51 protein-coding genes and 2 tRNA genes (2 of these 53 running past the window's edge) are annotated in these 57,671 nt (G+C 60.6%); 24 read left to right on the plus strand and 29 right to left on the minus strand.

Features of this window, described 5'->3' with window-relative positions:
- Positions 1-282 carry the 5' portion of a malate dehydrogenase (quinone) gene (mqo, locus tag MCB86_RS10970; protein WP_045160886.1) on the minus strand. It extends 1,206 nt beyond the left edge of the window, so 282 of the gene's 1,488 nt are visible here — the first part of the coding sequence; the start codon lies at positions 280-282; the stop codon falls past the left edge of the window.
- Positions 283-608: 326 nt separating this feature from the next.
- Positions 609-896 carry a PA4642 family protein gene (locus MCB86_RS10975; protein WP_045160885.1) on the minus strand — a complete coding sequence of 96 codons (288 nt, stop codon included), beginning with the start codon at positions 894-896 and terminating at the stop codon, positions 609-611.
- Positions 897-1,089: 193 nt separating this feature from the next.
- Here MCB86_RS10975 and dauA point away from each other — a divergent pair, with 193 nt between their 5' ends.
- The gene (gene dauA / locus MCB86_RS10980; protein ID WP_239610880.1) at positions 1,090-2,823 is read left to right on the plus strand and encodes a C4-dicarboxylic acid transporter DauA; all 1,734 of its coding nucleotides are present in this window, start codon (positions 1,090-1,092) and stop codon (positions 2,821-2,823) included.
- Positions 2,824-2,888: 65 nt separating this feature from the next.
- Here dauA and MCB86_RS10985 read toward each other — a convergent pair whose 3' ends face one another.
- Entirely contained in the window at positions 2,889-3,800 is a 912-nt protein-coding gene (locus MCB86_RS10985) for an SDR family oxidoreductase (protein WP_045160883.1), read from the minus strand.
- Positions 3,801-4,598: 798 nt separating this feature from the next.
- Here MCB86_RS10985 and MCB86_RS10990 point away from each other — a divergent pair.
- The 5 genes from MCB86_RS10990 (at position 4,599) to MCB86_RS11010 (ending at position 9,408) form a co-directional block, all read left to right on the plus strand.
- Entirely contained in the window at positions 4,599-5,186 is a 588-nt protein-coding gene (locus tag MCB86_RS10990) for a TIGR00730 family Rossman fold protein (protein ID WP_239610883.1), read from the plus strand.
- A gap of 488 nt (positions 5,187-5,674) precedes the next feature.
- Positions 5,675-6,160, plus strand: a complete 486-nt coding sequence (locus MCB86_RS10995) for a DUF2726 domain-containing protein (protein ID WP_239610884.1) — start codon at positions 5,675-5,677, stop codon at positions 6,158-6,160.
- Between the two features lie 268 nt (positions 6,161-6,428).
- Entirely contained in the window at positions 6,429-7,451 is a 1,023-nt protein-coding gene (locus tag MCB86_RS11000) for a DUF5924 family protein (protein ID WP_239610886.1), read from the plus strand.
- A gap of 65 nt (positions 7,452-7,516) precedes the next feature.
- On the plus strand, positions 7,517-8,044 hold the full coding sequence (locus MCB86_RS11005) for an MgtC/SapB family protein (RefSeq protein WP_045160879.1): 528 nt from the start codon (positions 7,517-7,519) through the stop codon (positions 8,042-8,044).
- A gap of 44 nt (positions 8,045-8,088) precedes the next feature.
- Positions 8,089-9,408, plus strand: a complete 1,320-nt coding sequence (locus MCB86_RS11010; protein WP_239610888.1) for a sorbosone dehydrogenase family protein — start codon at positions 8,089-8,091, stop codon at positions 9,406-9,408.
- Between the two features lie 54 nt (positions 9,409-9,462).
- On the opposite strand, the gene sfsA is transcribed toward MCB86_RS11010, so the two are convergent.
- Together sfsA and MCB86_RS11020 are read right to left on the minus strand one after the other, a co-directional pair.
- Positions 9,463-10,170, minus strand: coding sequence for a DNA/RNA nuclease SfsA (sfsA, locus tag MCB86_RS11015; protein ID WP_045160877.1), 708 nt, complete (start codon positions 10,168-10,170; stop codon positions 9,463-9,465).
- Entirely contained in the window at positions 10,170-11,342 is a 1,173-nt protein-coding gene (locus tag MCB86_RS11020; RefSeq protein WP_045160876.1) for a pyridoxal phosphate-dependent aminotransferase, read from the minus strand. Before MCB86_RS11020 ends, sfsA begins: the two co-directional genes overlap by 1 nt.
- A gap of 193 nt (positions 11,343-11,535) precedes the next feature.
- On the opposite strand from MCB86_RS11020, the gene dksA reads away from it, so the two are divergent.
- From dksA to MCB86_RS11100, 16 genes are all read left to right on the plus strand, one after another.
- Positions 11,536-11,979, plus strand: coding sequence for an RNA polymerase-binding protein DksA (gene dksA, locus MCB86_RS11025; protein ID WP_021205864.1), 444 nt, complete (start codon positions 11,536-11,538; stop codon positions 11,977-11,979).
- Positions 11,980-12,072: 93 nt separating this feature from the next.
- A complete protein-coding gene (gluQRS, locus tag MCB86_RS11030; RefSeq protein WP_239610890.1) occupies positions 12,073-12,975 on the plus strand; it encodes a tRNA glutamyl-Q(34) synthetase GluQRS in 903 nt (300 codons plus the stop codon).
- Between the two features lie 137 nt (positions 12,976-13,112).
- A complete protein-coding gene (locus tag MCB86_RS11035; protein WP_003095129.1) occupies positions 13,113-13,289 on the plus strand; it encodes a hypothetical protein in 177 nt (58 codons plus the stop codon).
- A complete protein-coding gene (locus MCB86_RS11040; protein ID WP_045160874.1) occupies positions 13,273-16,227 on the plus strand; it encodes a sensor histidine kinase in 2,955 nt (984 codons plus the stop codon). Before MCB86_RS11035 ends, MCB86_RS11040 begins: the two co-directional genes overlap by 17 nt.
- A 210-nt stretch (positions 16,228-16,437) precedes the next feature.
- Positions 16,438-17,865 carry a sigma-54 dependent transcriptional regulator gene (locus MCB86_RS11045; protein WP_045160873.1) on the plus strand — a complete coding sequence of 476 codons (1,428 nt, stop codon included), beginning with the start codon at positions 16,438-16,440 and terminating at the stop codon, positions 17,863-17,865.
- Positions 17,866-18,520: 655 nt separating this feature from the next.
- Positions 18,521-19,918 carry a polynucleotide adenylyltransferase PcnB gene (locus MCB86_RS11050; protein ID WP_045160872.1) on the plus strand — a complete coding sequence of 466 codons (1,398 nt, stop codon included), beginning with the start codon at positions 18,521-18,523 and terminating at the stop codon, positions 19,916-19,918.
- On the plus strand, positions 19,919-20,413 hold the full coding sequence (gene folK, locus MCB86_RS11055; RefSeq protein ID WP_045160871.1) for a 2-amino-4-hydroxy-6-hydroxymethyldihydropteridine diphosphokinase: 495 nt from the start codon (positions 19,919-19,921) through the stop codon (positions 20,411-20,413). It abuts the gene before it with no gap.
- Positions 20,414-20,576: 163 nt separating this feature from the next.
- The gene (gene panB / locus MCB86_RS11060) at positions 20,577-21,377 is read left to right on the plus strand and encodes a 3-methyl-2-oxobutanoate hydroxymethyltransferase (RefSeq protein ID WP_045160870.1); all 801 of its coding nucleotides are present in this window, start codon (positions 20,577-20,579) and stop codon (positions 21,375-21,377) included.
- Complete coding sequence (panC, locus tag MCB86_RS11065; protein WP_045160869.1) at positions 21,374-22,225, plus strand: pantoate--beta-alanine ligase; 852 nt, start codon at positions 21,374-21,376, stop codon at positions 22,223-22,225. The genes panB and panC overlap by 4 nt, the downstream gene beginning before the upstream one ends.
- Positions 22,226-22,336: 111 nt before the next feature.
- A complete protein-coding gene (gene panD / locus MCB86_RS11070) occupies positions 22,337-22,717 on the plus strand; it encodes an aspartate 1-decarboxylase (protein WP_003298244.1) in 381 nt (126 codons plus the stop codon).
- 332 nt (positions 22,718-23,049) lie between these two features.
- On the plus strand, positions 23,050-24,714 hold the full coding sequence (pgi, locus tag MCB86_RS11075) for a glucose-6-phosphate isomerase (RefSeq protein ID WP_045160868.1): 1,665 nt from the start codon (positions 23,050-23,052) through the stop codon (positions 24,712-24,714).
- 159 nt (positions 24,715-24,873) lie between these two features.
- The gene (locus tag MCB86_RS11080; RefSeq protein WP_045160867.1) at positions 24,874-25,749 is read left to right on the plus strand and encodes an oxygenase MpaB family protein; all 876 of its coding nucleotides are present in this window, start codon (positions 24,874-24,876) and stop codon (positions 25,747-25,749) included.
- Between the two features lie 44 nt (positions 25,750-25,793).
- Entirely contained in the window at positions 25,794-26,810 is a 1,017-nt protein-coding gene (locus tag MCB86_RS11085; protein WP_045160866.1) for a class I SAM-dependent methyltransferase, read from the plus strand.
- A gap of 85 nt (positions 26,811-26,895) precedes the next feature.
- On the plus strand, positions 26,896-29,826 hold the full coding sequence (locus MCB86_RS11090) for a DUF748 domain-containing protein (RefSeq protein ID WP_239610893.1): 2,931 nt from the start codon (positions 26,896-26,898) through the stop codon (positions 29,824-29,826).
- Position 29,827: 1 nt separating this feature from the next.
- Positions 29,828-30,127 (plus strand): DUF2845 domain-containing protein, encoded by a 300-nt coding sequence (locus tag MCB86_RS11095; RefSeq protein ID WP_239610895.1) that lies wholly within the window; start codon positions 29,828-29,830, stop codon positions 30,125-30,127.
- A 17-nt stretch (positions 30,128-30,144) separates the two neighbouring features.
- Positions 30,145-30,453 carry a DUF2845 domain-containing protein gene (locus tag MCB86_RS11100; protein ID WP_239610897.1) on the plus strand — a complete coding sequence of 103 codons (309 nt, stop codon included), beginning with the start codon at positions 30,145-30,147 and terminating at the stop codon, positions 30,451-30,453.
- A 61-nt stretch (positions 30,454-30,514) separates the two neighbouring features.
- Here the strand turns inward: MCB86_RS11100 and MCB86_RS11105 are convergent, their stop codons facing one another.
- The 16 genes from MCB86_RS11105 to rlmE all read right to left on the minus strand — a co-directional run bounded on the left by MCB86_RS11105 (position 30,515) and on the right by rlmE (position 46,388).
- A complete protein-coding gene (locus MCB86_RS11105; protein WP_239610900.1) occupies positions 30,515-30,889 on the minus strand; it encodes a BON domain-containing protein in 375 nt (124 codons plus the stop codon).
- Between the two features lie 292 nt (positions 30,890-31,181).
- Entirely contained in the window at positions 31,182-33,287 is a 2,106-nt protein-coding gene (gene pnp, locus MCB86_RS11110; protein WP_239610902.1) for a polyribonucleotide nucleotidyltransferase, read from the minus strand.
- 207 nt (positions 33,288-33,494) lie between these two features.
- A complete protein-coding gene (rpsO, locus tag MCB86_RS11115; protein WP_025240600.1) occupies positions 33,495-33,764 on the minus strand; it encodes a 30S ribosomal protein S15 in 270 nt (89 codons plus the stop codon).
- A gap of 119 nt (positions 33,765-33,883) precedes the next feature.
- Positions 33,884-34,801 (minus strand): tRNA pseudouridine(55) synthase TruB, encoded by a 918-nt coding sequence (gene truB, locus MCB86_RS11120; RefSeq protein ID WP_239610903.1) that lies wholly within the window; start codon positions 34,799-34,801, stop codon positions 33,884-33,886.
- A gap of 3 nt (positions 34,802-34,804) precedes the next feature.
- Complete coding sequence (gene rbfA / locus MCB86_RS11125; protein WP_045161096.1) at positions 34,805-35,194, minus strand: 30S ribosome-binding factor RbfA; 390 nt, start codon at positions 35,192-35,194, stop codon at positions 34,805-34,807.
- A gap of 115 nt (positions 35,195-35,309) precedes the next feature.
- Positions 35,310-37,814, minus strand: coding sequence for a translation initiation factor IF-2 (gene infB / locus MCB86_RS11130; protein WP_045160859.1), 2,505 nt, complete (start codon positions 37,812-37,814; stop codon positions 35,310-35,312).
- Between the two features lie 28 nt (positions 37,815-37,842).
- Positions 37,843-39,324, minus strand: a complete 1,482-nt coding sequence (gene nusA / locus MCB86_RS11135; protein ID WP_239610905.1) for a transcription termination factor NusA — start codon at positions 39,322-39,324, stop codon at positions 37,843-37,845.
- A gap of 48 nt (positions 39,325-39,372) precedes the next feature.
- Positions 39,373-39,831 (minus strand): ribosome maturation factor RimP, encoded by a 459-nt coding sequence (gene rimP, locus MCB86_RS11140; protein ID WP_025240595.1) that lies wholly within the window; start codon positions 39,829-39,831, stop codon positions 39,373-39,375.
- 128 nt (positions 39,832-39,959) lie between these two features.
- Positions 39,960-40,036: transfer RNA gene (locus tag MCB86_RS11145), tRNA-Met, on the minus strand.
- Between the two features lie 91 nt (positions 40,037-40,127).
- Positions 40,128-40,213, minus strand: a tRNA-Leu gene (locus tag MCB86_RS11150).
- A 10-nt stretch (positions 40,214-40,223) separates the two neighbouring features.
- A complete protein-coding gene (gene secG, locus MCB86_RS11155; RefSeq protein ID WP_239610908.1) occupies positions 40,224-40,607 on the minus strand; it encodes a preprotein translocase subunit SecG in 384 nt (127 codons plus the stop codon).
- 4 nt (positions 40,608-40,611) lie between these two features.
- Positions 40,612-41,367 (minus strand): triose-phosphate isomerase, encoded by a 756-nt coding sequence (gene tpiA / locus MCB86_RS11160; RefSeq protein ID WP_239610911.1) that lies wholly within the window; start codon positions 41,365-41,367, stop codon positions 40,612-40,614.
- 66 nt (positions 41,368-41,433) lie between these two features.
- Complete coding sequence (gene glmM / locus MCB86_RS11165) at positions 41,434-42,771, minus strand: phosphoglucosamine mutase (protein WP_045160855.1); 1,338 nt, start codon at positions 42,769-42,771, stop codon at positions 41,434-41,436.
- A 10-nt stretch (positions 42,772-42,781) separates the two neighbouring features.
- Positions 42,782-43,633: a dihydropteroate synthase gene (folP, locus tag MCB86_RS11170; RefSeq protein ID WP_239610914.1), complete on the minus strand. Its 852-nt coding sequence runs from the start codon at positions 43,631-43,633 to the stop codon at positions 42,782-42,784.
- 15 nt (positions 43,634-43,648) lie between these two features.
- The gene (gene ftsH, locus MCB86_RS11175; protein WP_239610916.1) at positions 43,649-45,559 is read right to left on the minus strand and encodes an ATP-dependent zinc metalloprotease FtsH; all 1,911 of its coding nucleotides are present in this window, start codon (positions 45,557-45,559) and stop codon (positions 43,649-43,651) included.
- A 178-nt stretch (positions 45,560-45,737) separates the two neighbouring features.
- Positions 45,738-46,388, minus strand: coding sequence for a 23S rRNA (uridine(2552)-2'-O)-methyltransferase RlmE (gene rlmE / locus MCB86_RS11180; protein ID WP_045160852.1), 651 nt, complete (start codon positions 46,386-46,388; stop codon positions 45,738-45,740).
- 82 nt (positions 46,389-46,470) lie between these two features.
- Here rlmE and MCB86_RS11185 point away from each other — a divergent pair, with 82 nt between their 5' ends.
- Positions 46,471-46,782 carry a YhbY family RNA-binding protein gene (locus MCB86_RS11185; protein WP_045160851.1) on the plus strand — a complete coding sequence of 104 codons (312 nt, stop codon included), beginning with the start codon at positions 46,471-46,473 and terminating at the stop codon, positions 46,780-46,782.
- Between the two features lie 19 nt (positions 46,783-46,801).
- Here MCB86_RS11185 and MCB86_RS11190 read toward each other — a convergent pair whose 3' ends face one another.
- The 8 genes from MCB86_RS11190 to grpE all read right to left on the minus strand — a co-directional run bounded on the left by MCB86_RS11190 (position 46,802) and on the right by grpE (position 57,040).
- On the minus strand, positions 46,802-47,200 hold the full coding sequence (locus tag MCB86_RS11190) for a DUF4149 domain-containing protein (RefSeq protein WP_239610919.1): 399 nt from the start codon (positions 47,198-47,200) through the stop codon (positions 46,802-46,804).
- A gap of 10 nt (positions 47,201-47,210) precedes the next feature.
- Positions 47,211-47,687 carry a transcription elongation factor GreA gene (gene greA, locus MCB86_RS11195; RefSeq protein WP_045160849.1) on the minus strand — a complete coding sequence of 159 codons (477 nt, stop codon included), beginning with the start codon at positions 47,685-47,687 and terminating at the stop codon, positions 47,211-47,213.
- Complete coding sequence (gene carB, locus MCB86_RS11200; protein WP_045160848.1) at positions 47,684-50,905, minus strand: carbamoyl-phosphate synthase large subunit; 3,222 nt, start codon at positions 50,903-50,905, stop codon at positions 47,684-47,686. The genes greA and carB overlap by 4 nt, the downstream gene beginning before the upstream one ends.
- Positions 50,906-50,935: 30 nt before the next feature.
- A complete protein-coding gene (gene carA, locus MCB86_RS11205; protein ID WP_045160847.1) occupies positions 50,936-52,084 on the minus strand; it encodes a glutamine-hydrolyzing carbamoyl-phosphate synthase small subunit in 1,149 nt (382 codons plus the stop codon).
- Positions 52,085-52,275: 191 nt separating this feature from the next.
- Positions 52,276-53,082 carry a 4-hydroxy-tetrahydrodipicolinate reductase gene (dapB, locus tag MCB86_RS11210; protein ID WP_239610922.1) on the minus strand — a complete coding sequence of 269 codons (807 nt, stop codon included), beginning with the start codon at positions 53,080-53,082 and terminating at the stop codon, positions 52,276-52,278.
- A 78-nt stretch (positions 53,083-53,160) separates the two neighbouring features.
- A complete protein-coding gene (gene dnaJ / locus MCB86_RS11215) occupies positions 53,161-54,291 on the minus strand; it encodes a molecular chaperone DnaJ (RefSeq protein WP_045160845.1) in 1,131 nt (376 codons plus the stop codon).
- Between the two features lie 170 nt (positions 54,292-54,461).
- On the minus strand, positions 54,462-56,375 hold the full coding sequence (gene dnaK / locus MCB86_RS11220) for a molecular chaperone DnaK (protein ID WP_045160844.1): 1,914 nt from the start codon (positions 56,373-56,375) through the stop codon (positions 54,462-54,464).
- Between the two features lie 95 nt (positions 56,376-56,470).
- Positions 56,471-57,040 carry a nucleotide exchange factor GrpE gene (grpE, locus tag MCB86_RS11225; RefSeq protein WP_045160843.1) on the minus strand — a complete coding sequence of 190 codons (570 nt, stop codon included), beginning with the start codon at positions 57,038-57,040 and terminating at the stop codon, positions 56,471-56,473.
- A 223-nt stretch (positions 57,041-57,263) separates the two neighbouring features.
- On the opposite strand from grpE, the gene recN reads away from it, so the two are divergent.
- Positions 57,264-57,671, plus strand: partial view of a DNA repair protein RecN gene (recN, locus tag MCB86_RS11230; RefSeq protein ID WP_239610924.1) — the 5' portion only. It continues 1,269 nt past the right edge of the window; the window shows 408 of its 1,677 coding nt (coding positions 1-408); it begins with the start codon at positions 57,264-57,266; the stop codon falls past the right edge of the window.

Consider the following 57,671-nt stretch of genomic DNA (forward strand, 5'->3'; position numbering starts at 1 on the left):
GAACTGCTTGGAAACCTCGAACTGGGTATTGATGGTGACAGCTTTCTTGATATCGATCGGGCCGCCAGTGTCCGGCGTGTAGTTCAACTCACACAGCCCGGCGTGGCCAGTGCCAGCGTTGTTCCAGGGATTCGAACTTTCGACGGCCCCGGACTCCTGCAGTTCGACGATTTCCAGCTTGATGTCGGGATCGAGTTCCTTGAGCAGTACTGCCAGAGTCGCACTCATGATACCGGCTCCCACCAGTACCAAATCCACGGCTTCGCTATCGTGTTGCGTCATTAACGCGTTCTCCAGAATCACAGCATTAAACTGTCACGACCGCAGTACGCGATCGTGTAGAACCACCAGCCAGGCGGCTAGAAACGGAGTAGGTTTCCATACCGCTGCTCGGGCTTGTGCCCGAAGACAGTCACCGCTGGGTGCCTGTCCGCTGTCGGGAGAACGGCTTTTGGCCTCCTCCCTCTCGCTCCGAGGCTTCCCGGAGCGGGGCGATAGGCCTGGGCTCTACGGGACGCATGCAGCGAGAAAATCGATTGCGGCTGTCGGTTGCGCAGCCAGTCCGACGGGTATTGCGCCTCGACAGGCGCTCCGCCAGTGAAATGAAATCAGCCGCGAGCGGCCTCGATCAGCTCGATATAGGGCTCGGCCTGGCGCTGGTCAGCAATCAGCGCAACGAAATCACGCCCTTTGGCATCTTTCGCATTCAGGTCGTATCCGGCTTCGACAAAGAATCCGAGAAAACGCTCGAAATCATCGACGCGCAGTCCTCGATAGGCCTTGATCAGCTTGTGCAGCGAGGGCGGTGTTTCGTCAGCCGGCTCCGGCTCCAGAAACAAACGGATCGATTCGTCGCTGATCTCTTCGCCGATCACCTGTTTCTTGTCTTTACGCATGGTTTCTCCGGTTCGACGAGCCTTACGGGGGCGGCAGTTTACTCCGCGCAACGGTCGCACTCAACGCGCCAGCGTGCGTTGCGACCAAGGTCGTACTCGAATATCGTCGATTTATCGAGCTTGTTGCGTCGCTGCAGACGCACCTTCGAGCGCTGTGCTTATACTCGCGCTTTGCCCACAAGGAGTGTCTGGCATGAACCTTCCGCCCCTCTTCGCTGCCTGGCGTCAGGCCCTGCGCGCGGGCTACGGCACCAACGCATTGCGCGGTGACATCATTGCCGGGCTGACCGTGGGCATCATCGCCATCCCGCTGGCGATGGCACTGGCGATCGCGGTGGGTGTTGCCCCGCAGCATGGTCTGTATACCGTGCTGATCGCCGCGCCGTTGATTGCGCTGACGGGAGGCTCCCGGTTCAACGTGTCCGGCCCAACGGCCGCGTTCGTGGTCATTCTGCTGCCGATCACCCAGCAGTTCGGCCTTGGCGGACTGCTGCTCTGCACCATGCTCGCCGGGCTGATCCTGATTGCGCTCGGATTGCTGCGCGCTGGCAAGTTGATTGCCTTCGTACCCTATCCGGTGACCCTGGGTTTCACCGCGGGCATCGGCATCGTCATCGCGACGTTGCAACTCAAGGATGTGTTCGGGCTGACCATTACCGAACCACCTCAGCACTACGTGGAGCAACTGACCCAACTGGCTCGCGCGCTGCCCAGCGCACAGCCGGGTGATGCACTGGTGGCGGTGCTCTGCCTGGCGGTATTGATCATATGGCCGCGTCTGGTGCCGAAGGTACCCGGCCACCTGGTGGCACTGGTCGTCGGCGCGCTGGCCGGCATGGCACTGGAATCGTCCGGTCTGGCCGTGGCCACGCTGGGCGAACGCTTCAGCTACATGGGCGATGGCGTCTCCCATCCCGGCATACCGCCGTTTCTTCCCGATTTCGCTTGGCCCTGGCTGTTGCCGGGCCCGGACGGGCAACCGCTGATGCTGAGTTTCGAGTTGTTCCGTCAGTTGCTGGCACCTGCGTTCGCCATTGCCATGCTGGGCGCTATCGAGTCGTTGCTCTGCGCCGTAGTGGCCGACGGTATGACTGGCAGCAGCCATGACCCGAACGCCGAGTTACTGGGTCAGGGCATCGGTAATTTGATCGCGCCGCTGTTCGGCGGCATCACTGCCACCGCAGCCATCGCCCGCAGTGCCACCAATGTGCGCGCAGGTGCCTTCTCACCGCTGGCGGCGATCGTTCATGCGGGCGTGGTGCTGGTCGCCATCCTCTGGCTGGCGCCCTTGTTCAGCTATCTGCCGATGGCGGCCCTGGCGGCGTTGCTGCTCATGGTGGCCTGGAACATGAGCGAGGCACCGCATGTGCTCAAGACCCTGCGCATCGCACCTCGTAGCGACGTACTGGTGCTGCTGACGTGCCTGATCCTGACGGTGCTGTTCGACATGGTGCTGGCGGTTGGCGTCGGCCTGCTGCTGGCCGCGGGTCTGTTTATCAAGCGCATGAGCGAGCTGACCGATACCACTAGCCTGCGATCCGCCCAGAACCAGCTGCTGCAGGATCTGCCCGAGCACGTCGCCGCCTATGCGATTCGCGGTCCGTTGTTCTTCGGTGCTGCGGAGAAGGCGTTGAGCGTGCTGCGACGCTTCAACCCGGAAGTGAAGATCGTCATCGTCGATATCAGTGGCGTGCCAACGCTGGACATGACCGCTCTGGCAGCGCTGGAAAACGTTCTGCTGGACTACCGAAAACAGGATATCGCGCTGATACTCTGTGGCAGCAATGCCCGGATAAGACTCAAGCTGCGCCGCGCCGGCATCCACCTGCTCGAAGGACAGCTGTACTACGTGCGCGATCTCACCCAGGCCCGGGCGAAGGCCTTGCGCCTGCTATTAGCAAGCGCACCGACCGCCGCCGCGAGCTGATTCGCCCCGGGCCGGACCAGAGCGGGCGCGCTATCGCCCACGAAGCGCAGTCCGACCCGGAGGCCTTAACCGGCGTGCTTCTGCAGGTTGGCCATCATTTCCTTCAGCGCTTCCATGTTGTCAGCCGGGTGCGCGGCATTCTCGAAATCGCAGATCTGCTGCCAGCTGGCTGCGACGTCTTCGGCATCGAAGCCGACCTTCGGGTCGAAACCAGCCCCCAGGCTGCGCTCCCAGCGCACCTTGCCCATCCAGCCGCCGCCCACTTCGAACAGCCCGGAGGTTTCCTGGCACTGTTCGCTGGCGAGGAAGACCACCAACGGGCTGACCAGCTCGGGCTTGAGCTGCTCGAAGACCTGCGGCGGGATCAGCCCTTCAGTCATGCGCGTGCCGCCAGTGGGGGCGATGGCATTGACCAGAATGTTGTTCTTGCGTCCTTCCAGCGCCAGAGTGCGGGTCAGCCCGTAGAGGCCGAGCTTGGCCATGCCGTAGTTGGACTGGCCGAAGTTGCCGTAGATACCTGACGTCGATGCGGTGAAGATCACCCGGCCATAACCCTGCTCACGCATGTGCGGCCAGGCGGCGCGGGTTACCTTGTAGGCGCCCTCGACGTGCACGCGGTAGACCAGATCCCAGTCGGCGTCTTCCATCTTGTGGAAGGTCTTGTCGCGCAGGATGCCAGCGTTGTTCACCACCACATCGATGCGGCCGAAGCTGTCCAGCGCCTGTTGGACGATCTTGCCGCCGTCGGTCACCGAGTCATGGTTGGCCACCGCGGTGCCGCCGGCCTGACGGATTTCCTCGACGACGCGATCGGCAGCCGAGGCGTTGGCACCCTCGCCTTGGGCGCTGCCACCCAGATCATTGACCACCACCTTGGCCCCGTGACGGGCGAACAGCAGCGCATGGGCGCGGCCGAGACCACCACCGGCGCCGGTCACCACGACCACCTTGTCTTCGAAGCGAATGGCTTCACTCATCGGATATCCTCCAGCGGTTTTTGATTGGATGTGTTGTATGGGATCAGGCGAGTGTCAGTCAGGCCAAACCTGCCCACAATCAAAACCGCCACGAATGAATGCCGCGGCATAAGGCGTCGGGATGATGTCGAGTCCGGCGTCAGCGCCGCTGTCAGCCCAGCGCCGCGCGGGGGCACTTAGGACTGACACGCTGCTCGACCTGCCTGCTCGAGGCATGCAGCGAAGCCGATCGATGGGTAATTGAGGAGGTCGCTTCGCAAGATGCTAATTGATCAATTTTCGACCACCCCACTACAAACCAGACACGCAGCAGGCTAGCGCCTGGTTTCCCCACGTTATCCACAGAGCGCCCCACAGTAACGCTGGATAACAAAACGGCGCAATCCGACTGCGAGCTTCTAGCCGCAGTAACGCAAAAGAACCTTCTTAACAAGCACTTAGGACATCGCATAGCCGTTGGTCATTTCTTGATCAGCGCCAGCAATGCCAGCACCCACGCCTACTTGAGCAAAACACGAAGAGCTTATCCACAGAAGTTTGCACAGCCTTCGGGGATAAGTTTGCCCGTTACGCTATCGGAGCGATGCGAAAAAGCTACAAGGCTGGGCGCCAAGGAGCGACTAGGCTCGTTTTCAACAACCAAGGAGCGTCCCCATGCCCAGCCTCGAGATGATCCAGACCCTATTTGCCAACTATGCCTTGGGAATCAGCGGCGCCTGCATCGGCGAGCCCTACTGACGCTTGGCCCTGGAGGAAGCCGGCGTTACGCTGCCAGCCGTCCTACTGACGGAGTGAATCATGTCCCTGCAATCGATTTGCGTATTCTGCGGCGCCAGCACCGGCGCCAACCCCATCTATCGTGAAGCGGCCATCGCAATGGGCCAGACGCTGGCGGCGAACGGCATCCGGCTGATCTACGGAGGCGGCGCGGTTGGTCTGATGGGCGTGGTAGCCGATGCCACGATGGCTGCTGGCGGCGAAGTGATCGGCATCATCCCGCAAAGTCTGAAAGATTCTGAAATCGGCCACACCGGGCTGACGCGACTGGAAGTCGTTAACGGCATGCACGCGCGCAAGGCCCGCATGGCTGAACTGTCCGATGCCTTCATTGCGCTGCCGGGCGGCCTAGGCACCCTGGAGGAACTGTTCGAAGTATGGACCTGGGGGCAACTGGGCTATCACAGCAAGCCCCTCGGTCTGCTGGATATCAACCAGTTCTATAGCAAGCTCAGCCACTTCCTGGACCACCTCGTCGAAGAAGGTTTCGTGAAGCCGCGGTACCGCGACATGCTGCAGCGCAGCGAATCACCTCTAACCCTGTTGCAGCTGTTGGGCGATTGGCAGCCCAGAGCCGACAGCCGTTGGCACAACGTTTCGGCGGTTTGATTCCAAGAGTCTCCGCCGCCGGGACCGCCCTCGGCGGCTGTATGAAAAACGAACAGTTTTTTCCAGCCCAACGGGCGTGGCGCCTCCGGGACCTTTACCTGCACTTATCCACAACACTCTCCACAGTAAACGGGGATAACTGTAAGCGTGGTGCTCTGGTCTGAATAAAAATTCTTGAATATCAATGTTTAAGAGCTTGTGCATGAGACGACACTGTGCCTTGAAGCAAGCTCCTCGACAACTGATCAAAGCATGACCAGACACGCAAAGCGCTAGTGCCACATGGCCTCCGACGGTAAGCTCATAGGTTATCCACAGAACGCTGCACAGATACTCGGGATAAGTACAGCCTATGCCTGAACGAACTCCCCTCGCTCTGCCCGCTCCAACGTGCAGGCTCGATACTCTTTTTTAAACGTTGAGGAACAACCCATGTGCGTCCGACCCGTTCAGGCAGTCCAGCCCGCCCCCCTGTCGATAGCCGCGAGATGACCGCTTTTCTTGGACTGGTGCTGGTGGCTTTCGTCTGCTTCGCGCTGGTCTTCTATATCAAGCAGCGGCAATTCAACCATCCCGCGCTACGGATGCCCTACCAACTGAAGCGCCCCTTCCTGCAACCGAGCGAACAGGAATTGCTGGCATTGCTGCAGCAAGCGGCAGGCGCGGATTACCTCATCCTGGCCAAGGTACGGCTCGCCGAGGTAGCCGAGGTGACAGCGATTCCCCGACGCGCGCCCTGGTACCAGGCTGTCAACCGGATCTCGGCGGCGTGCTTCGACTTTCTTCTGTGCGACCGGGATACGCTGGAGCCTCGCTGCGCCATCGAGATGGAACAAGCATCCGAAACCAACGCCTTCCTCGATGAGCTTTGTCAGACGATCGGCCTGCCATTGGTGCGCCTGACGCCGGAAACGGCACGCTCCTATGGCGAAGTGCGCACCGCGATAGATCGGGCAACCGTCCCCCCTGCATGACGGCATCGGAGCCCTCATCGGTATCGAGCGGCTTTCACTCGACAGAATGGAATCCGGCGGCGGATCATTTGTCACACGCCCGCATCACTACCCCAAGCCGCCTCACCGTTCGATCGGCCCGTTCGAGGTACGAACAACCAGAACGCCCGCCAGACCTTGGATTTCTGGCACTTTCCCGGCTACACGGACGGCGCGACCCAGCCAGGCACCCAGGCCTGGGGCCGCCCGTGAACGACGAACCGGAGACACTCCTAAACGTGAAATCGACATGCTGCTGAAATCCCGGCTTTACTTCCTTTTCGACCTGGCCTCGCGCCTGATCCGCCGCTACCCCGGCACCATCGCACTGTTCGGCTTCTGCTCGGGCGTCGCCAGTTTCGTGCTGGTCGATCGCCAAGCCGGCTTGGCCAAGGTCATCGCCGCGGTGATGCTGGTCAGTTGGCTCTGGCTGATGCTGGAGAACAGCTTGCGTCAAGGCCTGGAACGCCGATTCGGCTGGAAGGTGCCGCGCCCGCTGTTGCGTTACGTCACGCAGATGGTGCATCAGGAAAGCCTGTTCTTCATCATTCCGTTCTTCTTCATCACGACTACTTGGAACAGCGGCCAGTCCGTTTTCACGGTGATCCTGGGGCTCGCGGCGCTGATTTCGCTGGTCGACCCGCTGTACTACAAGTGGCTGGCGCCGCGCCGCTGGATCTACCTGGGATTCCATGCCCTGACGCTGTTCGCGGTCCTGCTGACGGCGCTGCCCATCATCTTTCACCTGTCCACTCGGCAGAGTTATCTCTGTTCGCTGATCATTGCCGTGCTGTTGGCTCTGCCCAGCCTGAGGGATTTGTTTCCCGACTGGAACTGGAAGAGCCTGGTCGCGGTACCGCTACTGGCGCTCGCCGTCGGGTTTGGCGGGTGGATGGGGCGCACCTGGGTGCCGCCAGCGACGCTGTGGCTCACCGACGTCGCGGTAACCATGAGCATGGACGATGCCTCGCGCAAACCGGGTAACCGTCTTCGCCAGCTGTCCAGCCGTGAGCTGCACGAAAATGGCCTGTACGCATTTACCGCGATCAATGCGCCGCGTGGGCTGAAGGAGCGCATCTTCCACGAATGGGAACATGACGGTCGACAGGTCGAGCGCATTCCCCTGGAGATAAGCGGAGGCCGTGACGCGGGCTACCGGGCCTGGACTCACAAGCGCAACTTCCCTGCGAAGGCAGCAGGCCGCTGGCGCGTGCGAGTCCTGACCGAAGCCGGACAGACGATCGGCATGCTGCGCTTCGAGGTCACAGAGTGAACCGCCGTGCGCGCCGCAACTCGAAATTCAGACAGCCGTTATCGTGTAGCTAGCCGGGGGCGTTCATGGAATGGTGGGAAATACTCAGCCGCACCGTTGCATCGGAATTCTCTGACATTCCCGACCTCGAGCACGGGGTTCGGGTATCGATAAGACTGTTGTTGGCCGCGATACTGGGTGGCGTGCTCGGCTACGAACGGGAGTCCAAGGGTAAGGCCGCCGGCCTGCGGACCCATATGCTGGTCGCCCTGGGCGCGGCCCTGTTCGTGCTGGTGCCGCTAGAGGGCGGTATGCCGCTCGAAGATCTGTCGCGCGTGATGCAGGGCATCATTACCGGGATTGGCTTTCTCGGTGCGGGCACTATTCTCAAGGGCAGCTCCCAGCGGGACGTCAAAGGCCTGACCACTGCGGCCGGAATCTGGCTGACCGCCGCCATTGGGGTTGCCGCCGGACTGGGCCATGAAGCCACGGCCGTGCTTACAACGTGCCTCGCCATGATGATCTTTCTGCTAATGCCACGACTGGAACAGCGCACCGCCAGAAAAGCCCGGCACGATGAAAAGAAAGGCCGCGATCGCGATCAGGCCCCCTGATTGGGCGCGACGCATCATTGTTCAGCCATCAGCAGGAGTCGCACATGCAGCGCCGCTATGCCTATCTGTTCAGCACCACCCTGATGCTAAGCCTCGTTGGGTGCGGTGATACCGCGAAAGTGCCCGTGGAGTTGGGTTACGGGCCAGACCCATCACTCCCTGAACCCAACAAGTCACTGCTGCCAACCGTCAACATCGCCAAGGCGACCGGCTGGCCTGACGAAGCAAAGCCGCAAGCCGCCGCTGGCCTGCGCGTCGAAGCATTCGCGCAGGACCTCGACCATCCACGCTGGCTTTATGTGCTGCCCAATGGCGACGTACTGGTGGCCGAAAGTGACGCCCCGCCCAAGCCGGAGGACGGCAAGGGCATTCGTGGCTGGATCACGGAGAAGGTCATGGCCCGCGCCGGATCAGGCGGCCAGAGCGCCAACCGCATCACCCTGCTGCGTGATAAGGATGGCGACGGCACACCGGAACAGCGCACGGTCTTCCTCGAAGAACTGAACTCCCCGTTCGGCATGGCGCTGGTCGGAGACCAGCTGTATGTCGCCAATACCGATGCCCTGGTGCGCTTCCCTTATGAGCAGGACACCACCCGCATCGACGGTGCCGGCGAAAAGGTCGTCGACCTGCCAGCCGGGCCGATCAATCATCACTGGACCAAGAACGTGATCGCTAGCCAGGATGGCTCACGCCTGTACGTAACCAGCGGCTCGAACAGCAACGTCGCCGAAAACGGCATGGAAGCCGAGGAAAATCGTGCAGCGATCCTAGAGGTCGATCCACAGAACAAGACCCTGCGGCTGTTCGCTTCGGGGCTGCGCAACCCCAACGGCCTGGCCTGGCAACCGGACAGCGGTGAGCTCTGGACAACGGTCAACGAACGCGACGAGATCGGCAGCGATCTGGTCCCCGATTACATGACTTCAGTAAAAGATGGCGGGTTCTACGGCTGGCCCTACAGCTACTACGGCCAGCACGTCGACGAGCGTGTCAAACCGCAGCGGCCGGATCTGGTGGCCAAAGCCCTGGTGCCGGACTACGCCCTCGGCGCCCATACCGCCTCGCTGGGTTTGGCCTTCTATGAAGGCTCGCTGCTGCCGGAGCGTTACCGCAACGGTGCCTTCATCGGCCAGCACGGCTCCTGGAATCGCAAACCCCGCAGTGGCTACAAGGTGGTCTTCGTGCCGTTCAAGAATGGCCAGCCGAACGGTGAAGCCGAAGACATTCTGACCGGCTTCGTCAATGACGAAGAAGAGGCCATGGGCCGTCCGGTGGGCGTGGCCATCGACAAGACCGGCGCGGTGCTGGTAGCGGATGACGTCGGCGACAGTATCTGGCGAGTGACGCCCAGCGGCGATTGAGCAGGGGTGCGGTCGGCTGGTCTGGCTGACCGCATCGATTCACGCTAACGGGGCTCACAGCATCACAGGTAACCCGTGCGCCAGGCGAATCTCCTCTGGCGACAGCTCGACCCCATACGCCAGCAACTCGACACCAGCCTCCTTGGCATCACGCAGCGCCTCCGCATACAGCGGATCGATTTCACTGGCCGGTCGCACCGCCTCGACCCCGGACAAATTCACGCAGTACAGCTGCACCGCCCGGACCCCGTTGCGGGCCAGTGCCGCCAGTTCGCGCAGATGGCGTGCGCCTCGCGTCGTCACCGCATCGGGAAAGGCCGCCACGGCCGTGTCGCCAAAGCCGAGGGTCACGCTTTTCACTTCGACAAATGCCGGGCCACCGGCGAAATCCAGACGAAAGTCCACTCGACTGTTTTCCACGCCATAGGCCACCTCGCGCTTCAGCGCCGTGAAGCCGGCCAGTTCGCCGATCACACCGCCTAGCAGCGCCTCCTCGACCAGGCGATTGGCACGTGCGGTATTGACACAGGCCAGCCGGCCCTGTGGCGTTTCCACCAACTCCCAGGTTCCCGGCAGCTTGCGTTTTGGATCGCTGTTGCGCTGAAACCAGACCCGTGCACCTTCACCCATGCAATTGAGCATCGAGCCGGTATTGGGGCAATGAATGCACAGGTGTTCGCCGGCATCAGTGACGATATCGGCCAAGAAGCGCTTGTAACGTCGCACCAGCCGGCCCTGTTCCAAGGGCGTTGCGAAGCGCATCAGCCAGCCCAGCTCTGCAGGCCACGGGCGATGCGCTCGACCGCTTGCTCCAACTGCGGCAGATCCTGGGTATAGGCGAACCGCACATGATGCCCGGCCTGATGGCGGCCGAAATCGAGCCCCGGCGTGATGGCCACGAACTGGGTCTCCAGCATGTGCTGGCAGAAGGCGTAGGCGTCGCCGCCGAACGCACGGATATCGGCGTAAAGATAGAACGCGCCTTCAGGCTCCACGGCGATGCCGAATCCCAGTTCGCGCAGGGCCGGCAAGAGGAAATCGCGGCGACGACCGAACTCGGCCCGGCGCGCCTCGAGTATGTCCAGCGTGGCCGGATCGAAGCAGGCCAACGCCGCGTGCTGGGCCATGGTCGGCGCGCTGATGTAGAGGTTCTGCGCCAGCTTCTCCAGCTCCGGCACGGCCTCCGGCGGCGCCACCAGCCAACCGAGACGCCAGCCGGTCATGCCGAAATATTTGGAGAAGCTGTTGAGCACGAAGGCCTCGTCATCCACCTCCAGCACGCTGGCCGCATCGGTTCCGTAGGTAAGCCCGTGGTAGATCTCGTCCACCACCAGATGCCCACCGCGCGCTCTCAGGGCGGCGGACAGCCCTGCCAGCTCGTCGCGATCGAGCAGCGTGCCGGTAGGGTTGGCCGGAGAGGCGACCAGCGCACCCACGCTGTCCCTGTCCCAATGGCGCTCGACCAGATCGGGCGTCAGCTGGTAGCGCACGTCGGCGCCCACCGGCACCAGCTGTGCCGCGCCTTCGATCAGGCGCAGGAAATGCCGATTGCAGGGATAGCCAGGGTCGGCCAGCAGCCAGTGCTTACCGGGATCGACCAGCAGGCTGCTGGCGAGCAACAAAGCGCCCGAACCGCCGGGAGTAATCAGCACGCGTTCGGGGTCAATAGACAGTTGATAGCGCTGAGCATAGAAGCCGGCAATCGCCTCGCGCAGCTGCGGCAGCCCCCGGGCGGCTGTATAGCGCGTATGGCCGGCCGCCAGGGCAGCCTGACCGGCCGCGACGATGGGGGCAGCGGTGGTGAAGTCCGGCTCGCCGATTTCCAGGTGGATGACGTCACGGCCCAGCGCCTGCAGCTCGTTGGCTCGCGCCAGCAGCGCCATGACATGAAAGGGTTCGATTGCACGGCTACGCGCGCTATATGACGAGGTCATCTGACCTTCCTGATGAGTACAAAACGTGAATTCTACCGAAGGTCCCTCTGACACCGCAGCCACCGTGATATTCGGGAGTAGCGCACCCCGATACGATCTGGTAAGTTCGCCCGCTTGCAGCCGCAGGGCCGGCACGGGCCGGCAGAGGGATTTCACTATCCTGCGCAATGGACATAGCGAGAGGCGTTCATCCATGCCCATTACCAAAACGACACCCAGCAACCAACTGATTCGCGCCTTCGTGCCCTACAAGGAATCCAAGGGTGAGGAGTACATGAGCGACAATATGCGCGCTCACTTCACCGGCATTCTCAACAAGTGGAAGCAGGAGCTGATGGAGGAAGTCGATCGCACCGTGCATCACATGCAGGACGAAGCGGCGAACTTCCCGGATCCAGCCGACCGCGCCAGCCAGGAAGAAGAGTTCAGCCTGGAACTGCGCGCCCGCGATCGTGAGCGCAAGCTGATCAAGAAAATCGACGAGACGCTGCAGCTGATCGAAGACAACGAATATGGCTGGTGCGACTCCTGCGGCGTCGAGATCGGCATCCGTCGTCTTGAAGCCCGCCCCACCGCCACGCTGTGCATCGACTGCAAGACGCTGGCGGAGATCAAGGAAAAGCAGATCGGTTCCTGATCCCGAACGGGGCGCTACGGCGCCCCGCTTCATTTCAGGGCTCGCGTACTGCGCACCCCGCCTCGCTGATGCTTCACCCGAGCCGGCCCCGCCATGCCATCGACCGCCTCCTGCCCATCCGCCTACGTGGGCCGTTTCGCCCCAACGCCTAGCGGCTATCTGCACTTCGGCTCGCTGATCGCCGCATTGGCCTCCTATCTCGACGCCCGCGCGGCCGGTGGCCGCTGGCTGTTACGCATGGAAGACCTCGACCCACCACGTGAAATGCCTGGGGCACAGTCGGCGATACTACAGGCGCTGGAAACCTACGGTTTCGAGTGGGACGGGCGGATGGTTCGCCAGAGCGAGCGGCTGCATACCTACAACGCGGTGATCGATCGCCTGTGGCGGGACGGCGACGCCTACGCCTGTATTTGCTCGCGCAAACAGCTGCAGCCCTTCGCCGGGCTTTATCCCGGATTCTGCCGAGACGCCGGTCGAGACCTGAAGGATTCCGCCATACGTCTGCGCGTTCCTGATCGCGAATACGCCTTCACCGATCGCTTGCAGGGCGAGTTCCGCCAGCACATCGGTCGCGAGGTCGGCGACTTCGTCATTCGCCGTCGAGACGGCTTGATCGCCTATCAGTTGGCCGTGGTGCTCGACGACGCCTGGCAGGGCGTGACCGATATCGTCCGCGGTGCCGACCTACTCGATTCCACCCCGCGCCAGCTGTATCTGCAAGAATTGCTCGGCCTGCCGCAGCCGCGTTACCTGCACGTACCGCTGATCATCCAGCCGGACGGCCATAAGCTCGGCAAGCGTTACCGCTCGCCACCGCTGCAACCGGAAGAAGCGACGCCCCTGCTGCTGAGAGCGCTGAGAGCCCTCGGCCAACCCACCGCCAGCGAGCTCGACGACGCACATCCCAGCGAGATACTGGCCTGGGCAATTCCGCGCTGGGGTGCCGAGCGCATCCCTCACAGCCGCACCCTGGCCGAAGCGCAGCTGCGCTAGGGCTGGAAGCTGGAAGCTGGAAGCTGGAAGCAAGCTTCATGTGGTTGGAACGACCGATGCAGCCGCTTTAACTGCCATTTGTGGCTTGCCGCTTGGCGCTGCTTTACCATTCCGCTACTTCCGACACGAGTTCCAGCATGTACATCTACCGACTGGTGCTGCTCCTGGTGGTGGGGATCTATCTGTTTTCCCCCGCGATCATGGACTGGTGGATCGACCCCAACGGCGCCTGGTATCGGCCCTATCTGTTGTGGCTGATCCTCATCGTGGTGACTTTCATCCTTCAGAGTCAGCGCGATGCAGACGAGCTTTAGCCTCAGCCACCTGATCCTAATCAGCGTCGCCTATCTGCTGGTGCTGTTCGGCGTGGCCTGGGTCAGCGAGCGCGGGCTAATCCCGCGCTGGGTGATCCGTCATCCCTTGACCTACACCCTGTCGCTGGGTGTGTATGCCAGCGCCTGGGCGTTCTATGGCACCGTTGGCCTGGCCTATCAGTACGGTTACGGATTCCTCGCCACCTATCTGGGCGTCTGCGGGGCCTTCCTACTGGCGCCGGTTTTGCTTTACCCCATCCTGCGCATCACCCGCACCTATCAGCTGGCCTCGCTGGCCGATCTGTTCGCGTTCCGCTTCCGCAGCACCTGGAGCGGCGCGCTGACCACCATCGTCATGCTGATCGGGATGCTGCCGCTGCTGGCATTGCAGATTCAGGCGGTGGCCGACGCCATCGGCATTCTCACCCTCGAGCCCCTGCAGGAGCGGGTCGCGTTGGGCTATTGCGTAATGATCATGCTGTTCACCATTCTTTTCGGTGCCCGGCATATCGCCACGCGGGAGAAGCACGAGGGATTGGTCTTCGCCATCGCCTTCGAATCGGTAGTCAAGCTGCTGACTTTCGGCGCCATCGGCCTGTATGCGCTGTATGTCGTATTCGGTGGCCCCCATCAGCTGGAGATCTGGCTGCTGCAGAACCAGTCGGCGTTGCAGGCCTTGCATACGCCATTGCAGGAAGGTCCCTGGCGCACCCTGCTGCTAGTGTTCTTCGCGTCGGCCATCGTCATGCCGCACATGTATCACATGACCTTCACCGAGAACCTCAACCCGCGCGCCCTGGTAAGTGCCAGCTGGGGGCTGCCGCTGTATCTGCTACTGATGAGTCTGGCCGTGCCGCTGATTCTCTGGGCCGGTCTCAAGCTCGGCGTCAGCACCAACCCGGAGTACTTCACTCTGGGCCTGGGCCTGACCGCACAGAGCGAGGCACTCACCTTGGTCGCCTTCATCGGCGGGCTGTCCGCCTCCAGCGGACTGATCATCGTCAGCACCCTGGCGCTGTCGGGCATGGCCCTCAACCACCTGGTGCTGCCGCTCTATCAGCCACCCACCGAAGGCAACATCTATCGCTGGCTGAAATGGACCCGCCGCAGCCTGATCCTGGCCATCATCATGGCCGGATACGGTTTCTATCTGCTGCTGGGCGCCGAGCAGGACCTGTCCAACCTGGGCATCGTCGCCTTCGTCGCCACACTGCAATTCCTGCCCGGCGTGCTTTCGGTGCTTTACTGGCCGACCGCCAACCGCCGCGGTTACATCGTCGGCCTGCTGGCAGGCATCAGCGTCTGGGTGGTCACCATGCTGTTGCCACTGGTGGGCAATCTAGACGGCTTCTACATTCCGCTGCTCAACGTCGTCTATGTACTCGACGACACCAGCTGGCACCTGGCGGCGATCGCTTCGCTGGCCGTGAATGTGCTGGCTTTCTCGCTGTTCTCGCTGTTCACCGAGACCAGCGCCGAGGAGCAGGCGGCCGCCGAGGCCTGCGCGGTGGAAAACGTGCGCCGACCACAACGACGCGAACTCGCAGCCGCCTCGCCACAGGAATTCGCCACCCAGCTGGCCAAGCCACTGGGTGCCAAGACCGCGCAGCGCGAGGTGGAACAGGCGCTGCGAGATCTCCAGCTGCCCTTCGATGAACATCGGCCTTATGCGCTGCGCCGACTGCGCGATCGCATCGAGGCCAACCTGTCCGGCCTGATGGGCCCGAGCGTCGCCCAGGATATCGTCGAGAACTTCCTGTCCTACAAGAACGGCGCGGAAGGTTACGTCACCGAAGATATCCATTTCATCGAAAGTCGCCTGGAGGACTATCACTCGCGCCTGACCGGCCTGGCCGCTGAGCTCGATGCGCTACGTCGCTATCACCGCCAGACGTTGCAGGAACTGCCGATGGGCGTCTGCTCGCTGGCCAAGGATCAGGAAATTCTGATGTGGAACCGAGCGCTGGAGGAGCTCACCGAGATTCCGGCGCTGCAAGTGGTGGGCTCACGCCTGTCGACCATCGCCGAGCCTTGGCAGAGTCTTCTGAGCGACTTCATTCAGCAGAGCGAGGAGCATTTGCACAAGCAGCGGTTGCAACTGGACGGCCACAGCCGCTGCCTGAACCTGCACAAGGCGGCGATTGCCGAACCCCTGGCACCCGGCAACAGCGGCCTGGTGCTGCTGATCGAAGACCTCACCGAGACCCAGCAACTGGAAGACCGCCTGGTACATTCCGAACGCCTGGCCAGCATCGGCCGGCTGGCGGCCGGTGTCGCGCACGAAATCGGCAACCCGATCACCGGCATCGCCTGCCTGGCGCAGAACCTGCGCGAGGAGCGAGAGGCCGATAACGAGATCAACGAGATCAGCAATCAGATCGTCGAACAGACCAAGCGCGTCTCGCGCATCGTCCAATCGCTGATGAGCTTCGCTCACGCCGGTGGCAGGCAGCAGGATCTTTATCCGGTGAGCCTGGCCGAGGTGGCGCAGGACGCAATCGCCCTGCTGTCGCTCAACCGAAGAGGGACGGAGGTACGCTTCTTCAACCTCTGCGACCCAAGCCACCTGGCCGAAGGCGATCCGCAACGTCTGGCACAAGTGCTGATCAATCTGCTCTCCAACGCCCGCGATGCGTCGGAGCCTGGCGGCGCGATTCGGGTGCGTAGCGAGGAATCCGAGCAGACCGTCTACCTTATTGTCGAAGACGAAGGCAGCGGTATTCCCCAGTCCATTCAGGACCGCCTGTTCGAGCCGTTCTTTACCACCAAGGACCCCGGCGAAGGCACAGGCCTGGGCCTCGCTCTGGTCTATTCGATCGTGGAAGAGCATTATGGCCAGATCAATATTGACAGCCCGGCAGACCCGGAGACCCAACGCGGTACCCGTTTCCGCATTACCCTGCCGCGGTATGTCGAGGCGACAGATGCCATTGATTGACGAAGCGATGGGCGTTGTTCGTCCGGTATCGGCCCATGAGCGACTCAGCGAACGCCCGGCCATAAAAAGGCCCGCGCGAGATGGCGCCGCAATCCTGCACGGACAGACCCACACCGCATCGCGACAGCTTGCCCAGGTCATGGGACGCGCGCTCCTGGGCGCTGCTTCCCGCCTGCCTGTAGCCGCCTTCAGACCGTCGAGAGAGTACTGATGTCACATATTCTGATCGTCGAAGACGAAACCATTATCCGCTCCGCCTTGCGCCGACTCCTCGAACGCAATCAGTACGAGGTCAGCGAAGCCGGTTCGGTGCAGGAAGCGCAAGAGCGCTTCAGCATTCCGGGTTTCGATCTCATCGTCAGCGACCTGCGCCTGCCCGGAACACCCGGCACCGAGCTGATCAAGCTCGCCGAAGGCACTCCTGTGTTGATCATGACCAGCTATGCGAGCCTGCGCTCGGCCGTGGACTCGATGAAAATGGGCGCGGTGGATTACATCGCCAAACCCTTCGACCACGACGAGATGCTGCAGACCGTAGCCCGCATCCTTCATGATCGGCAGCAGGCAGCCGTCGCTGCCCCCGCAACTTCACGCAGCGCATCGACGCCGTCGGATGCGGCGGTCGAGACCGACTCGGACAACAGCGGGATCGGCATCATTGGACGCTGTGGTCCCATGCAGGATCTGTTCGGCAAGATCCGCAAGGTCGCACCCACCGACTCCAATGTGCTGATTCAAGGAGAGTCGGGTACCGGCAAAGAGCTTGTCGCCCGCGCCTTGCACAATCTTTCCCGCCGCGCCAAGGCGCCGATGATCTCGGTCAACTGCGCTGCGATCCCTGAAACACTGATTGAATCCGAGCTCTTTGGCCACGAGAAAGGCGCGTTCACCGGCGCCAGCGCCGGACGCGCCGGGCTGGTTGAGGCTGCCGATGGCGGCACCTTGTTCCTGGACGAAATCGGCGAACTGCCCTTGGAAGCGCAGGCGCGGTTGTTACGGGTGTTACAGGAAGGGGAAATTCGCCGTGTCGGCTCCACCCAATCGCAGAAGGTCGACGTACGCCTGATTGCCGCTACCCACCGCGACCTCAAGACACTGGCCAAGAACGGGCAGTTTCGCGAAGACCTCTATTACCGCCTGCATGTCATCGCACTGAAGCTGCCGCCTCTACGTGAGCGTGGTGCCGACGTGCTGGAAATCGCCAAGGCCTTCCTGGCACGGCAGAGCGAACGAATGGGTAACGAGGCGTTGCACTTCTCCCGGGAGGCTGAGCAGGCCGTACGGCATTACGCCTGGCCCGGGAACGTCCGGGAACTGGAGAATGCCATCGAGCGGGCAGCGATCCTCAGCGAGAGCGAGGAAATCAGTGCGGAGTTACTGGGCATCGACATCGAACTCGACAACCTCGATGACGATTACGATGAGCCTTGTGCCCCGCTTGGTTCTTCCATTGCGACCAGCAACGAGCCGACCGAGGATCTTTCGCTGGAGGACTACTTCCAGCATTTCGTGCTCGAGCACCAGGACCACATGACCGAGACCGAGCTGGCCCGCAAGCTGGGAATCAGTCGTAAGTGTCTGTGGGAACGGCGCCAGCGACTGGGGATTCCCCGGCGCAAATCCAGTGCCACCGGCTAACAGATTGTTACCCACCCCACCGACACGTAACAAAAACCGGGTTCATCGGTAACGGGAACCCGGTTTTTTGTAAGCGGGCATACCTACCGAAACAAACAAGTCGTTGATTACAAAGACTTTTCAAAAACTGGCACGGCAAATGCTTTCTATCTGGCACAACAACAATAACAAGCAGACCCACAATAAGAACAAGACGTACCGGCTCTAGCAAAATAAATACAAGAAGGCAGAGGCGTAGCTAACTGATTCTTTTGGAGAGGAAATGCCAAATGGGGTTTTGCCCCACGACCAGGCCGAGAACAACAAAAACTGCCTAAGCAGTGCCTGAACTGGTTGGATCAATGATCGATGGCAAGTCAGCGACCAAAGAAATCCGTTTGCTCTTTGCTCCCAACGTAGGAGCGATTCCCGGACGCGATAGCCGAAGGGAACGGGTGACCAAACAAAAACAACAGGCCCGAAATACTAATAACAACAAAGCACGCGACATCATTTAAAGGGGGAGCTTCGGCTCCCCCTAGTGCTTTCTGGCTTTGGCCGTTGTTTTGACACCTCCCCGCGCTTCGTTCACCATCCCCTTTCCCGGTGCTAGAATCCACGCTCGTTCGTGGCTATTTCCTTCGCCACTTTGTCATTTCGCCACACAGTGCCTCTCATGCTGAAAAAGCTGTTCCAGTCTTTTCGTTCTCCCCTGCGCCGCTTCCCGCATCCCCGTCGCACACCCGAAATACTGTCCAGCCGGCAGCACTCGCTGCACCGAAACGATCTCAGCCGGCACGCCGTCAGCGTCGTCGAACGGCTTCAGCATGCCGGGTACGAGGCCTATGTCGTAGGTGGTTGCGTCCGCGACCTGCTGCTGGAGCTGGCTCCGAAGGACTACGACGTCGCCACCAGCGCCACGCCCGAACAGGTACGCGCCGAGTTTCGCAACGCCCGGGTCATTGGCCGTCGCTTCAAGCTGGTTCATGTGCATTTCGGCCGCGAAATCATTGAAGTTGCCACCTTCCGGGCCAACCATCCCGAGGCGGACGATGATGAGGACAATCATCTTGCGTCACGCAACGAGAGCGGACGAATCCTGCGCGACAACGTCTATGGCACCCTGGAAGACGACGCCCAGCGTCGCGACTTCACCATCAACGCGCTGTACTACGACCCGTCGAGCGAGCGCATTCTCGATCACACTCATGGCGTTCGCGACATTCGCAATCGGCTGATCCGCCTGATAGGCGATCCCGAGCAGCGCTATCTGGAAGATCCGGTGCGCATGCTTCGAGCGGTCCGCTTCGCGGCCAAACTGGACTTCGAAATCGAACAGCACAGCGCCGAGCCCATCGCCGAACTGGCTGACCTGCTGAACGATGTGCCTTCGGCTCGCTTGTTCGACGAGATCATCAAGCTCTTCCTCAGTGGCAAGGCCGAACGCACCTTCGAGTTGCTACTGGAATACGATCTCTTCGCCCCGCTGTTCCCAGCCAGCGCCGATGCTTTGGAAGACAATCCCGACTACGCCGGCACCCTGATCCGTAACGCTTTAGCCAATACCGACCAGCGCATTGCCCAGGGCAAGCCGGTGACCCCGGCATTCCTGTTTGCCGCCTTGCTATGGCCAGCCTTACCGGCGCGCGTCGCCGAAGCACAGGCCAGAGGCTTGCCGCCGATACCAGCGATGCAGGAAGCGGCCCATGAGCTGATCTGGGAACAGTGCCAACGCACCGCCATCCCGAAGCGCTTCACCATGCCGATGCGGGAAATATGGGACATGCAGGAGCGTCTGCCGCGCCGTCAGGGCCGCCGCGCCGATCAGCTACTGGACAATCCGCGCTTCCGCGCCGGCTACGACTTCCTTCTACTGCGCGAAAGCGCCGGGGAGCAGACCGATAACCTGGGCGAATGGTGGACCGACTACCAAGAAGCCAGCGAGAGCGAACGCCGCAATATGATTCGCGGCCTCAGCAGCAAGGACGAGGGTAGCGGAGCACCTCGCAAGCGGCGCCGCAGCGGACGGCGCAAGCGCGGCCCGAACGAAAACGCACCGGCGTCCATCGATTAAATGGAACGGGTTTACATTGGCCTTGGCAGCAACCTGGCCGAGCCTCGCGAGCAGCTGCGTGGCGCACTCAAGGCACTTGCAGCCATCCCCTCATCCCGATTCGCCGGCGTGTCTTCGCTGTACGTCAGCGACCCGCTGGGCCCACCGGACCAACCGCGCTACTACAACGCCGTCGCTGTACTCGACACCGCACTGGTGCCGCTCGAGCTGCTCGATGCATTGCAAGCCATCGAAAGAGCCCAGGGCCGGGAACGCAAGGCTGAGCGCTGGGGTCCGCGAACGCTGGATCTGGATATCCTGCTGTTCGGCGACTACCAACTCGACGGGCCACGCCTGACGGTGCCGCATTATCACCTGCACGCCAGGGCGTTCGTGCTGTATCCGCTGGCCGAAGTAGCACCTGAAACCCTGAAATTAGCCGATGGGCGACGTCTCGCCGATCTGCTCGCCGCCTGCCCTTTCGAAGGCCTGGAACGCCTGAACGAGGCCTTGTAACCAGCCGGTAACAGTTGTAACAGTCCTGGTAACACTCCCGATTGACTTAGCACGCCGCCATCGGGACTATAAGCGCCCGCTACCGGCACGCATCGATTTGGGGCGCCCCAGCGCGCTCCGAGTGCAACCGTGATCCCTCAGAGGCTCTAGGAGGACGGCATTCATGCCAGACGTAACCCTGACCACCCTGCAAGGCCTCAAGCAGAAAGGCGAGAAGATCGTCATGTTGACCTGCTATGACGCGACCTTCGCCAAGACCGCCTGCGAAGCCGGGGTCGAGGTGCTGCTGATCGGCGACTCCCTTGGCATGGTTCTGCAAGGACACGACAGCACCCTGCCGGTAACCGTTGCAGAAATGGCCTATCACACTGCCTGCGTCAAACGCGGCAACCGTGGCGCGATGATTCTTGCCGACCTGCCCTTCATGGCCAACGCGACCATCGAGCAGACGCTGGACAACTCCGCCACGCTGATGAAAGCCGGAGCACACATGATCAAGGTCGAGGGCGCGGCCTGGCTGGCCGAGTCCATTCGGCTGCTCGCCGAACGGGGAATTCCAGTCTGCGCGCACATGGGCCTGACCCCTCAGGCAGTAAACCTGTTCGGCGGTTACAAGGTGCAGGGCAGGCAGGACGCTCAGGCGCAGCAGATGATTGCCGATGCCCAGGCCCTCGAAGCCGCCGGCGCCGCGATGCTGCTACTCGAGTGCGTCCCCAGCGACCTGGCCGCCCGCATCACCCGGGCGGTCACGGTGCCGGTGATCGGCATCGGTGCCGGCAACGCCACCGATGGTCAGGTTCTGGTACTGCACGACCTGCTCGGGCTGTCACTCAGCGGACGCGCACCGAAGTTCGTCAAGAACTTCATGCAGGAGCATGACGACATCCCCAGCGCCATCGCCGCCTACGTCCAGGCGGTGAAGAGCACGGATTTTCCCGCAGCCGAACATGGATTCTCCGCATGAACGTGGTTAGGACTGTCGCCGATCTGCGCGCCGCGGTGACCCGCGCGCGTGGCGAAGGCAAGCGCATCGGCTTCGTGCCGACCATGGGCAACCTGCACGCCGGCCATGTCGCGCTGGTTAAGAAGGCCGGCCAGCGCGCCGACTTCGTGGTAGCCAGCATCTTCGTCAATCCGCTGCAGTTCGGCCCCAACGAAGACCTGGCCAGCTATCCGCGAACGCTGACCGCCGACCAGGACAAGCTGTTCGATGCCGGTTGCCACCTGCTGTTCGCTCCCAGCGTCGAAGAGATGTACCCCCACGGCCAGGCGTTGCAGACCATCGTCCGTGTGCCCGGCGTCTCCGAAGGCCTTTGCGGCGGTAGCCGCCCCGGCCATTTCGACGGCGTATCCACCGTGGTCAGCAAGCTGTTCAACATGGTGCTGCCGGACCTCGCGGTGTTCGGCGAGAAGGATTATCAGCAGTTGGCGGTTATCCGCACCATGGTCCGCGACCTGAACATGCCGGTGCAGATCATTGGCGAGCCCATCGTGCGCGCCGAGGACGGGCTGGCGCTGTCCTCGCGTAACGGTTACCTGAGCGCCGACGAACGCACGACTGCGCCGGCGCTGCATCGAACGCTGCAGCAACTGGCCGATGCCATCCGCCACGGCGAACGCGACTACCCCGCTCTGCTGGCCTCCGGTAAACAGGCGCTGCAGGCTGCGGGGTTTCGTCCGGATTACCTGGAAATCCGCAATGCGCTGGATCTGCAGCCAGCCACCGACGAACACCATGAACTGGTGATCCTCGCGGCGGCATTCCTTGGCAAGACCCGCCTGATCGACAATCTGCAGGTACACATCAGCTAATCCGTAGCTGACCGAGCCGATCATCGGCACCCGCTCTGCCCGCCCCGGTATTGATCGCACCCCGGGGTTCGGGCACACTCTGCGCCGCTTGCGCACCCGGAGGACCCCGCCATGCACGCCATCATGCTCAAGGCCAAACTGCACCGCGCCCAGGTAACCCACTCTGTGCTGGATTACGAAGGCTCCTGCGCCATCGACGGCGACTGGCTGGACCTCGCCGGCATCCGTGAATATGAGCAGATCCAGATCTACAACGTCGACAACGGCGAGCGTTTCACCACCTACGCGATCCGCGGCGAAGAAGGCTCGAAGATCATCTCCGTCAATGGTGCGGCCGCGCACAAGGCCGGTGTCGGCCATCGTCTGATCATCTGTGCCTATGCTCATTACAGCGAAGCCGAACTGGCCAGCTTCAAACCCCATGTCCTCTATATGGGCGCCGATGGAGAGCTCAGCCACACCAGCAACGCCATTCCGGTTCAGGTCGCCTGATTGATCTGGTGATTGAACAAGCCCGCAACGCCTGCCGCGCTGCGGGCTTTTTTGTGGTCAAGGGTTTCCCCTGGCAGCGTAAATCTGCAATGGTCGCAGTGTTCCGATGCCCAACGACCCTGCAAACGCGACGCTTCGGAACGCCGCGCGTTTTTGCCAGTCAGACCAGTCTCGACGGTGCAGGAAGCACCGTCGCCGCCGCGGCCTCAACCGCAGCGGTATGCGCCTGCTCCATTCAGGATGAATGCCAGCGTGCCAGCATGTTCGAATGACTGTTTGTCCCCATTGCAGGACCGCAGATAGTCCGCCAAAGCAAAGGAAGCCGCACAACCATGAGCTACTACCAGCACCCTCTCGATGCCACCGGCCTGTCGTCCTGGAAGGCCTTGGAAGAACATCGCCTGGCGATGCAGCACTTCAGCATGCGCGAGGCCTTCAAGGCCGACCCGACTCGCTTCGATGACCTGTCGGTTTCCTGCTGCGGCCTGTTTCTCGACTATTCAAAGAACCTGATCACTCGCGAGACTCGCAGTCTGCTGGTGAACCTAGCGCGCGAGGCCGGCGTCGAACAGGCTGCCCATGCGATGTTCGAAGGCGAGCGGATCAACGCGTCGGAAAACCGACCGGTACTGCATACCGCCCTGCGCCGCCCGATGGGCGACTCCGTACAAGTCGACGGCCGCAACATCATGCGCGACGTGCACGCCGCGCTGGCGCAGATGACCGACATCGTCACCCGGATCCACAACAATCTTTGGCGTGGCTTCAGCGACAAGACCATCACCGACGTGGTTAATATCGGCATTGGGGGCTCGTTTCTCGGCCCGCAGCTGGTATCCGAGGCGCTGTTGCCGTTCACCCAGCACGGTGTGCGTACTCATTATCTGGCGAATATAGACGGCAGCGAATTCCGCGAAGTGACCGCCAAACTGAACGTCGAAACCACCCTGTTCATCATTTCCAGCAAGACCTTCGGCACCCTCGAAACACTGAAGAACGCCCAGGCGGCGCGCACCTGGTATCTCGGCAAGGGTGGCACCGAGGAGAAGCTTTACCGTCACTTCATTGCGGTGACCAGCAACAAGCAGGCCGCCATCGATTTCGGTATTCGCGAGAAGAACATCTTTCCGATGTGGGATTGGGTCGGTGGGCGCTATTCACTGTGGTCGGCGATCGGCCTGCCCATTGCCCTGGCTATTGGCATGTCCAACTTCAAGGATCTGCTGTCCGGCGCCTACAGCATGGATACCCACTTCCTCAACGAGCCCTTCGAAAGCAATATGCCAGTGCTGCTGGCAATGCTCGGGATCTGGTATCACAACTTCTGGGGGGCGCAGAGCTACGCCTTCCTGCCTTACGATCATTATCTGCGCAACTTCGTCAAACACCTGCAGCAGATGGACATGGAATCCAACGGCAAGAGCGTCCGGCAGGATGGCTCGCCAGTTTCTTGCAGCACCGGCCCGGTCATCTGGGGCGGCGTCGGGGCCAACGGCCAGCACGCTTACCACCAATTGTTGCATCAGGGCACTCCGCTGATTCCAGCCGACTTCATCGTGCCGGTGGTCAGCCATAATCCGGTGGCCGATCATCATGAGTGGCTTTATGCCAACTGTCTGTCGCAGAGCCAGGCACTGATGCTTGGCAAAACCCGTGAAGAAGCAGAAGCCGAACTGCGTGCCAAGGGCATGAGCGAAGCCGAGATCCAACGCCTGGCGCCGCACAAAGTCATTCCTGGTAACCGACCGAGCAACACTCTGGTGATGGAAACCATCAGCCCCGGTCGCCTGGGTGCGCTGATCGCGCTGTACGAGCACAAGGTATTCGTACAGGGCGTGATCTGGGGAATCAACTCCTTCGACCAGTGGGGTGTGGAATTGGGCAAAGACCTGGGCAAGGCCGTCTACGGCCAGATGACCAGCTTCGATGCGCCACCGGCCGAGGATGCCTCGACGCAAGGTCTGATCGACTTCTTCCGCGGGCGTCATCGCGGCTGATCCGCCATACAAACCGGGCGGCGTCTCGCTGCCCGGCTCCCGCCTCTTCCATCGCTCTCTCTACGACTCGACGTAGTCCCGGCCGATATCCATCGACCGGCCGGGTAACATGTGCGCATCGGGTAACATTCGCCTATCCCAGACAAGCCAGACGTTCCCATGGAGTTCATCCGCCGTCATATCGAATCGCAGGTGCTCAGCCTTACCGGCCTGGCCATTGGCGGTGTCGACTACGAGAGCCCGCCGGGCGACCCGGGATTGTTCGGGCCGGATTCCGTTTGCTGGCGTGTACACGGCGATTTCACTTCGATGCTGGTCGGCGGCATCTCCGCCCTGCTACTCCAGGCGTTGCACCCGCTGGCGCTGGCCGGCGTCTGGGATCATTCGAATTTCCGCGAAGACTTACTTGGACGCCTGCGTCGCACCGGGCAGTTCATCTCGGCGACCACCTTCGGCAGCCAGGCCGACGCACAACGATTGATCGAGCGGGTTCGGGCGATTCACCTCAACGTCACCGGTCACGCCGCCGATGGCCGACCTTATGCCGCTTATGACCCCGATCTACTGACCTGGGTGCATGTCGCCGAGGTCAGCAGCTTTCTCAAGGCGCACTTGCGCTATCTCAATCCTGCTCTGTCTGGCAATGATCAGGACCGCTATTACACGGAGGTCGCGCTGATCGCCGAGTCGTTGGGCGCTCGCGACGTGCCGCGCTCGAGGCAGCAGATCGCCGACTATCTGCAGATGGTGCGCCCGCAGCTGCAGTGCGATGAACGCTCTCGGGAAATCCTTCGTGTGTTGTTCAACGCCCCGGCTCCCAGCGCGCTGACCCGGCCGTTTGGCGCACTCATGATGCAGGCTGGCGTGGAGCTGTTGCCGGATTGGGCGAGCGCCATGCTCGAACTGCAGCAGAGCCCGCGCCAGCGCCAGCTGATACAGCTGGGCGTCAGACGCACCGCACCCGTACTGCGTTGGGCGGTGCGCAGCGGCTCGGTGCACCGGGCCCGTCGACGCATGGGCCTGCCTAGCCGCTAGTGTTTTCCGCTAGACTGCGTGCCTTTCTCGCCGAGTCGCCGCGCATGCCTTCTCTAGAACAGGCGCTGCGCGCCGCTTACCGCAGCCGCGAAACGCTGCTGACTCAGCTGCATTCACAGGGCACCGACTGCTACCGACTGTTCCATGGCAGCCAGGAAGGCGCTCCAGGCCTGACAGCTGATCGCTATGGGCCGTTGTTACTCGTCCAAAGCTTTCATCAACCCCTCGAACGCAACGCGCTGCTGGCGCTGCATGAGCAGCTCTGCACCAGCCTCGGCAAATCCTTGTCGCTGGTTTACAACGACCGCTCCCAGGGCAACTCACGCATCGACCGCAACGACTCGGTGTTTCGCGCCGACCCTGCGGCGTTGGACGATCAGGTTGGCCAGGAGTGGGGCCTCAACTACCGCATCCGCGCGCGCCATAGCGGGCAGGATCCACTGTTGTTTCTCGATCTGCGCAACGCTCGCGGCTGGGTCAAAGCCAACAGCGCCGGCAAGTCGGTGCTCAATCTCTTCGCGTATACCTGTGGCGTCGGCCTCTGTGCTGCAGCCGGCGGCGCGCGCGAGGTGTGGAACCTGGACTTTGCCGAGAGCAACCTCGCGGTCGGGCGGGAGAACGGCGTACTCAATCCCGAGCTGGCCCCGATGCAATTCGTTCAGTCGGATTATTTTCCGGCGATCCGACAGCTGGCGGGTTTGCCTATCCCCCAACGACGCGCACGCGCGCTGCCCGACTATCCGCGCCTGATGCCCAGACAGTTCGACCTGATACTGCTCGATCCTCCGGCTTGGTCGAAAAGCGCGTTCGGCACGGTCGATCTGCTGCGCGACTATCAGAGCCTGCTCAAGCCCGCATTACTTGCCACGGCGGAAGACGGGGTGCTGGTCTGCTGTAATAACCTGGCGAAAATCAGCCTCGAAGACTGGCGGGAGCAGGTTTTGCGTTGCGCGATAAAGACGGGACGACCGGTGCGCGATTGCCAGGTGTTGTCACCAGCACATGACTTTCCGTCCGCCGATGGGCAACCTCCCCTGAAGGTTCTGACGCTGCAATTGTGAAGCGCAGCAATACACTGAGACCTTAGAGGAACCCGTCTGTCGTGCCATACTCCAAGGCAGTCACTGCCCGGAATGTAGATTTCGCATGCCCAACGGAATGAAGCGCGCACTCATCGGCCTGATGACCGCACTGGTCTGCTATTGCCTCCTCGGCTTCCTGATACTGCCCGGGGTCGCCCAACGTGTCGTCAATCAGCAGCTGATCCAGTACGCCACGGTGCCAGCACGCCTGGAGCGAATCGAGTTCAACCCGTTGAGCCTCGAACTCACGCTATTCAATCTGCGCCTCGGCGAGACGGATCAGCCGCAGCTGGGCTTCGAGCGCCTTTATCTCAACCTGGAATGGAGCAGCCTCTGGCGTCGCGCCTTGCAGATCGAGGACGTCGAGCTGGTTCAGCTGCACACCGAGGTGATCTTCGACAAGGATGGCGTACTCAACCTGACGCAGCTGTTCGACTTGCCCGCAAGCGAAGAGCAGCCTGAAGCGGCGGGGCGAGAGACTTTCGCGCTACGCATTGGCCGGCTTCAACTGGTGGAGGGGTCGGTCCGCTTCGCCGATCAACGGCCCGATGAGCCCATCGATTTCCTGCTCGATTCGCTCAACTTCGAGCTGTTGAACTTCGCCACCCGCTCGGATGACGCCGCCGATGCGGTACTGGTCGCAACCGGCCCTAGCGGGGCCCGTGTGGACTGGACCGGGCAAATCAATCTGTCGCCGATCAGCTCATCCGGCCAGCTGAAAATCAGCAACCTGTTGCTGAAAGACTTCTGGGCCTATGCGCATGACACCGTACCGCTGCGCCTGCAGGAAGGCCGGCTGAGTTTCGCCAGTGACTATCGGCTCGACCTTGCGCAGAGCACCGAGCTGCAGCTGAGCAATCTGAATGCACAACTGGCACCCCTCAAACTGGACACCCCCGATGGACAGCCTCTGGTTCGCCTGGAGAGCCTGGAAATCAGCAAAACGGCGCTGGATCTGGCCAAGCAGCAAGTGGTGATCGGCGAGTTGCGCAGCCGGGCGCTGGAAACCTGGGTGGCTCGAGAGCCGGACGGCGAGCTGAACTGGCTGAAACTGCTGGCGCCTTCGGCTACCGCTGTGGCGGGCCAGACCCCCCACCAATCGCAAAGCGCAGAGCCAACCCCGCCAGCAAACGACAGCACGGCCGCGGACAAAAGCGCCTGGCAGGTTCTGCTGCATGATGCACAGCTGCGTGAATACAGAGTTCATCTGAGCGATCGCGTCCCGGAGGAACACGTCGCCCTGGAGTTAGGCCCGCTGAACCTCGATGTGTCCGATTTCGACAGTCTGGGCACCTCACCTTTCACCCTTGACCTGAACACCGGTGTCGGCAACCGAGGCGTCCTGCAGGCCGCGGGGCAGCTGCAACTGCAACCGGCCACGGGGCGGCTCAAGATCAGCACGCAGGATATCGACCTGCGCATCGCACAAGCCTATCTGACTCCTTTGGTTCATCTCGAGTTGCGCAGCGGGATGCTGGCCAGCCAGCTGGAGTTCGAGCTGACCGGCACCGAACCCCTGGCATTCAATCTAGGCGGGGCAGCGGAAATCACCCAGCTGCATACGCTGGATACCATCAAGAATCGCGACTTCGTCAAATGGCAACGTCTGAAGCTCGACGGGCTGAAATACCAACACCCTCAGCAGTTGCAGGTCGAGCACGTCGAACTGAGCCAGCCCTACGCACGCTTCATCATCAATCCCGACCTCACCACCAATATCAATGACCTGTTGGTGGACAAATCGACGCCGGACGACTCCGATGCCGCCTCGCCGGCAACGACGCAGGCGGAGCCGATGGCCATCCACATCGGTGGCATTGCGATCAATGACGGCTCGGCCAACTTCTCCGATCTCAGTCTGCGCCCCCCCTTCATCACTGCGGTGCAAGAGCTCAACGGCCAGATCGGGACGCTTGACAACCGGGCCCAACGACCGGCTACCGTCGATGTGAAAGGTAAGGTCGATCGCTACGCGCCGGTGAGCATCAAGGGAAGCCTCACGCCCTTCGATCCGCTGCAGAGTCTGGATATCGCCACCCGATTCAGGCAGGTCGAGCTCACCACGCTCTCGCCCTACTCCGGCAAGTTCGCCGGATATCGCATCCGCAAGGGCCGCCTGGACCTCGATCTGCATTACCGCATTCAGCAAGGCCAGTTGAATGCCGAAAACAAGGTCGTTCTGCAGCAGTTACAACTCGGAGAGAAAGTGGATAGCCCCGAGGCGGTCGACCTTCCTGTCCGACTGGCCGTCGCACTGTTGAAGGACACCCATGGCACCATCTCGCTTGAACTGCCGGTGCAGGGCAACCTCAACAACCCTCAATTCAACGTCATGCCGATCGTCTGGCAAACGCTGCGCAACCTTGTGGCACGTGCTGTCCAGGCGCCGTTCAAGTTTCTTGCGGGACTGGCGGGCGGCGAGCAGAACGACCTCAGCCAAGTCCTGTTTGCACCAGGCAGTAACGAATTGGATGAACAGGCGCGCGGCAACCTGACCACGTTGGCACGTGCATTACAGGAACGTCCGGTGCTGCGCCTGGAAGTCGAAGGGCAGAGCTCACCGCAAGCGGATGGACCGCTGATGGCCGAGCAATGGCTACAGCGCGAGTTTCAGGAGACTTGGTACAAGGTGCTGCAGCGCCGAGGTGACAAGGTACCTGCCGACGCCGCACAGTTGGAAATCGGCGAGGAGGAAAAGGTCGCCATGCTCGAAGGCATCTATCGCAGCCGACTCGGGAAACAGCCACCCGCTCAATGGGATGAACTCGACGAGCAGGAACGCAGCAAGCGCATGCGCGACGCCGTGGTCGCCAGCCGAGCGGATAGCACCGCGCTATTGCGCAGCCTGAGCCGTGCTCGCGCCGCTTCGATCAAGGACTACCTGGTCGATCAGACCGGGCTTGACGATTCACGGGTCTACCTACTGGACACTGGCATCACGCAAACCGAAGAAGCCGGACGGATTCCGACCTCACTGCATTTGGGGAGCGAATGACATGCCCACCCACGCTCGTCTCACCTGGCTATTTATTTTCGTGCTTGCGTCTCCGCTGTCACAGGCAGAAACCCTACGCTGCGGCAGCCAGTTGATCAGTACCGGCGACAGGACATTCGAGGTCGAACGCAAATGCGGCACGCCTGTGCAGCGCGATCTGATCGGCCACACACTGGGCCCTTACGCCAGGCAGGAGCTGGTTATCGAAGAGTGGCTTTACGGCCCCAATAACGGCATGTTCAGCATTCTGACCTTCCAAGGCAATCGACTTGTACGCATCGAGTCTCGCCGAGATCATTGAACGGAAAAGGATTCCTCGTGCCCACTACACTCGTCGTGATCTTGCTGAGTCTGCTTGTGTTCGCCTGTAGCGCCCAGGCCGCTTCTACCCATCGCTGCGGCAGTGCGCTGGTGAGCCTTGAAGCGTCCACCGCCGAAGTCAGAAACAAATGTGGCGAACCTTCCAGCGCCTCGCTGGTGGGATACAAGGAAGTCCTCGATGATTACGGCTTTCGTCATGAAGTGCAGATCGAAGAATGGCTCTATGGACCAACCAACGGGATGTACCATTTTCTACGCTTCGAAGGAAACCGCCTGCGTCGGATCGACAGCCAACGCGGTCGCTGAAAAAGGAAACCCCACTCGAAGGTGGGGTTTCGTATACCGCTGTTACGGCAACGGCTATTGTTTAGTCGGCGGCTTTCAGACCGTCAGCCGACACGTCACGAACGCCTTCGACACCCTTGGCCTTGTTGATCGCCATTTCGCGCTCAGCCTCGGTGGCCACAGTGCCGGACAGCGAAACAACGCCGTCTTTGGTTTCGACTTCGATATCCATACCTGGGGTAGCGTCTTCCACCAATAGAACGGATTTCACCTTGGTGGTGATCCAGGTATCAGAGGTGGCGTCGCCAGCCTCTTTCATGGTGTCGTTGGTAGCCAGCATGACCGTATCAGCCTTATCCAGCGCCGGAGTTATGTCGGCGAAGGCAGCGCCCGCCATGGGCAAGCTCAACGCAGCGGCGACGGCAGCAGCGGTAAGAGAATTCTGGATCATGTTCATAGTGGCACTCCTGTTTTCTTCAGATGTCTGCGGCATCTATTCCGACCGCAGTTCACAGGTAATGTCGCAAGTGACATGCCACTTTTTATTATAAAAATAACCCTTTAACTTCAATAGTTTGCAAAATCACAGTAGCTGAAGGCCACTAGCACACTGCATGTTTTGTCCTAGCGAAGCGTGCAAGTTGCAATCAATTTCGCGTGCTCCGAGCCGATTGTGTTGGGCGACGCTAAGCTCCAAGGCCCGAAACAAAAAAGGCCCCGAAGGGCCCTTTCTGTCACCGCTGGTGCGTTTAGGCGCCAGACGCCTCGGCAGCCGCCACATCTTTGATGGACAGCTTGATACGGCCGCGGTTGTCCACGTCCAGTACCAGCACTTTCACTTCCTGACCTTCCTTGAGCACGTCAGTAACCTTCTCCACCCGCTGGTCACTCAGCATGGAGATGTGCACCAGACCGTCCTTGCCCGGGAGGATGTTGACGAAGGCGCCGAAGTCGACGATGCGCTCGACCTTGCCGACATAGATCTTGCCGATCTCCGCCTCAGCGGTGATGCCCAGAACACGCTGTTTGGCGGCCTCTGCGGCTTCCTTGGTTTCGCCGAAGATCTTGATCGAGCCGTCGTCTTCGATGTCGATCGAGGCCTTGGTTTCTTCGCAAATACTGCGGATGGTGGCGCCGCCCTTGCCGATGACGTCACGGATCTTGTCCTGGTCGATCTTCATCGCAATCATGGTCGGTGCATTGGCCGACAGCTCGGTACGCGACTGACCGATGACCTGGTTCATCTGACCGAGAATGTTCAGACGCGCTTCCAGTGCCTGGCCCAGCGCGATTTCCATGATCTCTTCAGTGATGCCCTGGATCTTGATATCCATCTGCAGCGCGGTCACGCCTTTGGCGGTACCGGCCACTTTGAAGTCCATGTCACCCAGGTGATCTTCGTCACCCAGAATGTCGGTCAGTACGGCGAACTTCTCGCCCTCCTTGACCAGACCCATCGCGATACCGGCTACCGGCGCCTTCATCGGCACACCGGCATCCATGAGGGCCAGGGAAGCACCGCAAACCGAAGCCATGGAGCTGGAACCGTTGGACTCGGTGATCTCCGAGACCACGCGAATGGTGTACGGGAACTCATCGGCGCTCGGCAGCATGGCGGCAACGGAACGACGGGCCAGACGGCCGTGACCGATTTCGCGGCGGCCAGTAGCGCCCATACGACCACACTCGCCTACCGAATACGGTGGGAAGTTGTAGTGCAGCATGAAGGGATCTTTCTTCTCGCCTTCAAGGGTATCGAGCAGTTGCGCGTCGCGCGCGGTACCGAGGGTCGCAACCACCAACGCCTGGGTTTCGCCACGGGTGAACAGCGCCGAGCCGTGGGTCTTGTCCAGTACACCGACTTCGATGTTCAGGCCACGCACGGTACGGGTGTCACGGCCATCGATACGCGGCTTGCCGTTGACAATGTTCTCGCGAACGGTGCGGTACTCGATCTCGCCAAAGGCATCTTTGACTTCACTGGCGGACGGCTGGCCTTCCTCACCGGAGAACTTCGCGACGACCTGGTCACGCAGCTCACCCAGACGGGCATAGCGATCCTGCTTGATAATGATGGTGTAGGCCTGGGAAATGGCATCACCGAACTCGCTACGAATCGCATCGAGCAGCTGAGTGTTTTCCGCCTTGGGCTGCCAGTCCCAGGTCGGCTTGGCCGCTTCGGCTGCCAACTCGGTAACCGCCTGGATTACGGCCTGGAATTCATCGTGGGCGAACAGTACGGCACCCAACATCTGATCTTCGGTCAGCTCTTTGGCTTCGGATTCGACCATCAGCACGGCGTCTTTGGTGCCGGCCACGACCATGTCGAGGCTGGAAGCCTTGAGCTGCTCGTACGTCGGGTTCAGCAGATAGCCGGTCTCGGGATGGAAAGCTACGCGTGCAGCACCGATCGGGCCGTTGAACGGAATACCGGAAATGGCCAGCGCAGCGGAGGTACCGATCATCGCAGCGATGTCCGGATCGGTCTTTTTGCTGGTCGATACGACAGTGCAGATGACCTGTACTTCGTTCTGGAAGCCTTCTGGGAACAGCGGACGGATCGGGCGATCGATCAGGCGCGAGGTCAGGGTTTCTTTCTCCGACGGACGCGCTTCACGCTTGAAGAAGCCGCCAGGGATCTTGCCGGCTGCGTAGGTTTTTTCCTGGTAGTGCACTGACAACGGGAAAAAGCCCTTGCTCGGATCGGCGGTCTTTGCGCCGGTTACCGTCACCAGGACAGTAACGTCATCATCAACGGAGACCAGAACAGCGCCTGAAGCCTGACGGGCGATACGGCCAGTCTCGAGGGTTACGGTCGATTGACCGAACTGAAATTTCTTGATTACCGGGTTCACGGTGGTTCCTTCTCTATGTTGCCTTGGGGGAAACGTTTTTACATCTCGCGGGCCATGCCTCGCGCGAGACGCTTCGTAGCGAATTCTTGGGCAGTGCGGGGAATCAAACCCCTACGCTGTCCGAATGTGCCCCGCTGAAAGGCAAAAGCTGGAAGCAGGGACGAGCCCCACTTCCAGCTTTGGCATTCAGCTTCGCACAAGCATCGCTTAGCGACGCAGACCCAGACGACCGATCAGGGTGCTGTAACGAGTGGTGTCCTTGCCCTTCAGGTAATCCAGCAGCTTACGACGCTGGTTGACCATACGGATCAGACCACGACGCGAGTGGTGATCCTTGCCGTTGGCCTTGAAGTGACCTTGCAGCTTGTTGATGTTGGCGGTCAGCAGGGCAACCTGCACTTCCGGAGAACCGGTATCGCCTTCAGCTTGCTTGTACTCGTTAACGATCTGGACTTTTTCTTCAACGCTAAGTGCCATGATGGGCTCCTTCAATGAACAGGCCGGGACGGGTCCCGTATTCTAAAAAGAGGAGTGACCGTGCCTGCCGACAGCCACCCTCGTCACGCAGCACACCTTCGAGGCGCACCACGTATCGGTCATTCCGACCGAATCAATCGACGCGGCGCAATACGCCCGTCTTCGCTCACCTCACCAATACCAATGAAGCGACCGTTGTGATCCTGCACCCGCAACATGCCGAACTTCGGCGCTTCCGGTGCACGTACCGGCTGACCGTGCAGCCAGTAAAAGGCGCTGTGCTCCGAAAGCTGCAACAGCGGCCAGTGCTCGAGTCCGCTATCGACCGGTTTGAGGAAGGCATCTACCGCCTCCGCTCCACCTTCGGCATGAACCCGTTCAAGTTCCTCGAGGCTGACCGTCTGGGTCAGGTCGAATGGACCGGCCTGAGTTCGCCGCAGTTCGGCCACATGGGCACCACAGCCCAGCGCCTGCCCGATATCCTCGACCAAGGTGCGAATGTAGGTGCCCTTACTGCAAGCAACAGCCAGGCGAGCCCGGTCAGCTTCGAGCGACAGTAAATCCAAGCGGGTAATGGTAACAGAACGCGGCTCGCGCTCCACTACCTCACCTGCACGAGCGAGTTTGTACAGCGGCTGACCATCGCGCTTGAGCGCCGAATACATCGGTGGCACTTGCAAGAGATCGCCGCGAAATCGGGGCAGTAGCGCTTCAAGCTGCGCCTGATTGACGTCGACGGACCTACGCTCGAGCACCTCGCCCTCGGCATCGGCCGTAGTGGTGGTAATGCCAAGCTGGGCAACAGTCTCATAGCCCTTGTCGGCATCGAGCAGATACTGCGAAAACTTGGTCGCCTCACCGAAACACAAGGGCAGCACACCGGTTGCCAATGGATCCAGGCTGCCGGTGTGCCCAGCCTTCTCGGCATTGAGCAGCCAGCGAACCTTCTGCAAGGCAGCGTTGGAAGTGAACCCACGGGGTTTGTCGAGCAGAATGATGCCGCTGACTGCTCGGCGTACGCGTTTTACCTGTGCCACGCTTTACTCTCCGAGATCATCGCTGTGCTTGCGGTCTTCTGCCACTGCACGTTCGATTAGAGATGTAAGCTCGACACCACGGCGCACGCTGGCGTCATAGTTGAAATGCAGTTGGGGCACGGTGCGTAGCTTCATCGCCTTGCCCAGCTGCATCCGCAAGAAGCCACCGGCATCGTTGAGAATCCTGAGATTGGTCTTGACCGCATCTTCATCGTCATCCTTGCCCATAACAGTGATGAACACCTTGGCATGGGACAGATCGCGACTGACCTCGACGGCGGTAATGGTGATCAGACCCAGACGCGGGTCTTTCACTTCACGTTGAATCAACAGCGCCAATTCGCGCTGCATCTGGTCACCGATACGCTGGGTACGGCTGAATTCTTTGGCCATAAAATCTGCCTCGAGCAGCAAGCTGCAAACCTGGAAATCATCATGCTGCAAAGGCAAACGGCAAGCTTCCAGGGTCGCCCCTGGAAGCTTGCCGCCTATTACCTTACAGCTGCGGTTAGAGCGAACGCGCCACTTCGACTTTCTCGAACACTTCGATCTTGTCGCCAGCCTTGACGTCGTTGTAGCTCTTCACTGCGATACCGCATTCCATGCCGGCGCGCACTTCAGCGACGTCATCCTTGAAGCGACGCAAGGACTCCAGCTCGCCTTCGAAGATGACCACGTCATCGCGCAACACACGGATCGGGCGGTTGCGGTGCACCATACCCTCGGTGACCATGCAGCCTGCCACGGCGCCGAATTTCGGCGAGCGGAACACATCGCGAACCTCTGCGATGCCGAGAATGTTTTCCCGCACGTCGCTGCCAAGCATGCCGGTCAGGGCTTTCTTGACGTCTTCGATGATGTCGTAGATCACGTTGTAGTAACGCAGATCCAGACCTTCCTGCTCGACGATCTTGCGCGCACCGGCATCGGCACGGACGTTGAAGCCGAACAGTACGGCGTTGGACGCCAATGCCAGGTTGGCGTCGCTTTCGGTGATACCACCGACACCACCGCCGATAACGCGCACCTGAACTTCATCGTTGCCCAGGCTGCTGAGCGAACCTTGCAGCGCCTCGAGGGAACCACGGACATCGGACTTGAGGACGATATTGAGCGTCTTCTTCTCTTCTTGGCCCATATTCTCGAAGATGTTTTCGAGCTTGCCGGCATGCGCACGAGCCAGCTTGACTTCGCGGAACTTGCCCTGACGGAACAAGGCCACTTCGCGCGCCTTCTTCTCGTCAGCCAGTACGCTGAGCTCATCGCCCGCATCCGGTGTGCCATCGAGGCCGAGAATTTCGACCGGAATCGACGGGCCTGCTTCCTTGATCGGCTTGCCGTTCTCGTCGAGCATGGCGCGGATACGGCCATAGTTCGAGCCGACCAGCGCCATGTCACCCTGACGCAGGGTACCGTCTTGTACCAGCACGGTAGCAACCGGTCCACGCCCTTTATCCAGACGCGATTCGACCACAACGCCGCGGCCCGGAGCCGAAGGCGTTGCCGTCAGCTCAAGGATCTCGGCTTGCAGCAACACGGCCTCGAGCAGGTCATCGACGCCCGTACCCATCTTGGCGGAAACCGGCACGAACGGCGTATCACCGCCCCACTCTTCGGACGTCACTTCGTGAACGGACAGTTCGCTGCGGATTCGATCGAGATCGGCGCCCGGTTTGTCGATTTTGTTCACCGCCACGACCAGCGGAACACCGGCGGCTTTGGCATGCTGGATCGCTTCGATGGTTTGCGGCATCACGCCGTCATCGGCAGCCACCACCAGAATGACGATGTCGGTCGCCTGCGCACCCCGTGCACGCATCGCGGTAAACGCAGCGTGACCGGGCGTGTCGAGGAAGGTGACCATGCCGCGGTCGGTCTCGACGTGGTAGGCACCGATATGCTGGGTGATACCACCCGCCTCGCCGGCTGCAACCTTGGCGCGTCGAATGTAATCGAGCAGCGACGTCTTACCATGATCGACATGCCCCATGACGGTTACGACCGGCGCACGCGTAATGGCCTCGCCTTCGAACTTCAGCAGTTCGGCCAGTTGCTCTTCCAAGGCGTTGTCGCTGACCAGCTTGACCTTGTGGCCTAGCTCTTCGGCAATCAACTGGGCAGTTTCCTGGTCCAGTACCTGGTTGATGGTCACCGGGCTGCCCATCTTGAACATGAACTTAATGACTTCAGCGGCCTTGACCGACATCTGTTGCGCCAAGTCGCCAACGGTGATGGTCTCGCCGATCGCTACTTCGCGAACGATCGGGCCGCTCGGGCTCTGGAAACCATGCGCATTGCGCTTTTTCAGTTTCGATTTGCCACGACCACCGCGACGGAATCCATCGGCGTCGTCTTCGCCGCTGCGCACGGTACGCGAAAGCGGTGCTTTCGCTTTCAGCGAAGGACGATGCTGAGCCTGCTTGCGATCACGACGTTCGTCATCATCGCTACGAGCTTTGTCAGGGCGACGTGCCTCGTCCTTCTTGCGTTCCTCGACCGGAGCCGCAGGAACGACCGGGGCGGGTTCAGGCGCAACGGCCGCAACCGGCTCCTGGGGCTCGGAGACGGGCGTCTCGACCTTGGCCGAGGCTTTAGCTTCGGCTTCGCGACGTGCTTCTTCCTCGGCACGCAGACGCGCTTCCTCGGCAGCCTTCTGCCGAGCCGCTTCTTCGGCTGCACGCTGCTCTTCCAGCTCGCGCTGCTTTTCAGCCTCGATCTCGTCAGGACTACGCTTGACGAAGGTCTTCTTCTTGCGAACTTCAACGCTGATGGTCTTGCTGCCGCCAACCTTCAGCTTGGTCGTGGTCTTACGCTGCAAGGTGATCTTGCGCGGTTCGTCCACCTTGGCACCATGGCTGCTCTTGAGGTGCGCCAACAGGGCCTGCTTTTCATTATCGGTCACTACTTGCTCGGCGCTGGTGTGCGACAGTCCTGCCTCACGCATCTGCTGCAGCAGTCGCTCGACCGGTGTGTCGACCACCTGGGCCAGTTCTTTCACCGTGACTTGCGTCATGCATCTCTCTCCTCAGGCCGCTAAATACTTACTCGAACCAATGGGCTCGGGCGGCCATGATCAGCTTGCCGGCACGTTCTTGATCTATGCCGTCTATGTCGAGCAGGTCGTCAATCGACTGCTCGGCCAGGTCTTCGCGGGTGATGACACCCCGCATTGCCAACTCGACCGCCAGTTCCTTGTCCATGCCTTCCAGCTCGAGTAAATCCTCGGCCGGTTGGGCGTCTGCCAGTTTTTCTTCCGTTGCGATCGCTTTCGTCAGCAGGCGATCCTTGGCGCGCGTTCGCAGCTCATTGACGATGTCTTCGTCGAAGCCTTCGATGCCGAGCATTTCCTCCATTGGAACGTAGGCGATCTCTTCGAGCGAAGTGAAACCTTCCTCGACCAGTACTTGTGCCAGCTCTTCATCGACGTCCAGCTCTTCGATGAAACTACGCAGGATATCGCCGGTTTCTTCTTGCTGCTTGGTCTGGATGTCCGCTTCGGTCATCACGTTCAGCGTCCAGCCGGTCAACTGACTGGCAAGGCGCACGTTCTGGCCACCACGACCGATGGCCTGGGCCAGATTGTCTTCGCCAACCGCGATATCCATGGCATGGGCATCTTCGTCGACGATGATGGCGGCCACTTCTGCGGGCGCCATCGCGTTAATGACAAACTGCGCCGGGTTCTCGTCCCAGAGCACGATATCGACACGCTCGCCACCGATTTCGCCGGAAACGGCCTGAACGCGTGAACCGCGCATGCCGATGCAGGCACCCTGCGGATCGATGCGCTTGTCCTTCGAGCGAACTGCGATTTTGGCGCGCGAACCCGGATCTCGCGAAGCCCCCATCACCTCGATCAGACCTTCGGCAATTTCCGGTACTTCAATACGGAACAGCTCAATCAGCATCTGCGGCGCGGTGCGCGACAGAATCAGCTGCGGACCGCGATTCTCGGTGCGGATTTCCTTGAGCAGCGCACGTACTCGGGCGCCGACACGGAAGGTTTCACGCGCAATAATATCTTCGCGCGCCAACAATGCCTCGGCGTTATTACCCAGGTCGACGATGACGCTGTCGCGTGTCACCTTCTTCACGGTGCCGGAGATGATCTCGCCCAGGCGATCACGATAAGCCTCGACCACCTGTGCACGCTCGGCTTCCCGAACCTTCTGCACGATGACCTGCTTGGCAGTCTGCGCAGCGATACGGCCGAACTCGATCGACTCGATCTTTTCTTCCAGAACGTCGCCGACCTTGGCGTTGGCTTCCTGAGCCTGCTTCATGTCGACGGTCAGCTGATGCGCTGGATCGTCGAAATCTTCCTCTTCGACCACCGTCCAGCGGCGGAAGGTCTCATAGCTACCGTTCTGCCGATTGATTTCAACCCGCAGGTCCACCTCATCCTCGAAACGCTTCTTGGTAGCAGTGGCCAAAGCCAGCTCCAATGCTTCGAAGATCACACCGGCCGGTACGCCTTTTTCGTTGGATACCGACTCCACAACCAGCAGTACTTCTTTGCTCATCGTACGCCTCGCCTATCGCAATCCATTGGGGTCCGCGGGATCCGCGATTCACTCAAAACGGGGAATTATGTTGGTCTTGTCGATCATGTCGATCGGCAACAGATATTCGTGATCATCGACCAGCACCACCACATCCTGCTCCTCGATCCCGCGCAGAAGACCCTGGAAATTGCGCCGCCCCTCGAAGGGCGAGCGCAGCTTTATTTTGACTTGTTCACCCACGTGCGCCGCATACTGTTCAAGCGTGAACAGCGGCCGATCCATACCAGGCGAGGACACCTCAAGGGTGTAATCGGAGCTGATCGGATCTTCGACGTCGAGCACACCGCTGAGTTGGCGGCTGACCTTTTCACAATCGTCGACAAGAATCCCGTTTGAATGATCGATATAGACCCTCAACAAGGAATGCCGACCCTGCGAAATGAATTCGATACCCCAGCATTGATAGCCGAGCGCCTCGACCACCGGGGCCAACAAGGCCTGCAACTGTTCTAGCTTGCTCGACATCGAAGTCCCTCGTGCATGCCGTAGAAATGAAAAATGGGCGAAACGCCCATCCCTGATGATCGCCTGTAGATGCCGGCGACCTGGCTTGAAGCTAATAAAAAGCCCCTCGACAGGGGCTTTTCATCAACTGGTTGCGGGGGCTGGATTTGAACCAACGACCTTCGGGTTATGAGCCCGACGAGCTACCAGACTGCTCCACCCCGCGTCAAACTGGGCACGAATTATACGACCGCACCTGAAATAGGTCAACCCAAACACTGAAAACAAGAAAGCCCGCATCTGCGGGCCTGCTTGTTTGGTACCGAGGAGGGGACTCGAACCCCTACAGCCTATGGCCACTACCACCTCAAGGTAGCGTGTCTACCAATTCCACCACCTCGGCAAAAACCTTTTTACTTCTGCTCTTGGACTTGAGGTACATCGTCTGCACCAGGTGCGGACGGAGTAGCTTCCAGAACAGGCACATCTTCAACTGCCGGCTTGCTAACCGGGACTTCCAGTACCGCTGGATCCGGTAGCCCCGCCTGCGACATCTGATCGGCTTGCCGCGTTGCGAAGAACGCCAACCCCAGACTCGTCACGAAAAAAAAGCCGGCAAGTATAGCAGTAAACCGACTAAGAAAGGTAGCGGAACCTTGGCTTCCGAAAACAGTTGCCGAAGCACCCGAACCAAAAGAAGCCCCTGCATCCGCCCCTTTACCTTGCTGCAGCAACACCAGCGCAACCACACCAATGGCAACCAGCAGATGCACCACAATCACAACAGTCTGCAACATCTGATCAGTTCCCTGCGGCACGACAGATCGCACCGAAATCATTCGCGTTCAGAGAAGCCCCACCGATGAGCCCCCCATCGATATCAGCCATCCCGAAAAGCTCGGCGGCATTATCCGCCTTTACGCTGCCGCCATAGAGAAGACGCACACCATCGGCGATACGTTGATCTTCACGCGCCAACTGCCCTCGAATAGCCGCATGCACTTCCTGAGCTTGCTGTGGCGTAGCTGTAAGCCCGGTACCTATCGCCCAGACCGGCTCGTACGCCACAACCGCCCGCTCGAAAGCGGCAATTCCGGCATCAGCGACTATGCGAGCCAGCTGACGCCCCACCACTTCCAAAGTCTGCCCAGACTGACGCTGCTCAAGCGTCTCACCCAGACACAACACCGGAGTCATTCCACACTCCAATGCTACAGAGAACTTCTTACTTACCACTTCATCACTTTCGCCCAGAATCAGGCGCCGCTCGGAATGGCCGACCAACACCCATCCGCAACCCGCATCAGCCAGCTGAGAGACAGACTCTTCGCCGGTCAAGGCGCCAAAGCCGGCCTGTACCGCGCAATCCTGAGCACCAACAGCGATCGCCTTGTCTTCCAGACCGCTCACGACCTGCACCAGATGCAAACAGGATGGAAACACGACCACTTCTACCGTGGCAGGAATTTCCTGTTGACGAAGCGCCTCGATCAGCTCTGCGACGCTGGCGCGGGTACCGTTCATTTTCCAGTTACCAGCTACCAGGGGGCGACGCATGCTTTACCTCGTCGGTCAAAGTGGGCGCAGATGGTACTCAACGAAAACAGACCTGGCAAGCGACAATCACGCACAAACTTCGGTAACCGCATTCGCCAGTTCTTCGGCATAACACCGAACCTGCTTTTCATCATCCCCTTCGACCATTACACGCACCAACGGCTCGGTTCCCGACTTGCGCAACAGCACCCGGCCACGACCCGCCATCCGCTCGGTGACGCTGTCACAGACCGCTTGAACCTGAGGGTGAGAAATAGGATCTCGATCACCGGCGAAGCGCACATTGATCAACACCTGTGGGCATTTATTCCAGGCCAGTCGCTCCTGCGCAAGATTCTGCCCACGACGTCTCAATGCGAGTACGACCTGTAGCGCCGCGATGATCGCATCCCCGGTCGTCACATGCTGTGCGCAGACGATATGCCCTGAATTCTCCCCCCCGAGCACCCAGTCACGCTCGAGCATTTCCGCCATCACGTAGCGATCACCCACCTTAGCGCGAACGAAAGGGATATCACGCGCTTTGAGCGCCAGCTCAAGGCCAAGATTACTCATCAGAGTGCCAACCACCCCTCCCGCCAGGCGATCACGATCCTGCAGGTCGGTGGCGATGATGTAGAGCAACTCGTCACCGTCCACCTGAGCCCCGGTATGATCGACCATCATCACGCGATCGCCGTCCCCGTCGAAGGCGATCCCGAGGTCCGCACCATGCTCGATCACCGCCTTCTGCAGCTGCCCCACATGGGTCGATCCTACATCAGCATTGATATTCAGGCCGTCAGGCTGAGCGGCGATAACCACCACCTCTGCCCCAAGCTCGCGGAAGACACTGGGCGCAACTTTGTACGTGGCGCCGTGAGCGCAATCGAGCACGATCTTCATACCAGAGAAATCGGTACTGGTCGGCACGCTGCTCTTGCAGAATTCGATGTAACGGCCCGCTGCATCGTTGATACGCGATGCCTTACCGAGTTGCGCCGATTCCACCACAGACATCGGTGTATCGAGCAGCTCCTCAATCATCAGCTCGACTTCGTCCGGAAGTTTCGTTCCCCGGCCAGAGAAGAACTTGATGCCGTTGTCATGATGAGGATTATGCGAGGCGCTGATCACGATGCCCGCATCCGCGTGAAAGGTACGGGTCAGATAAGCGACAGCCGGAGTTGGCATGGGCCCGAGCAGCAACACGTCGGCGCCTGCGGCCGATAGCCCAGCCTGCAAAGCGGACTCGAACATATAGCCAGAGATACGGGTGTCCTTGCCGATCAGAATGCGGCATTTCCCATGCTTGCGGAACGCCATTCCGGCCGCCCATCCGAGTTTGAGCATGAAGTCCGGAGTGATCGGAAACTGCCCGACATGACCACGAATGCCGTCGGTTCCAAAATACTTTCTAGCCATGAAGAATTCCCTATTCTGCCGCCTGCACTGCAGCGATCATTCGAACCACATCAACCGTTTCAGCCACGTCATGCACACGCAGAATGCGCGCACCCTTGGCAACCGCCAACGCCGCAAGCGCGAGGCTGCCATGCAAGCGGTGCTCGACGTCGCGCCCAAGCGCCTGCCCAATCATGCTCTTTCGTGACACTCCGACCAGCAAAGGTCGCCCCAACGCATGCAGCTGCTCCATATGCTTGAACAAGCTGAGGTTATGCGAAAGGGTCTTTGCGAACCCAAACCCTGGATCGAGTACGATCCGCTCGACCGGAACCCCCGCAGCAACACAAATGTCCATGCGTTCGCGGAGAAACCTCAGCACTTCAGCGGTGACATCCTCATAGCGAGGATCGTTCTGCATGTCAGCCGGCTCACCGCGCATATGCATCAAGCACACCGGAAGGCCACTGTCAGCCACCGCGTCCAGTGCACCATCACGGGAGAGCGAACGCACGTCATTGATCAGCCCCGCGCCGAGACGCGCGCTCTCGCGGATCACGGCAGGCGTCGAGGTGTCCACCGAGATGATTACATCAAGCTCGCGCGCAATCGCCTCAACCACCGGCGCCACTCGCTCAAGCTCCTCCAGAGGGGAGACGACGCGCGCACCAGGCCGCGTGGACTCGCCACCGATGTCGATCAGCGACGCGCCAGCAGCTGCCATCGCCTGTGCATGGCGCAGCGCCGCATCAACCCCGTTGTGCTGACCGCCATCGGAGAACGAATCGGGAGTGACGTTGAGAATACCCATGACATGTGGGCGGGATAAATCGAGAACCCGGCTGCCACAAGACAGCCGGGTTGGGTGCAACGATTCAGTCATCGAAACAGCCTTAGCTCAGTGCTCGCCAGCAGGACCACCAATCGGCGTCTGCGGGCGACCACCCTCAGGCTGCACCGGCGTTCCGGTAGGCCCCGAGCCGTCTTGCCAGTCGCGCGGCACGCGGGGTGTACGGCCCGCCATGATGTCGTCGATCTGATCGGAGTCGATCGTTTCGTATTTCATCAGCGTTTCCGCCATCAGATCGAGCTTGTCACGGTTGTCGGCCAGGATCTGCTTGGCCGTACCGTAGCAGTGATCAATGATACTGCGGACTTCCTGGTCGATCAGTTTGGCGGTGTCGCCGGAGACGTTGGTGTGCTGGCTGCCGGCACTGCGCCCCAGAAAGACTTCTCCTTCTTCTTCGGCGTACATCAAAGGGCCGAGCTTTTCAGACAAACCCCACTTGGTGACCATGTTACGAGCCAGTTGCGTGGCACGCATGATGTCGTTCGACGCCCCTGTCGTAACCCCCTCGAAACCAAGAGTCATCTCCTCGGCGATACGACCACCGAACAGCGAGCAGATCTGGCTGATCAAGGCGCGCTTGGAAAGGCTGTAACGATCTTCTTCGGGAAGGAACATGGTGACACCGAGCGCCCGGCCACGCGGAATGATCGAAACCTTGTAGACAGGATCATGCTCCGGCACGACGCGCCCGACGATTGCGTGGCCCGCTTCGTGATACGCCGTGTTAAGGCGCTCCTTCTCGGACATGACCATCGACTTGCGCTCAGCGCCCATCATGATCTTGTCCTTGGCCAGCTCGAACTCTTTCATTTCGACCACACGCTTGCCTGCACGCGCGGCGAACAGCGAGGCTTCGTTTACCAGATTGGCTAGATCAGCACCGGAGAAACCGGGCGTGCCGCGAGCGATCAACGCCGGCTCGACGCTGTCACCAAGCGGAACCTTGCGCATATGAACTTTCAGAATCTGTTCGCGGCCACGGATATCCGGCAGCCCGACCACTACCTGCCGATCAAAGCGGCCGGGGCGCAGCAATGCGGGGTCGAGGACGTCCGGACGGTTGGTTGCGGCGATGACGATGATGCCGTCGTTCATTTCGAAACCGTCCATCTCCACGAGCAGCTGGTTGAGCGTTTGCTCGCGCTCGTCATGTCCGCCGCCGAGACCGGCGCCACGGTGACGACCGACCGCATCGATCTCATCGATAAAGATGATGCAGGGCGCGTGCTTCTTGGCCTGCTCGAACATGTCTCGTACACGGCTGGCACCCACACCAACGAACATCTCGACGAAGTCGGAGCCCGAAATGGTGAAGAAAGGAACCTTGGCTTCGCCAGCGACCGCCTTGGCCAGCAGCGTCTTACCGGTACCCGGCGAACCGACCATCAGCACACCGCGCGGGATGCGACCACCGAGGCGCTGAAACTTGCCCGGATCGCGCAGGAATTCGACCAGCTCGGTAACTTCTTCCTTGGCCTCATCACAACCAGCCACATCGGCGAAGGTGGTCTTGACCTGGTCTTCGGAAAGCAGGCGCGCCTTGCTCTTGCCGAAACTCATAGGCCCACCCTTGCCACCCGCACCACCCTGCATCTGGCGCATGAAGAACATGAAGACCGCGATGATGACCAGAATCGGGAAGCTGGCGACCAGCAACTGCGTCCAGATGCTCTGCTGCTCCGGCTGCTTGCCTTCGATCACCACGTCGTTGTTGATCAGGTCGCCGATCAGGCCATTGTCCTGAATCGCCGGACGGATCGTCTTGAAGGTCTCACCATCACTGCGTTTGCCGGTAATGATGTAACCATCGACGGTCACGCGCTCCACACGACCTTCTTTCACCTGCTCGATGAAATCCGAGTAATTGAGCGTCTGCGGCTCGGTCGGGCTGGAAAAGTTGTTCATCACCGTCACCAGGACAGCGGCAATGATCAACCACAGGATCAGGTTTTTTGCCATGTCGTTCAATTCACTACCCTCTAGAGCAGGCCTGTTGTCGGGAGCCTGCATGACGGCCGATGCTCGCTCTCGGCCTAACTTACTACACAACGTCGCTGAACGGGCAGCTTGGTCTGTAACCCGATATGAAACCAGCCCGTAATTCCGGCGGTAGGTACCTGCCTGGGTATCCTTACTACTAGGACCGCGGCGTATCCATCTCGTTGCCATCGCCACGATAGCCGCGGGCCAACAGGTACTGTTCGCGCGACCGATCCCGGGAAGACAAGGGTTTACGCATCTGGACCTTGTCGAAATTCTGCCGGACCTCCTTCAGGTAGGCGTCGAAGCCTTCGCCCTGGAAGATCTTGATCAGGAAATCGCCACCCGGGCGCAATACCCGCATGGCCAAATCCAAGGCCAGCTCGCAGAGAAACATCGCTCGCGCTTGGTCAGCTACCTTCACCCCACTCATATTGGGGGCCATATCTGAAATCACAAGGTCGACTTGCGTTTCCCCGATGGCTTGAAGAATTTCAGCAAACACCTCGTCCTCGGTGAAGTCACCCAACACGAAGGTCACATCGGCGATGCTATCCATCGGCAGAATGTCGGATGCGATCAGCCGCCCACGATCGCCGATCACTCGGCTGGTGACCTGAGACCACCCGCCCGGCGCAGCGCCGAGGTCGACCACGGTCATGCCTGGCCGAAGGATACGATCCTTCTCCTGAATCTCGAGCAGCTTGTAGCTTGCCCGGGACCGATAGCCGTCGCGCTGCGCCATCTTCACGTAAGGATCGTCGAAATGCTCTTTCAGCCAACGCGGGCTGGTCTTGGAACGTGCCAAGCTGATACCTCATCTGTGCGGCTCTGGGTGTGTCAGTTACACTAGCCGCCGTTTTCAAGGGTTCTGACGCAAGGGTCGAATTATGCCGCTCACCAATGAGCAGAAGAAGCAGTACAAATCCATCGGCCATCATCTGAAGCCGGTTTTGATCGTGTCCGAGAATGGCCTGACCGACGGGGTCCAGGCCGAACTGGAGCGCGCCTTGAGCGATCATGAACTGATCAAAGTACAACTGCGAATCACCGAGCGCGATGATCGTCGTGCGGTGACAGAAGAACTATGCAAGATCGGCCGCTGCGAACTGGTCCAGTCCATCGGCAAGATGGCATTGGTCTATCGCAAGAACCCGAATGTAAACAAGCAGCTGTCGAACGTGCATCGCTTTCAAGGCTGAGCCACTCTCGGGCTTGCCGCTATCGCTCCCGTCCGGGAGCGACTTGCAGCACCAGCATCAGCCCGCACAATCCAATCACCAAGTAGCTGAATACAAGCCAATAAGGTGATTCGACAGCACCAGCCCGCACCACGAAATGACTCGCCGCAAGCAGCAGCACCGATAACAGCAACTGCCCACGCACGTCCCGCCAGAGGGCGCGAAAGCCGCTCAACTGGATCAACACGACCGCCTGAAGAACCACGCAGAACGCGGCAAAGCCTACCAACAATGGCCGCAGACTGGACGCGATCTCGTCAATCAACAGCGGTGCCAGGCCAATTTTCGCCAGCGCCGGCAGCATCACGAACTGTAGCAACCAGAGGCCGCCGACCCAGAACGTCTGGGCCAGCTGCCAACTGATGATTCCTGCGCGCATCGGTCGACGGTCAGATATGGCGAACCTCGACGATCTCGTATTCGACCACGCCGCTGGGCGTCCTTACCGTCACCACATCACCCTCTTCCTTTCCCACCAGCGCGCGAGCGATAGGGGAACTGACCGACAGTTTGCCGCGCTTGATGTCCGACTCGTCGTCACCGACGATCTGGTACGTCACGGTTTCATCCGTTTCGACGTTGGCGATATCCACGGTGGTGCCGAAAATCACCTTGCCGGTATGCGGAATACTCGCCACGTCGATGACCTGGGCGTTCTGCAGACGGCCCTCGATGTCGCGAATGCGCGCTTCCACCATACCTTGCTGCTCACGGGCGGCATGGTATTCGGCATTTTCCTTGAGATCACCCAGCTCGCGCGCTTCGGCGATGGCCTGGGTGATCTGCGGGCGCAGTTCGGTTTTGAGATGCTTGAGCTCTTCTTCCAGGGCGCGCGCGCCCTGGACCGTCATGGGGTATTTAGTCATGCCTGGATTCCTGCATGGAGATCCTGCAGCCGGCGCACGGACTTCTCGGGACCGAACTTCAGCGCCTCACAGATCGCCTGACCACCAGCCAGGGTGGTGGTGCAGCAGATCTTGTGCTGCAGGGCGTTACGACGAATCGAGTAGGAGTCAGCGATGGACTGACGCCCCTCGGTGGTATTGATGATCAGGGTGACCTCGTCATTCTTGATCATGTCGACAACATGAGGACGACCTTCGGTCACCTTGTTCACGCGGCGCACCGGGAGGCCGGCAGCCTCGATGATCTTGGCCGTGCCGGCTGTGCCGACGACCTCGAAACCAAGCTCGATCAGGTCTCTCGCCACCTGGGCGACATGCGGCTTGTCGTCGTCACGTACGCTGATGAAGGCGCAACCGCTGTTCGGCAGGATTTCGCTGGCACCGAGCTGCGCCTTGGCGAAGGCCTCGGCGAAGCTGTCGCCAACGCCCATAACCTCGCCGGTCGATTTCATCTCCGGACCGAGGATCGGGTCGACGCCTGGGAACTTGGCGAACGGAAACACCGCTTCCTTGACACTGTAGAAGTTGGGGATGATTTCTTCAGTCAGTCCAACTTCGGTCAGCGTTTTGCCCGCCATGACGCGCGCTGCGATCATCGCCAGCGAAACGCCGATGCACTTGGACACGAAGGGAACGGTACGCGAGGCACGGGGGTTCACTTCGATGACGAAGATATCCTCCCCTTGCACGGCCATCTGCACGTTCATCAGGCCAACGACGCCCAACTCCAGCGCCATCTTCTTGACCTGGTCGCGTATCTCGTCCTGGATATGCGCCGGCAGCGAGTAAGGCGGCAGGGAGCACGCGGAATCACCGGAGTGCACGCCCGCCTGCTCGATGTGCTGCATGATCGCACCGATCACCACCTGCTCGCCGTCGCATACCGCGTCGATGTCGACTTCGATGGCGCAGTTGAGAAAGTGGTCGAGCAAGACCGGGCTGTCGTTGGACACCTTGACCGCCTCGCGCATGTAACGGCGCAGCTCTTCTTCCTGATAGACGATTTCCATCGCCCGGCCACCCAGCACGTAGGACGGGCGCACCACCAGCGGATAGCCGATGACCTTGGACGCGGCCAGGGCTTCCTCTTCGCTGCGCGCCGTCGCGTTCGGCGGCTGACGCAGGTTCAGGCGCTCGACCATCTGCTGGAAGCGCTCGCGGTCTTCGGCACGGTCGATAGCGTCGGGACTGGTCCCGATGATCGGCACGCCGGCCTCTTCCAGAGCTCGCGCCAGCTTCAGCGGAGTCTGGCCGCCGTACTGCACGATGACGCCCTTGGGCTGCTCGACCCGGACGATTTCCAGCACGTCTTCCAGAGTCACCGGCTCGAAATACAGGCGATCCGAGGTGTCATAGTCGGTGGAGACGGTTTCAGGGTTGCAGTTGACCATGATGGTCTCGTAACCGTCGTCACGCATCGCCAGGGCCGCATGCACGCAGCAGTAGTCGAACTCGATGCCTTGGCCGATGCGGTTCGGGCCACCGCCGAGGATCATGATCTTGTCGCGGCTCGACGGGTTGGCCTCGCATTCTTCCTCGTAGGTCGAATACATGTAGGCGGTGTCGGTAGCGAACTCGGCGGCACAGGTATCGACGCGCTTGTAGACCGGCAACACCTTGAGTTTGTGACGATGATTACGCAGATTCTTCTCGGTTACGCCGAGCAACTTGGCCAGGCGCGCATCGGAGAAGCCCTTGCGCTTGAGTTTGTACATGACGTCGCGATCGATATTGGACAGACCCATGGTCTTGATCCGCTCTTCGTCCTTGATCAGATCCTCGATCTGCACCAGGAACCACTCATCGATACGTGTCAGGTCGAAGACTTCGGCGACGCTTTTGCCAGCACGGAAGGCATCGGCCAGATACCAGATACGGTCCGCACCCGGCACGGTTAGCTCACGCTTGAGCGTGCTTTCGCTCTCCGGATCGGCCAGATCCAGCTTCGGATCAAAGCCCGAAACACCTACTTCCAGGCCGCGCAGCGCTTTCTGTACGGATTCCTGGAAAGTGCGACCGATGGCCATAACTTCGCCAACGGACTTCATCTGAGTGGTCAGACGGGCATCCGCCTTGGGAAACTTCTCGAAGGCGAAACGCGGGATCTTGGTAACCACGTAGTCGATCGCCGGCTCGAAGGACGCCGGCGTGCGGCCGCCGGTGATGTCGTTCTGCAACTCGTCGAGGGTATAGCCGACTGCTAGCTTGGCTGCGATCTTGGCGATCGGGAAACCGGTGGCCTTGGAGGCCAGCGCCGAGGAACGCGACACACGCGGGTTCATCTCGATTACCACCATGCGCCCCGTATTCGGGCAGATGCCGAACTGCACGTTGGAGCCGCCGGTTTCCACGCCGATCTCGCGCAGCACCGCCAGGGACGCATTACGCAGGATCTGGTATTCCTTGTCGGTCAGAGTCTGGGCAGGAGCAACGGTAATGGAGTCACCGGTGTGCACACCCATAGGGTCGAAGTTCTCGATGGCGCAGACGATGATGCAGTTGTCCTTCTTGTCGCGGACCACCTCCATCTCGTATTCCTTCCAGCCGATCAGCGACTCGTCGATCAGCAGCTCGCTGGTCGGCGACAGGTCGAGGCCGCGGGCGCAGATTTCCTCGAACTCTTCACGGTTGTAGGCGATACCGCCACCGGTTCCACCCATGGTGAAAGACGGGCGGATGATGCAGGGAAAACCGACCTTCTCCAATACGCCGTAGGCTTCGTCCATGTTGTGCGCGATGCCTGAAACCGGGCACGCCAAACCGATGTTCTTCATCGCCTTGTCGAAGCGCGAACGGTCCTCTGCCTTGTCAATGGTGTCGGCGTTGGCACCGATCATCTCGACACCGAACTTCTCGAGCACGCCATGCTTTTCCAGGTCCAGAGCGCAGTTCAGCGCCGTCTGGCCGCCCATGGTCGGCAGCAGCGCATCGGGGCGCTCCTTCTCGATGATCTTGGCCACGGTGGCCCACTTGATCGGCTCGATGTAGGTAGCGTCAGCCATGGCCGGGTCGGTCATGATGGTGGCCGGATTGGAGTTCACCAGAATGACGCGGAATCCCTCCTCGCGCAGCGCCTTGCAGGCCTGAGCACCGGAGTAGTCGAACTCGCAGGCTTGGCCGATGACAATGGGCCCGGCGCCGAGGATCAGGATGCTTTTGATATCTGTACGTTTTGGCATGGTCTCTCTCGAATTCTGTGCTCGGCGGGCTTAGCGGCGCTTGGCCATGGCATCGATGAAGCGGTCGAACAGCGGCGCCACGTCATGCGGGCCGGGACTTGCCTCGGGGTGACCCTGGAAGCTGAAGGCGACCTTGTCGGTTCGCTCGATGCCTTGCAGGGTGCCATCGAACAGCGACTTATGCGTAGCACGCACATTGGCCGGCAGGCTCGCTTCGTCCACGGCAAAGCCATGGTTCTGACTGGTGATCATCACCACACCGGTCTTCAGATCCTGAACCGGGTGGTTCGCACCGTGGTGACCGTTGGGCATCTTCACGGTCTTGGCACCGGAAGCGAGCGCCAGCAACTGATGGCCGAGGCAAATGCCAAACACCGGAATGTCGGTTTCGAGCACTTCTTGTATCGCCTTGATCGCGTAGTCGCATGGCTCGGGGTCACCCGGGCCGTTGGCCAGGAAGATACCGTCCGGGTTCAGCGCCAAGGCCTCGCTGGCGGGCGTCTGCGCCGGCAATACGGTAACGCGGCAGCCACGCGCGACCAGCATGCGCAGAATGTTGTATTTCACGCCATAGTCGAAGGCAACGACGTGGTAGGGCAGCTCGTTAGCCGGGATCTCGGCATGGCCGTCATCTTTCAGGTTCCAGACCGTTGAGCGCCATTCGTAGCGCTCCTTGACGCTGACTTCCTTGGCCAGGTCCATGCCCTTGAGCCCCGGGAAGCTGCGCGCCAGTTCCAACGCCTTTTCTTCGGTAGCGTCGGCACCTGCCAGAATACAGCCGTCTTGAGCACCCTTTTCGCGGAGGATACGAGTCAGGCGACGAGTATCGATGCCAGCTATGGCAACGGTACCGTTGGCCTTGAGATAGTCGGGAAGTGACTGTTTGTCGCGCCAGTTGCTCGGGATCAGTGGCAGGTCGCGGATAACGAGCCCCGCGGCCCATACCTTCCAGGACTCCGCATCCTCCGGCGTCGTACCGGTGTTACCGACGTGCGGGTAGGTCAGGGTGACGATTTGCTTGGCATAGGAAGGATCGGTGAGGATTTCCTGATAGCCGGTCATGGCGGTGTTGAACACCACCTCACCGATAGTCTGGCCGTCGGCGCCGATGGATTCGCCGCGAAAGATACTGCCATCGGCAAGGGCCAAAATGGCTGGCGCAAGGGCTGGCTTAGTCAAGAGACCTCCCAAAGATCAAGGCTGAAGCAGGCGCAGATTGTAAAAAAGCGGGATGACGTGTGAAGGTCATCCCGCTTTTTATTTGAGTCATTTCTGCGCAACTTTTAGTGGACACACTAAAACGGGAAGCTTACAGAAAACGCCTTTTCAGGTCTAGCCGAAATCAGCCCGAACGCCAAGCGGCAGCTGTTTCAACGCAGCCCAAGCACGTCCTGCATGTCATACAGCCCGGCTGGCTGTTGCTCCAGCCACAGGGCGGCGCGCACCGCGCCGCGGGCGAATGTCATGCGACTGGACGCCTTGTGCGTGATCTCGACGCGCTCACCTTCGGCAGCGAACAGCACTGTATGGTCACCGACCACATCCCCCGCACGGACGGTAGCGAAGCCAATGGTGTCGCGCGCGCGCGCGCCGGTTTGCCCCTCGCGACCATATACCGCCACCTTCTGCAGATCGCGCCCGAGCGCTTCGGCGACCACCTCGCCCATGCGCAGCGCCGTGCCGGACGGGGCGTCGACCTTGTGCCGGTGATGCGCCTCGATGATCTCGATATCCACCTCATCGCCGAGCACCCGCGCCGCCGTGTCCAGCAACCTCAGACAGAGGTTGACCCCGACGCTGAAGTTGGCAGCGAACACGATCGGAATTTCCTTCGCCGCCGCCGCCAGCTTCTCCTTCTCCTCAACCGAGAAGCCGGTCGTGCCGATCACCATCGCTTTGCCCGCCCGGCGACACACGTCTAGGTTCTTCAGCGTCACCGAAGGATGAGTGAAGTCGATCAGCACATCGAACTCTTCCGCCACCTTTGCCGCGTCACCGATCAGCGGGACGCCCAGGCGGCCGATGCCTGCCAGCTCCCCCGCATCGGCGCCGACCAAGGTACTGTCGGGCCGATGGATCGCCGCGGTAAGACCCGCGGCTCCGCCGGTCTGCTGAACAGCCTCGACCAGGGTCTTGCCCATGCGCCCGGCGGCGCCCATCACTGCTATACGTCGCATAGAAACCGCTCCAAGCTGCCAGCCACATGCTGCAGCGACCGCTTTCGACAAGCCCGCCGACCGCAGCCTGCCGCTGAGTTAAAGATCGCCGAAAAAGCGCTTCATGCCCTCGAACCAGCCACTGGCCTTGGGTGAATGGGAGCTGTCGCTCTGCAGCGTCTTGCGGAACTCATCGAGCAGCTCGCGCTGACGCTTACCCAGGTTGACCGGCGTTTCCACCGCGACACGACACAGCAGATCACCGGCCGCACCGCCACGAACCGGAGCGACACCCTTACCGCGCAAGCGGAACTGTTTGCCGGTCTGGGTCCCTTCGGGAATCTTCAGCTTGACCCGACCATCCAGCGTCGGCACCTCCAACTCACCCCCGAGCGCCGCGTCAGCAAAACTGATCGGTACCTCGCAGTACAGGTGCTTGCCGTCGCGCTGGAAGATCGGATGCTCGCGCACGTTGACCACGACATAGAGATCGCCTGCCGGGCCACCCTGTGCGCCCGCCTCGCCTTCGCCGGTCAAACGAATACGGTCGCCCGTGTCGACGCCTGGCGGCACTTTTACAGACAAGGTTTTCTGCTCTTCCACGCGCCCCTGGCCATGACAGCTGCCGCAGGGATCCGAGATCATCTTGCCGCTGCCATGACAGCGCGGGCAGGTCTGCTGTACGGAGAAGAAGCCCTGCTGCATGCGCACCTGGCCGATCCCGCCACAGGTAGTACAGGTGACCGGACTGGTGCCTTTCTTCGCGCCCGAACCATCGCAAGTCTTGCACTCGACCAGCGTCGGCACGCGAATGGTCACCGTGGTGCCACGCACAGCCTCTTCCAGATCCAACTCCAGCGTGTAACGCAGATCGCTGCCGCGCTGAGCACCGCCGCGTGAACTGCCGCGCGCGCCGGTGAAGAAATCGCTAAAGACATCACCGAAGATGTCGGAGAAGTTAGCACCGCCATAGCCTGCACCACCGGCACCCGCGCCCATCTGCGGATCGACGCCGGCATGGCCGTACTGATCGTAGGCCTGACGCTTGCTCGCGTCGGACAGCACTTCGTAAGCCTCGTTGGCTTCCTTGAACGCGTCTTCGGCGGCTTTGTCTCCGGGGTTACGGTCCGGATGGTGCTTCATCGCGAGGCGACGATAAGCCTTTTTCAGCTCCGCCTCGCTGGCGCCACGCTCGACACCCAGCACTTCGTAATAGTCACGTTTGGCCATAAATTTCCTGAACCTTCAATTCGTACCCTCCAGACACGCCGACGCGGGAGCAAGCCCCCGCGCGGCGATCACCCCCGTCGCGGCATCACCGCATCGGGTTGGAGCGAAAGGCAGCGGCCATAATCGCGGTCGCTGCTTTGCCCCAGGTCATGGAGGTCATAAGCCGCAGCTTACTTGTTGTCCTTGACCTCTTCGAACTCGGCGTCGACCACGTCGTCACCGGACTGCGCGTTGTCGCCCGTCTGGGCGCCTTCGCCACCCTGAGGCTGCTCGGCGTACATCTTCTGCGCCAACGGCGTGGAGGCCTGAGAGACCGCTGCGATCTTGGCTTCGATCTCAGCCTTGTCGTCGCCCTTGATGGCCACTTCCAGCTCGCCAATGGCCTTCTCGATGCTGGCCTTATCTTCCTCAGTGGCCTTGTCGCCAGCCTCGGTCAGCATTTTGCGGGTCGCATGGACCAGCTGATCACCCTGGTTACGCGCGGTGACCAGCTCCTCGAACTTGCGGTCTTCCTCGGCGTTGGCCTCGGCGTCACGCACCATCTGCTCGATTTCTTCCTCGGACAGACCCGAGTTGGCCTTGATCACGATGGACTGATGCTTGCCGGTGGCCTTGTCCTTCGCCGACACGTGCAGAATGCCGTTGGCGTCGATGTCGAAGGTGACCTCGATCTGCGGCACACCGCGTGGCGCAGGCGGGATCTCGGCCAGATCGAAGCGACCCAGCGACTTGTTCTGCGCCGCCTGCTTGCGCTCACCTTGCAGTACGTGGATGGTCACCGCGCTCTGGTTGTCGTCCGCAGTGGAGAACACCTGCGACTTCTTGGTCGGAATGGTGGTGTTCTTCTCGATCAGCGCAGTCATCACGCCGCCCATGGTTTCGATACCCAGCGTCAGCGGGGAGACGTCAAGCAGCAGCACGTCCTTCACATCACCGGCCAGAACGGCGCCTTGGATAGCAGCACCCATGGCAACCGCTTCGTCCGGGTTCACGTCCTTGCGCGCTTCCTTGCCGAAGAACTCGGCGACCTTCTGCTGCACCAGCGGCATGCGGGTCTGACCGCCGACCAGGATCACGTCGTCGATCTTGGACACGTCGATACCGGCGTCCTTCATGGCCATGCGGCAGGGCTCGATGGTGCGCTGCACCAGATCCTCGACCAGAGCTTCCAGCTTGGCACGGGAGATCTTCACGTTCAGGTGCTTCGGACCGGTCGAGTCTGCAGTGATATACGGCAGGTTGACGTCGGTCTGCTGGCTCGAGGACAGCTCGATCTTGGCCTTCTCGGCAGCTTCCTTCAGGCGCTGCATGGCCAGCGGATCGCCCTTGAGGTTCATGCCGGTTTCTTTCTTGAACTCGTCGACGAGGTAGTCGATCAGGCGGATATCGAAGTCCTCACCACCGAGGAAGGTGTCGCCGTTGGTAGCTAACACTTCGAACTGGTGCTCGCCATCGACTTCGGCAATTTCGATTACCGATACGTCGAAGGTACCGCCGCCCAGGTCATAGACGATCACGGTATGGTCGCCCTTGGCCTTGTCCATGCCGTAGGCCAGCGCAGCGGCAGTTGGCTCGTTGATGATGCGCTTGACGTCCAGACCGGCGATACGACCGGCGTCCTTGGTGGCCTGACGCTGGCTGTCGTTGAAGTAGGCCGGAACGGTGATCACCGCTTCGGTCACTGGCTCGCCGAGATAGTCTTCGGCGGTCTTCTTCATCTTCTTCAGGATCTCGGCAGAGATTTGCGGTGGCGCCATTTTCTGGCCGCTGACTTCTACCCAGGCGTCATTGTTGTCTGCCTTGACGATCTTGTAAGGGACCATCTGGATGTCTTTCTGCACGACGTCTTCATCGAAACGACGGCCAATCAGTCGCTTCACCGCGTACAGAGTGTTGTGCGGGTTGGTCACGGCCTGACGCTTGGCCGACTGGCCAACCAAAATTTCGCCATCATTGGCGTAGGCGATGATCGACGGGGTGGTGCGGCCGCCTTCGGCGTTCTCGATCACCTTGGCCTTGCCGTTTTCCAGAATGGAGACGCAGGAGTTGGTCGTTCCCAGGTCGATACCGATAATTTTGCCCATATGCTTCTCTCCGAACTTTGATTGATCCGCGCCTGCTTACCGGCTGCGGTAACACAAAAACGCTTGGCTACCAGATGGGGGTCGGCCGCCGAAATTCAAGCCTTCTCGTCGATCGAAGGCGGTGTTTCTGCCGGCGCCTTACTGACGACGACCATTGCGGGGCGCAACAGGCGGCCGTTGAGCAGATACCCCTTCTGGAACACCTTGAGCACGCTGCCCGGCTCGGCATGGGTGCTTTCTTCCATTGCCATCGCCTGGTGATGCTCGGGATTGAAGGGTTCGCCCTGAGGATCGACCGGCACCAACTGATGGCGCGCCAGGGTGTCGAGCAACAGCTTGAGCGTCAGCTCGACGCCTTCGCGCATTGGCTTGACGGCCTCGTCATCCGGATTCGACAGTTCCAGCCCGCGCTCCAGGCTGTCAGCGACGGCCAGCAGGTCACCAGCGAACTTCTCGAGGGCGAACTTGTGCGCCTTTTCCACGTCCTGTTCGGCGCGGCGACGAATGTTCTGCAGCTCAGCGGCGACACGCAGAGACTGGTCCTGGGCCGCTGCGAGCTGCTCCTCAAGGGATTGCACCCGAGCAGCCAGGTCTTCGGCAACTTCGGTTTGTGCGCTTTCATTCTCTTCGGGGGTCTGGTTTTCCAGGTTCTGCTCGTCGGCCATGCGGTCCTCCTCATCAACACTTCAGCGAGCGGTCAGCTCGCGCTTGTGCGGCTATATGGGGGCGGCGAAGCAGGCTTCAAGGGCGACAATGAGATCAGCCCCTCAGAACGAATACCATCGATCTGCCAGTGCGCTTTGTTTACATACCAGCCATGTCGAGACGCTTGTGAGGTCAATCAAAATAACTGTATAAATACCCAGTCATCGAGTGGGAGTTCTTGCCATGCTGGTTCATCTGTCCGTTCAAAACTATGCCATCGTCGAACACCTCGACCTCGAGCTGAAGCGAGGCATGAGCGTGATCAGTGGCGAAACCGGGGCCGGAAAATCAATCATGCTCGACGCCTTGGGGCTGACGCTGGGCGACCGCGCCGATAGCAGTGTTGTGCGTATTGGCGCTGACAAGGCCGATATCCTCGCCAGTTTCGATCTCGATGACATCCCGGATGCACGCGCCTGGCTGGCCGAGCGCGATCTCGACTCCGATGGTCCCTGCATTCTCCGTCGCGTAATCACCGCCGAAGGCCGCTCGCGCGGCTATATCAATGGCACACCCTGCCCGCAAGGCGACTTGAAGGCACTGGGTGAATTGCTGATCGATATCCATAGCCAGCATGAGCATCAGTCGCTG

It is taken from the genome of Pseudomonas sp. KSR10 (assembly GCF_022355455.1).
Lineage (GTDB): Bacteria > Pseudomonadota > Gammaproteobacteria > Pseudomonadales > Pseudomonadaceae > Stutzerimonas > Stutzerimonas stutzeri_E.

Excerpts from the sequence above, each read along its gene's own strand:
- rimP (WP_025240595.1), bottom strand. The coding sequence starts at position 39,831 with ATGTCGAGCAAGCTAGAACAGTTGCAGGCCTTGTTGGCCCCGGTGGTC.
- carB (WP_045160848.1), bottom strand. The coding sequence starts at position 50,905 with ATGCCAAAACGTACAGATATCAAAAGCATCCTGATCCTCGGCGCCGGG.
- MCB86_RS10975 (WP_045160885.1), bottom strand. The coding sequence starts at position 896 with ATGCGTAAAGACAAGAAACAGGTGATCGGCGAAGAGATCAGCGACGAA.
- MCB86_RS11085 (WP_045160866.1), top strand. The coding sequence starts at position 25,794 with ATGCCTTCTCTAGAACAGGCGCTGCGCGCCGCTTACCGCAGCCGCGAA.
- MCB86_RS11105 (WP_239610900.1), bottom strand. The coding sequence starts at position 30,889 with ATGAACATGATCCAGAATTCTCTTACCGCTGCTGCCGTCGCCGCTGCG.
- MCB86_RS11005 (WP_045160879.1), top strand. The coding sequence starts at position 7,517 with ATGGAATGGTGGGAAATACTCAGCCGCACCGTTGCATCGGAATTCTCT.
- dksA (WP_021205864.1), top strand. The coding sequence starts at position 11,536 with ATGCCCATTACCAAAACGACACCCAGCAACCAACTGATTCGCGCCTTC.
- grpE (WP_045160843.1), bottom strand. The coding sequence starts at position 57,040 with ATGGCCGACGAGCAGAACCTGGAAAACCAGACCCCCGAAGAGAATGAA.
- MCB86_RS10995 (WP_239610884.1), top strand. The coding sequence starts at position 5,675 with ATGACCGCTTTTCTTGGACTGGTGCTGGTGGCTTTCGTCTGCTTCGCG.
- dnaK (WP_045160844.1), bottom strand. The coding sequence starts at position 56,375 with ATGGGCAAAATTATCGGTATCGACCTGGGAACGACCAACTCCTGCGTC.
- panD (WP_003298244.1), top strand. The coding sequence starts at position 22,337 with ATGCACGCCATCATGCTCAAGGCCAAACTGCACCGCGCCCAGGTAACC.
- pgi (WP_045160868.1), top strand. The coding sequence starts at position 23,050 with ATGAGCTACTACCAGCACCCTCTCGATGCCACCGGCCTGTCGTCCTGG.
- MCB86_RS11020 (WP_045160876.1), bottom strand. The coding sequence starts at position 11,342 with ATGACCTCGTCATATAGCGCGCGTAGCCGTGCAATCGAACCCTTTCAT.
- MCB86_RS10985 (WP_045160883.1), bottom strand. The coding sequence starts at position 3,800 with ATGAGTGAAGCCATTCGCTTCGAAGACAAGGTGGTCGTGGTGACCGGC.
- infB (WP_045160859.1), bottom strand. The coding sequence starts at position 37,814 with ATGACGCAAGTCACGGTGAAAGAACTGGCCCAGGTGGTCGACACACCG.
- gluQRS (WP_239610890.1), top strand. The coding sequence starts at position 12,073 with ATGCCATCGACCGCCTCCTGCCCATCCGCCTACGTGGGCCGTTTCGCC.
- dauA (WP_239610880.1), top strand. The coding sequence starts at position 1,090 with ATGAACCTTCCGCCCCTCTTCGCTGCCTGGCGTCAGGCCCTGCGCGCG.
- ftsH (WP_239610916.1), bottom strand. The coding sequence starts at position 45,559 with ATGGCAAAAAACCTGATCCTGTGGTTGATCATTGCCGCTGTCCTGGTG.
- MCB86_RS11095 (WP_239610895.1), top strand. The coding sequence starts at position 29,828 with ATGCCCACCCACGCTCGTCTCACCTGGCTATTTATTTTCGTGCTTGCG.
- glmM (WP_045160855.1), bottom strand. The coding sequence starts at position 42,771 with ATGGCTAGAAAGTATTTTGGAACCGACGGCATTCGTGGTCATGTCGGG.
- MCB86_RS11010 (WP_239610888.1), top strand. The coding sequence starts at position 8,089 with ATGCAGCGCCGCTATGCCTATCTGTTCAGCACCACCCTGATGCTAAGC.
- dapB (WP_239610922.1), bottom strand. The coding sequence starts at position 53,082 with ATGCGACGTATAGCAGTGATGGGCGCCGCCGGGCGCATGGGCAAGACC.
- rbfA (WP_045161096.1), bottom strand. The coding sequence starts at position 35,194 with ATGGCCAAAGAATTCAGCCGTACCCAGCGTATCGGTGACCAGATGCAG.
- dnaJ (WP_045160845.1), bottom strand. The coding sequence starts at position 54,291 with ATGGCCAAACGTGACTATTACGAAGTGCTGGGTGTCGAGCGTGGCGCC.
- sfsA (WP_045160877.1), bottom strand. The coding sequence starts at position 10,170 with ATGCGCTTCGCAACGCCCTTGGAACAGGGCCGGCTGGTGCGACGTTAC.
- MCB86_RS11045 (WP_045160873.1), top strand. The coding sequence starts at position 16,438 with ATGTCACATATTCTGATCGTCGAAGACGAAACCATTATCCGCTCCGCC.
- folP (WP_239610914.1), bottom strand. The coding sequence starts at position 43,633 with ATGACTGAATCGTTGCACCCAACCCGGCTGTCTTGTGGCAGCCGGGTT.
- rpsO (WP_025240600.1), bottom strand. The coding sequence starts at position 33,764 with ATGGCACTTAGCGTTGAAGAAAAAGTCCAGATCGTTAACGAGTACAAG.
- MCB86_RS11050 (WP_045160872.1), top strand. The coding sequence starts at position 18,521 with ATGCTGAAAAAGCTGTTCCAGTCTTTTCGTTCTCCCCTGCGCCGCTTC.
- panB (WP_045160870.1), top strand. The coding sequence starts at position 20,577 with ATGCCAGACGTAACCCTGACCACCCTGCAAGGCCTCAAGCAGAAAGGC.
- MCB86_RS11040 (WP_045160874.1), top strand. The coding sequence starts at position 13,273 with ATGCAGACGAGCTTTAGCCTCAGCCACCTGATCCTAATCAGCGTCGCC.
- nusA (WP_239610905.1), bottom strand. The coding sequence starts at position 39,324 with ATGAGCAAAGAAGTACTGCTGGTTGTGGAGTCGGTATCCAACGAAAAA.
- MCB86_RS11185 (WP_045160851.1), top strand. The coding sequence starts at position 46,471 with ATGCCGCTCACCAATGAGCAGAAGAAGCAGTACAAATCCATCGGCCAT.
- folK (WP_045160871.1), top strand. The coding sequence starts at position 19,919 with ATGGAACGGGTTTACATTGGCCTTGGCAGCAACCTGGCCGAGCCTCGC.
- greA (WP_045160849.1), bottom strand. The coding sequence starts at position 47,687 with ATGACTAAATACCCCATGACGGTCCAGGGCGCGCGCGCCCTGGAAGAA.
- panC (WP_045160869.1), top strand. The coding sequence starts at position 21,374 with ATGAACGTGGTTAGGACTGTCGCCGATCTGCGCGCCGCGGTGACCCGC.
- MCB86_RS11000 (WP_239610886.1), top strand. The coding sequence starts at position 6,429 with ATGCTGCTGAAATCCCGGCTTTACTTCCTTTTCGACCTGGCCTCGCGC.
- secG (WP_239610908.1), bottom strand. The coding sequence starts at position 40,607 with ATGTTGCAGACTGTTGTGATTGTGGTGCATCTGCTGGTTGCCATTGGT.
- MCB86_RS11090 (WP_239610893.1), top strand. The coding sequence starts at position 26,896 with ATGCCCAACGGAATGAAGCGCGCACTCATCGGCCTGATGACCGCACTG.
- MCB86_RS11080 (WP_045160867.1), top strand. The coding sequence starts at position 24,874 with ATGGAGTTCATCCGCCGTCATATCGAATCGCAGGTGCTCAGCCTTACC.
- MCB86_RS10990 (WP_239610883.1), top strand. The coding sequence starts at position 4,599 with ATGTCCCTGCAATCGATTTGCGTATTCTGCGGCGCCAGCACCGGCGCC.
- MCB86_RS11190 (WP_239610919.1), bottom strand. The coding sequence starts at position 47,200 with ATGCGCGCAGGAATCATCAGTTGGCAGCTGGCCCAGACGTTCTGGGTC.
- tpiA (WP_239610911.1), bottom strand. The coding sequence starts at position 41,367 with ATGCGTCGCCCCCTGGTAGCTGGTAACTGGAAAATGAACGGTACCCGC.
- MCB86_RS11035 (WP_003095129.1), top strand. The coding sequence starts at position 13,113 with ATGTACATCTACCGACTGGTGCTGCTCCTGGTGGTGGGGATCTATCTG.